Here is a 57,671-nt window from a genome sequence, read left to right as displayed (position 1 = left end):
GTCCAAAGCTACTCTTGCCTCTCCCACGCTGGCACAGCTTCCGAGTATCCACGGAATGAACTCGTATTGGGCAACATTGTCCTTGTCACCACTCTCATTCACTTCCTGATACACTGCATTCCCAACGAAATTCAAGCCTGCCATTCCAAGCCCCTTCTCATTTATAGCATCATAGTAGAGAGGATAGTCACCTGCCACATGGGCCATTCCTATCATGGCATAATGGCTGTCCTTCCTGCCCATATATCTGAATTCAAACGGGTAATTTCTCGGAGTCACGGTGATCTCATCGCCGTATGAGAATTCATAATCAAGTGTTCTTCCAAAATAGAAATCCTTTGTCTTATATGTCGCTGCTGTACACATATTTGTCTCCTTTCAAATCTCCACAGATAATTTATATCATCATCTCAAAGCCGTAGCAGCTCTTTTCAAAGCCATAGTGCTCGTAGAAGCCATGTGCCTCTGTCCTCGGAAGTCCGGAATCAAGGGTGATAGCCTTGCATCCACTCTGCTTTGCAAGCTCCTTTGCATGATCCAGGAGTGCCACACCATATCCCTTGCCACGGTCCTCCTCTCTTGTTATGAGACTTGACACATAGCATGTGAGCCCCGACATCCAGAATGTATTGAAATAGTCTCCATGGCACATACCTCTGCAAATGCCTTCATCCCATAATAAAAACGCAAAGCTGCGTTCGTCATCTATGACGTCCATATATACTTTGCGTATTTCTTCCCTGTCATATGTATTATATGTCCATAATTTTTCTATAAAATCAAATACAATATCAAAATCCTCTGCTGCCGCTTTTCTGATCTCCATAATTATATTCTCCTTTCCCACTGAGTTTCAGTCCACGTAAACTGACTTTGCACCATCAACTAAATTACAACCAATGCTTACATTATAAAATATCAAAGTGATTATTAACAGACCGCCACTCATAAATTTATTATAAAATATCCCGGTAAAAAGTGAGGAGGCAGATACGCACAACGCTGTATCTGCCTCCTCACTTTTATATCTTTGTCTCCACATCCGGGAATTCAAGTACTATCTCAAATCCATTCTGCCACTTTGAATTTGCCGTCACTGTGATGCCTAGGTCATGCGCCATCTCACTGACAAGATACAGTCCCATGCCCGTTGCATGCTTCCTGTTCTCACCCGAATCACCCGTGACACCCTTCTCGAATATGTATGGCATGTCACAGCTCTTTACACCTATGCCATTGTCACTCACGGACAGCAGCTTTTTGTCACCCGCCGTCCAGAAGTCAAATGATATCTCCGGCTGCTCATTTGTGTATTTCATGGAATTGCTCACAAGCTGACCGAGTATAAACTGCAATCCCCTGCGGTCACTGTACACCTCTCCATTCTCAAGACACTTTCTGACCCGTATGCCCTTCTCCTCAAGCAGGGATCTGTAGTCAGCTATCACCTCATCCACGCATTCTTCCACATCTATGCTCTCCATGAGATAATCCTTGGAATCGCCTTTCAGTCTGGCGTAGTAGAGCATCTGGTCCACATAGTTCTGCATCTGGCTGGTCACATTGTCCATCTTCATCACAACATTATGAGGCAGCTCATCTCTCCTGTTGTCCACCACAAATGTCAGCAGAGAGATGGGGGTCTTGATCTCATGTGCCCAGTTCTCCACATACTCCTGATAATCCCTGAGCTGTCTGCCACTCTGCATCACTGAATCTCTCAGATCGTGAAGCTCCTCCGACAGCACGCTCACATATTCCTGTTCAGAAGCCCCGCACAGGCTCCTCATTTCTATCTCGCTCTGTTCATCCGGGTCAGTGACAAATCTCCTGAACGCCTCAATCTTCTTCCTGTCCTTTATACACAGCACCGAGCACACCGCCGCGAACAGTATCACAGTGAACATGCCAACCAGCACCCTTATTCTGACAAATGCCTCTGGTGCCACAAGCCACATGAAGAAGCAGAACGCCACGTCCGTCAGAAGCAGCAGACCAAGCCAGACAATATTCTGTTTTATAACAAGTCCAAATCTTTTCATATTTTCTCCACTCTGACAAGTGGGTCAGGCACCTCCGTCCCCAGGGAATATTTTGTATCCAACGCCTCTTACAGCTATGATCTTTGCCTTCATATCCAGTCCCGCCATTTTCTTTTTGAGTCTTGTAAGATTCACCTGCAGGGCATTTTCATCTATATACTCCGATGTGCCCCACACTGCCTCACAAAGTTTCTCCTTAGACACGACATCTCCTCCGCTTGTCATAAGTGTCTCAAATATACGTCCCTGATTCTGTGGAAGCACCGCAGATCTCCCATCTATATACAGAGTGTATGTCTGAGTGTCCAGAAGAAACCCTTCTCCTTCGATCAGGTTCTGTCTGCCCTCGTACCTCTTGAGCACATTTGCCACCCGGGCCAGAAGCCGCTCACGGCGGCATGGCTTCGTGAGGAATTCATCAGCGCCCAGCTCCAGCGCATGGAGCTCGTCCTTTAGCTGGTCCCTCGATGTGAGAACCAGCACCGGGACAGAGCTCCGCCTCTTGATCTCCCGGCATATGTCAAAGCCGCTCCTGCCAGGAAGATTGATATCCAGCAGAAGAATATCCGGAGCCATGTCCAGTATCTGTTCTATTATGTTGTCAAATCCATCTGGCTTAACTGCCCTATATCCTGCCTTTGTCAGCATATCCAGAAGTTCATCGCACATGAGGACATCGTCCTCAACCACCATCACACACTTCACCGTTTACTCAACCCTTTCCGGTGTCATCATCGCCATGAGATATCTGTTGCTTGAGCGTTTCACCGCTGTCATATAGATATATTCTACCACACACAACAGGATTATCATAACCGCAGCTATGATAAGTATCTGTTTCACACTGCCTCGCATGGATTCTGACAGGATTCCCGTGAGCAGAGCACGCACACCGAATATACTGCTGACCGCCGCCACGGCAACCGGGATTCCGAAATACCAGCCCACCTGTCTGTTTGCTGAGCTGCAGAGCATTTCGTATGTCGCGCCAAGCTTCACAAGGGTTCTGTACCTTCTGCCGGACTTTCTCTGTCCCATCAGGAACTGAACACCGATTATGGTATTTGCGATTATGAGGAACACCACCGCCAAATAAAGCGTTATATATCCTGCAGCCACCGTGTAGAACATATTTCTTCCTATGTTCTGCAGATAACTCTCGCAATCAGCGTTTATACTCTCAAAATCTATGCCGTCAAGTTTCTCATTTTCGTCCATTATGGCTTTCATGAGGCCCTTATCGTCCACGATATCCTTTTTGAGAACGGCATTTACATATAACTCGTAATTGTCATTTGTCAGTCTGGCAAATGTATCATCGTCCACGATAAGTCCGAACGACAGGGTTATCGATGAATCTGTCACAATCTTCGTGGTCTGGACCTCTCCGGTCAGATGATACTCATCTCCTCTTACATCCACCTCCGGACGCTCTGCCAATACCTCATTCAGTAAACCTCCGCGGTAATCAGTAAAGAAATCCGTATAGAGTGCCAGTTCATTCTCTCCGAGCTCCAAAGGCTCCTTTCCCGCAGTCTCAAGCACCTTGTTGTACGCACTCTCCTGGATCAGGTAAGGGTATGTCATGTATGACATGTTATTTATAAGCACGTCCCTGTCCTCTGAAACCTTGAGTTTTTCAAGTGCGGATATGACATTCCCCACGTTCACAGCATCATCATGGGACTCATTTTCACCCATCTTTATATAACCAAGCTTCATATCGAATACGTCCGAGAAATCCTCCAACACGCCGGTTTCCTCCAGTTTCGCGCGGATATTCCTGCTGTCCGTCTCAGCGTCACCCCCATATGAGGCAAATGTATAATCGAGCACATGATCCATATTCTGTCTGGATATACATATGCCAACGCCCGCACCGCAGCAGCACAGAGCGCCGAGTATGAGTATCGAGCTTATTGCAAGCGTTCCAGATTTTGTTGCTACATTTTCGTGTATCTGCCTGAAACCGAACACAGCAAGTGGTTTTGAGCCATTTGCACGTCTGGCCAGTGCATCAACAAAGAGCCTGAGACCGAAAAACAGCAGGAACATGCCAACAAATCCCAGTGTTATGGTGACCGCCATATATTTTACGCTGATCCACGAATAGCCACCTATTCCCTGACAGTATGCAATGACCAGCGCAACAAGACCGAGGACTGCACTCACACCATACACAGGAGCCGGAAGCTGTTTCTTCTCTGTCTCCGGTGTATCTACAAGGAGATCGCCTATCTGCTTTCTTGCAAGCTTACCGCTCAGTATGAGAAATGCTGCAAGCTTTATCGCTACAAATCCAACAGTTGTCAGTATGACTGCCTGCAGTGAAAATGATACGTGATGACCTATAACGCCAAGACCTACCAGTCTGGCTGTGAGAAGGCTGACCACCTCAGACATCAGGATCGCTATAGGAAGTCCGATGAGCAGAGCCACTACGCTGCTGCCCAGATCCTCCGCAATCAGCAGGGCAAAAAGCTTTGATCTCCTCATCCCCATCATTATATACATTCCAAGTTCGTGCCTCCGTCGTTCGAGCTGGTATTTGCTTGCATAGTATATAAGAAAGAACAACATGACCAGTGAAAATACATAGAACACCGCCGCTATCTGAAGAAGACTGTTCACCGCATCGCTTTCAAGACTTCTCAGGAATATCATCACATCCTGATGGGACAGCGCCAATATGATATAAAATGCCACTATGGACACGACCAGCGAAGCGAAGAACAGACCATTCTCTTTCCTGCTTCTCCGGCTGTTCCTCATTGCGAGTTTAAAGAACATTTGCGCTGCCTCCTCCCATCTGCGCCATCAGCTTGAGTATCCTCTCATAAAACTCCTGCTGTGACTCTCTCTCCATATCTCTTCTGAGCTCATGGAATATCCTGCCATCCTGTATGAAGAGTATCCTCTTGCAGAAGCTGGCCGCATTTGAGTCGTGGGTCACCATAAGTATGGTAGTGTTGTCATCCCTGTTAAGTCCCAACAGTTTCTCCATGAGTGCCTTTGCATTTCTTGAGTCGAGTGCTCCGGTCGGCTCGTCCGCAAGAATGATCCCCGGATTAAGTATGAGTGCTCTGGCGGCCGCAACCCTCTGTCTCTGACCACCAGACATCTGCGATGGGAATTTGTCAAGCACGTTATCTATCTCCAGATATGATGAAAGCTTTTCCAGTCTGTTTCTGCTCTCATCCTCGGATACACCGTGTATTGACAACGGAACCATAATGTTCTCTCTGCCTGTTAGATTGTCCAGAAGTTCAAAATTCTGGAACAGATAACCTATCTCCCTGCCTCTGTACTGCGCAAGCTTCGCACCTTTAAGCGCCTGTATCTCTTTGCCCTGAAGCTCTATGGTTCCGCTGTCAGGCTTTATGACCGTTGCGATACAGTTCAGCAGTGTGGACTTTCCCGATCCACTGCTACCCATGATGCCAAGGAACTCCCCCGGCATGACCTGAAATGATATGCCGTCCAGAGCCTTAGTCTGGTTTGGCTTTTTGCCATAGTATTTCTTCAGTGATTCTATCTTTAATAAACTATCCATATTGTTCACCTTTCTTTATTTTTATTTGGGGGGATTTTTGCCGATTTTCTTATAATGGGGACGGAGGTACCTGACCCCTTTTGACCTATTTTTGAAAAAGCAAAAACAGCGCCGTTCTGAAATTATAATATCAGAACAACGCTGTTATTAACACTTACACCTTATGAAAGGTTTTTACTCTGCATCCTCAGTCTTTGGGGCCTCGTGGGCATCCATGTTCTTAGGAAGCACAAGATTCAGAATGATGGCAACTATGAATACAACAGCCACACAGTTCTCAGCAAATACCGTCTGCACGATCTTAGGGAAAAGTTACTGATATGATCGCGTTTCAGTTGAACTCCGGCTTAAATGGCATGATGTGAGGGAGCGCTATGACTGATGTTCCGCTGAGTGCGGAGAAATCCACCATACCCATGCACACTGCTACTATATATCCAACCACAAGTCCGAACAGAACTGAGAGCTGCTTCCAGTATGACTTTGCAAATATATGGACGAGCAGACAGCACGCCAGCGTCACTACTCCAATGGAGTCTTTTTCCTGCATCTGTGGCTCTGTCGTGCAATACATACATGACTTTTTGTCGCATTTTTCTAATTTTTTTAGTATAATATAAACGTTGTGGGCAGCTTCTGATAACACTTGCAGCTCACAGCGTATATCAAATAATATCGGGTGCTTTGTATTTGACAGCACCTAAAATATGGAGGGATAACTATGGCATGGTATGATGAGGCAGTTTTTTATCACATTTATCCACTGGGACTTACGGGAGCCCCTAAACAGAACGACTACGGTGAGCCTGTTCACCGCTTAAACACCCTGCTTCCATGGGTGGATCATATAAAGGAGATTGGCGGTTCAGCACTGTACATCGGACCACTCTTTGAGTCAGTCGGACACGGCTACGAGACTACAGATTACAAGAAGCTCGACTCCCGTCTCGGAACAAATGAGGACCTGACAGCATTTGTGGCTTACTGCCATGAACAGGGAATAAAGGTCATCTTCGACGGAGTGTTCAACCACACAGGCCGTGACTTCTTCGCATTCAAGGACATCCAGGCAAATAGAGAGAATTCACAGTACAAGGACTGGTACTGCAACGTGAATTTCTGGGGCAACAACGAGTACAACGACGGTTTCTCTTACGACAACTGGGGAGGCTACAACCTTCTCGTCAAGCTGAATCAGAAGAATCCTGCTGTCGTTGACTATATATGCGATGTGATCCGTTTCTGGGTGAGTGAGTTCGATGTGGACGGAATCAGACTTGACGCTGCGGACGTCCTTGATTTTGATTTCATGAAGGCACTGCGCCGCACAGCAAATGAAGTGAAGCCGGATTTCTGGCTCATGGGTGAGGTCATCCACGGCGACTACAGCCGCTGGGTAAACGGCGAGACTCTTCACAGTGTCACCAACTACACACTTCACAAGGCTCTGTACAGCGGCCACAATGACCACAACTATTTTGAAATCGCGCACACTGTAAGACGTCTCCAGAACATGGGAACATTAAAGCTCTACAACTTCGTAGACAACCATGATGTGGAGCGTATCTATACAAAACTTACCAATAAGGCTCATTTTGCACCTGTACATGTATTGCTCTACACTCTTCCGGGTGTGCCTAGCATATACTACGGTTCGGAATTTGGCATTGAGGGACGCAAGGAATATGGCTCGGACGACAGCTTAAGACCAGCTCTCAATATAGAAGATTACAAGGATTCAGTAAAAACTAATCCTTGTACAGCACTCATCGCCGCACTCGGCAAGGTACGTCAGGCCGTTCCTGCACTGTCATATGGCAGCTACGATGAGCTGATGCTCACCAACAGACAGTTCGCATACGCGAGGGATCTTGACGGAACACGTGTCATCGTGTCAGTGAACAACGACGATGCCCCAGCCGGAATGCACCTTGCAGCAGGGAACTGCACAGCATACATCGGCGCCCTGTCAGGCGAAAAGGTATCTGTACAGGATGGTCATATCAACATAACCCAGCCTGCAAACAGTGGTGAGATCTGGGTGCCTGATGGAACAGACCTGGATGTAAAGCCGGTTAAGGTTGTGACGAAGACTGAGAGCGAAGCTAAGACCAACACAGAAGATAAAGCAGCATCTGAAACATCTACCGATGCAAAAGGCAATCAGGAATCTGAACCAAAGATAGAATCCAAAGACACTGTGGCCGCTACAGAATCTGCAGATGCTAAGAAAAACACAACCGATACTGAGAAGAATACTGCTGCCGACACCCCGGTTGATCCAGAAACCATCACAGTTGACTGGAGCAAGTCTCCGGAATCCATGACAGTTCCTGAACTTCAGGCTGCTATCCTGGCAAAGCTTGCAGGCAACGGACCTGTTGATGCGCAGATGAAGAAGACTGTCACAGACAACATCTGGCATGACTCTCTTGTGAACTGGTTGAAGAGTTTTAGATAAAATTACGTAGAAACAGCCAGGTGCATATTCTCCAAATTGGAGAACATACACCTGGCTATTTTTTCACCTAAAAATCAACAAATTGCAGCCTGCGGCCATCAAACCTGATATAACCATCAAAAAAACTGCTGACCATATCGCCTGACTGCTGAATATACCACTGTTTTCCAGATAAAATTCGTACGGATTTTCTGGATTGATATAAAGATATACCACATCGCCTTTACTTATATTCAGTCCATATACATATGTCTGCTCATACACTTTATACTGCTTATCCCTGTATGTAAATTCAAATACTCCCGCCTCCGGATATCTTCTGCCGGCTCTCATATCCTGTCTCATATCTGCACGTACATCATGGCATACAGCTTTCACAGTAAATGAACATCTTCGCTCAAGCGCTTTTCTCTTACATATCACAGAGAGCAGTGTTATTGCACTGACCACAAAGAATGCACAGGCAAATATCTCTGCATAAAATGCTCCAACATTGCAATTTTCTCTCCCCAATATCCGTTCCGGGAGCAATACTATCTTATCCGCAAAAGAGCCATCTTTCACAGCACACGCCGCCCATATCAGCGCCGATGCAGCACCGGCAAACACAGATATGAACACTATACCGATGATGCTCCCCCGCTTTCGCTTCTTAATCATCGGAATAAGAGTCTTTAGAATTATGACAAGAACTATCCCGGCAAAAAACTGCCCCACAACAAGCATAACAGCATCCGTTCCGATCTCACTTGCAACAAATCCGGCTATAATACTGGCAACAAACCATATGCCAAATATTACGCCTCCAATTTTCTCAGGCATAGAAACATTTTTTTCTTCTAAATTGTTATTTCCCATATACCCCACCTCTCAGCAAATATCCCGCAGCGATCCTACTGCTCCCTGAACTTTATCTCGCCCGTAGCAGCGTCCATGCTGTCCACTATCGCAAGCGACTCAAGATGATATCCTAGATTCCTGATGACCTGACCACCTGTCTGGAAGCCTTTCTCAACTGCTATTCCGATTCCTTCAACGCTGGCACCTGCCGACTTCACTATGGAGATGAGCCCCTGAAGCGCACATCCATTTGCAAGGAAATCATCTATGATAAGAATCTTGTCCTCAGGATTGATGAACTTCTTGGACACGATGACCTGATTCTTGCACTTGTGTGTAAATGACTCTACCTCTGCCACATACACATCGCCCTCTATGTTGATGCTCTTTGACTTCTTCGCAAATACAACAGGCACATCAAAATGTCTGGCAACAACGCAGGCAATGCCTATTCCGGATGCCTCTATAGTAAGGATCTTGTTGATCTCTGTTCCCTCAAATCTCTTCTTGAACTCCTCACCGATCTGATCAAACAGACGTATATCCATCTGGTGGTTCAGGAAACTATCCACCTTGAGAACATTGCCCTCCTTTACTATTCCATCCTTAGTTATTCTCTCTTCCAAAAAATTCACGTCGTAATTCCTCCTTGAATACCTGTCAAATACGAATCCGTCCGTACTCGCTCATTCTCTAAGTTCCAAACGCCATCTTCACCAACACTTTTATGCCATACGGAAATTATCCTCATCTCAATCTGACGTTACTGATTCGTATGTAATCATAATTATAGACATAATACAACAACAGTCTAAGTTTTTCCACCCTAATTATGTACATTCATAGCATACATTCATATGCAACTTTTACATACGGTGTATTCAAGTAAACCACCACCGAACGCAAATCTCACAATCACTAGATAAGTCCCCTGTTAGATGCCTCCCTGACCGCCCCGGCCTTATCAGTCACCCCGAGTTTTCTGTACACCTGGTTCAGATGATACTTTACATTCGCCTCCGACATGTTGAGTCTGTCCGCTATCTTCTGCCTAGACAAGCCCTCTGCCTGCAATTTAAGTATGGCTGTAGCAGTCTCACTGAGCTGAACATCATCCACTCCCGCTTTCATATATCCGGGGTAGTATCTCGTCATACTCTCAGTCTCCTTCTGCAGTTGTCTGAAATATGCCCTTCTTGCGGCTATCTCCTTATCGTCAGCACCATCTTTCTCGACTTTCCATCCACAGGTATTTATAAGAGTATTCACCGCCGCACCTTCTCTGGATATAATCCTTGTGAAGCTATATTCCATCGCAGTATCAATAGCATTGCACATCGCCTTTTTCCAGTCATCATTTTTTAATCGCTGCAAAGCTACAGCCATCAGCACACCACATTCTATCCCTATATACGTACGGGACATCATCTCAGCATAATATCTCAGCTTTGTCAGCAGCGAATATGCCTGTTCATTCCGTCCGCTTTGAAGGTATACTCTCACTTTGGTTAGATAGATAAACCTGTCATATATCCTGAATTCAACATTTTCATCCGGAGCATTTTCCATCCAACCTGTAACACAGGCTCTATCTCCTCTGTACAGGCTGCATCTGGTCTCAAATGCATATATATTGGGAAGGAGATTTTGTCCTTCCTCTTTTTCAGCCTTTCCCTCTATTCCATTCAAAACCTCAAGAGCCTCCTGTGGCTTTCCGTTCTGCAAATGCAGCCACGCCAATATACCATCAGCAACAAAGCACTGCTCGATTTTTCCTCCTGCTTCCGCCTGCATTCTGCCCTTTGCCGCAAGCGTTGCCACCTCGTAATTATCTCCGCTCTTTTCAAGAAAACTCTCCGCCAAAGCAAGATTTACAAGACCTTTTCCGTATTTTCCAAGCACAAACTCAACTATCCTGCCAACCTTCGAGGCCAGCTCTCTGTCTCTCTTGCTCCACTCACAGAAATCTTTTCCACCGTTCATCATTGAAGGCAGATTGGATGTAACCGACCATTCCTGTATTCTTACCTCCTTATTAAAGACCATTGTGTATGCTGACTTCAAAAGCTTTAATACATCAACACTCCCCCTGTGCGGCAGACCAATATCCAGATACAGCAAAAGTCCCTTTGCATTTTTCCTGGCACTTCCCTGGTTTTCATCTGCATATAATTTTAGTCTGTCGTACCATCTTTCACTCTCATCAGGATTTAGAAGGAGTGACTGCAGCATGCTCATACCACACATAAGCTCAGGACTTTTCTCGATGACATGATCCGGAAGCTCCAGATAATATTTTTTCAGATCATAGTAATAACCACTGTTCGCCGCATGTCTGGCATTATCGACAAGTATTGAAACTATTCGCTCTGTAACTCCTGCATTTTCATACATCTCCAAAGCTTTCCTTATATCTCCGTTAAGTCTGTAAAACAGTCCGGCATTCTCATACAGGCCTCTTATACGCTCTTTCTCGTACTTCCGCTTAAGACGTCTGCGCATAGAGACCCTCATGTGAAACTGCAGTTGATATTGTGTATTGCCATCCTTATCCATCCGGCTGGTCATAAAGTTTCCAAGCCACTTTGCCCTCTCGATCAAAAGCTCACTGTCACTTCTTCCGGTTATCATCTCAGCCTGTTTTGTTGTAAACTCATCCACCACGGATATTTCCATGAGAAATTCCTGCATTTCCACATCCCAGTTATCATACACATGATACTCAAGGTAATTACACATCTCATCCTCAACGCGTCTCGAAAAATCATTATACATATCATCTGTTATCTCGCTTGTATATGCCATTTCCATGTATTTGATGTGGCACATCTCCACAGCCAGCGGAAGTCCTGTAGTCTCATAGTACATTCTCTGCACTTGTGCCTCATTGATACTAAATCCAGCGTATTCAGCATACTTCTTTATATCCTCCAGACTGAACATAAGCAGCTTGCTGTCCACCACATAAAATCCTTCTTGAAATCTTACAGCAGAAAGCCATGGGGGAACCGGACACCGGCCAACGAGTATAACCCATACGTCTTCTCTTCTAATGAGTTCTATGATCTGCTCCCTCACTGTGTCCACATCCCCCCATGAGAGCTCGTGCAGATTATCTATGACAATTATTTTTCTTGCGTTGCTGCTTTCTACCACAAGGTCATCCGGTCTGATACCGCCGGCATCCACCACCATGTACTTACGTGTTCCAAGATATCTGCTGACAAGAGTCGTCTTTCCCGAACCACTGACCCCGAATATATATGCAGTTACATTCCCTTCATCCGCTGTCTTCAGAAGCCTCCAGGCTTTTTTCGGTTTTATAAAACAGCCTTTATTACCCGAAGCCGTATTCCCCATATGTACAAATCTCCTTTTCTCACTTTTTAATCCCGGTATAGATAATCAACACCCTGTATATATCAGCAAAGGTGCCTGCATCCAGCCCCAACGGGCCGGATATCAAGCACCTCATGCAGCTACTATTTTTATTTTACTATAATCTGCACAGCCTGTGTAGTGCCATTTACAGCAATTACATAGACCGTACACTTTCCTGCGGCCTTTGCCTTTATTCTTCCTTTGGCATCAACTGTAGCAACATTTTTATTTGTACATGCATACAAATACCTTGCACCATGTGTGCCATCAAGCACCTTCTTGCTGGCATCTGCCTTGGTATATCCAGGTTTAAGCTTAATCGTCTGCTTAACTCCCAACACGTAGCTCTTCTGTGGAAGCAGAACCTTCTTGATGTTGGTATATTTGCTGCTATTGGTAACTATATGAAGCATGACACTATTGTCTATATACTTCTTCTTACCATTTACCAGCTTATATGCCTTTACTCTCAGCTTGATCGTATCAAACTTAGCAAGTGATTTGCCATTAATTCTGGATATTGTAACTCGGGTTGCCGATGCGCCCTTTACCGATTTAACAAGACTTTTCGAGCCAAAGTTTACATAGCACTTCTGTGCATATATATCATATCCGTCAGCCTTGTTAACCTTACCCCACACAACTGTCACTTTGTTTCCAGATACTACTGCATGGATATTCTTATTGATACCAGCTGTATTTTGTGCCGGTATTTTTGCTACAAACCTGGCATTGATTTTCATATTCTTATTTGCAGCAACCTTTACCGAAGTTTTTGTACTCTTGAAGCTTCCTGTCCAGCTTCCAAGTTTACAGTTATTTGCCGCCTTTGCTGTGCAGATAAGAACCGTTCCCTCGATCACTGATGCACCATTCTTAACTGTTTTGCCTTCCGCAGTCTTGATTGTGATCGATCCGTTTTCAGTCTTTCCAATAGCTACCTTCACATACCTGAACTTGAATGCCGCTCTTATATTCATGTTCTTTGTCACCGTAAGTTTCACTGTAGTACCAGTCTTGCCTTTGGCATCTCCGCCCCAGGCTGACAGATCACAATGCTTTGCAGGAATTGCCTTGCAGATGATATCTGTGCCTTCCTGAACCAGCTGTCCGTTAGATATCTTCTTACCGTCAGCTGTTGTGACAGTTACCGTACCATTCTTCACTGTGGCAATACTTACCTTTGCATATCTTGCCTTGAAGGCTGCTCCCACTGTGATACTTCCGTCAAGGGCTTTTTCAAATGTGCTCTCAGCCTGATCTGCCGCATCCTCTGTCCATGCGTCAAAGTCATAGTACATATCCGGTGTTGCTGTGTATGTAAGAACAGTTTTCTCGTCAATCATTTCACCGTTCTCCACCTCTGTGCCATCTGGCTTTGTCACCTTTATGTTTCCATGCTCTGTATCTGCTATTGTTACAGAGTAAAGCTTAACTGCATCAACTTTAAACTCCATATTCTTTGTGACGTTTACATCACTTACAAGATATGCTCCTGTCTCAGTTCCATCCTCTGCAAGCACTGGCTGGACTGACATGATATTCTCTGACTCCTCTGAATTTTCAGCGTTCTCTGGTTCATCAATGATTATATCTCTGATTCTCCAGCCCTCAGCAGGTGTAATAACAACACTCGCATCTCCGTTCTCTCTTACCATATTATCAAGAACTACGCCATTGTCATTCTTGAATACCACATTGTCTGGTATCTTTGTAAGTTCTGTTATAGTGTAAGCTGTCTCCGGTGTGCTTTCACCACCTGCAGTCTCTATCAGATTATTATCTCTGTCATAATTTCCCTCTACAGGAATGGCATATCCAACTCTGTCAACAAGCTCTGCACTTACCTCTATGCTGTTTGTAACATCATTTAAAAGTATCTCGTTGGTAAATCCAAAGTCAGTGCCAGACTCTTCCTTGACAACCTTTCCGCCTCTGATGTACTTAACTGTCCATGCCTGGATCATATAATCATCAGAAGGTGTTATGGCAAATCTTACATCCTTGCCAGAACCTATTCTCACTAAGTTATTCTCAGCATTTATTGGCTTAAGTCCGCTTATATCTCCATCCTCGCCGACATAACCTGTACTGATGTCTATATTGTCATATTTCTTAACTTCATCCTCATTCTTGAATATTACATTTACAAGAAGTGATGGTGCGATATATGCATATATCTCTGCATCCTTTGTTATGTCTGTCAGCTTGTATGTGAGTTCATCTGAATCAACATCTGCTCCGTCAACTGTCCAGTGCTCAACTGTGTTGTATTCATCCTTCGGTGCAACTGTAATTGTAAGATCCTTATGTCTCTTGAGCTTAACCTCTCCTGATACGATCTCAAGTTCCTCACCGTCAGAAGATGCAGTGATCTTCGCCGATCCGGTTCCTGTTGTACCTACCTTAACTGTATACTCTGGAATCTCCACAAACTTAACATATACTGCCACATCTGTGTAGATAGTCTTCACCTCATAGGTAGTCTGCTCCAGTTCAGTTCCTTCTATAGCCTGTGTACACTCAGGATCAAGATACCAGCCCTCGATCATCTGGCCATCTGCAGGAGCTGCCGTAAATACTGCATCTCCGCCGGATACCTGGCTATCGCCACTTGTGATCTCAGCCTTCTCGTCCAGTCCATATACCGCTGTCACAGCTCCAAGAGCAGCATCATTTGCCTCAAAGGTTATAACTGACTTGAGTTCCTGCTTAGCAAAGTGAGCAACAACATCTATGTCAGATGCCACCTTGTCAACCACAAATACGTTGCTGCCAAGCTCCTCTGCTGTGTAATCCTTTGTTCCCTCTGCTGTCTTTACTGTAAATCCTGTACATTCCATGTACTGGTCGGCATCAGCTGTGAACTTAAGCTCTCTGTCTCCTCTGATCTGTGCAGAATTACCTTCAAGCACTTCATCTGCTGTCATGTTCTCTGCCTTTATCTGTCCACCCTCATCTGATGACCATGTTATCTTATACACAGGTCTGTCAAACACAGCCCTCACATCAACTCTCGTATCCTTTGGCACTTTGTATGCAAATATCTTCTCTGCCACGCCCTGACTGATTCCATTTACAAGCCAGTCTGCAACTTCGTATCCTTCTGCAGCTGCCGCTGTGAATTCCACATATGAAGCAGCACCTATCATATCTCCTGATTCGAGCACCAGCTTTGTAGATGTGATCATGGCGCTCACCTCACCTGTTCCCTCTGTCTCAGGACCAAATGTGAGTACATCACCAACCAGCTCAAGACCAGCCATAACTGTCACATCAGATGAATCTCCGTCAACCGTGATCTTAAGGGTATCATTTACTTTCTTGTCTGAATATAACTTTATATTCTCCGTCTCGCTTGTCAGCTTATGTCCATTTATGATCCATTCTTTTACATTGTATCCATCATCAGGCACAACCTTGAATGTGATGACAGAATCTCTGTATATGTCTGTGATCTGCGCAGATTTGCTCTCCGTCGCATCACTTATGGTATCTCCTATCTGTATGTATGAAGGGAGATTTTTTCTTGACACATCTGCACTTATAGAGCCGTGTGTCTTTCCTGACGCCTCTCCAGCAGAAGCCTTCTCTATCACCTTCAGAGAATACTCAGCCTTCACGGATGGTGCGATCTTTCTGTATGTGGCATTTACTGTCACATCCCCTGTAAATCCATCTGCCGGAGCACTCCACGTAAACGTGTATCTCTCTGTTCCGGACTCAGAATCCGCAGTCTCAGCCAGCTTTCCTTCTCCGCTGTCCTCCGCAAGACTGAATACATCCTCTCCTGCATAATTTACCTTTATGTCAGCTATCTCATAACTTCTCTTCACCGCAAATGAGAATTTCAGATCATCCTTACTTGCATATGCGATATATCCGCCATTTGCCAGATCAGAATCTCCTGACTTTGCAGTCATCTCTGTGTCATTTCCTGATGTCCACGACACAACCGGCTGTTTGTAGAAGTATACGACAACCTTTGTATCCTTGCCGAGATATTCTAGTTCATACCTCTGGGCGCCAGTACCTTCTGCCTCAGCATCAACCTTCTCGCCATTTACCTCCCAGTATGCTACCTCGTAGCCTTCATTTGGAGTTGCTGTAAATACTATGTCACTTCCCTGAAGCTGCTTGTCACCGGATACAAGTGCGTCTGTACTTCCTGCAGCCACAGCATCTACCACACCAGCTGCATCATCATCCGCACCATATGTCACCTTGTATCTGTTCGGCGCAGTGTACTTAACTGTATAATCGAGGTCTGAAGCTATATCATACACTGTCATCGTCCTGAGATCCGCTGATATAGTTCCAAGTTCCTGTCCATCTGCTGCTGACCATCCGTCGAGAAGTAGTCCTGACGGAACGGTAACCTGGATGGTCACATTGTCGCCTCGGCTGACTTCATATATACCATCTTCACCGCTCTCTATAGTCACTGTGCCGTCAACTCGCTGAGCCTTGACTGTGACATCCACACCTGTTGTCACTGTAGTCTTTCCATCGCTTCCAACAGTTACAGGCGAGACTGATATTTTGAAATTCTGTGCCTCTGCAAAATATGCCGTGATAAGTGTATCCTCGCTGATCTCCTCTGCATCATATGTGAGAGATGTGTTATTTGTCACTCCATCTTCCGCGAGAACGGTCTCTGGAACTCCATCTTCTCCCGTAACAGTCCAATGATCCAGAACATATCCTGCTGCCGGAACCGCAGTGAGTCTTACCTTCTGTTCTATATGAATGTTTGCACCTGAACCAAACGATTTTCCAATTGTTCCATCCGTCACATAGTTTGCTTTGAGTGTTCCGTGAGCCTTATTGTCCGGCTTGTATGTCAGCTTGTGATATACAGGCTCAAAGTTTACTGCTACATTCATGTTTGCTTTCAGCTTAGCCATCTGGATCTGGTCATCGCTGCACGCCTTGCCACCGGATGTTCCACACTGTGGATCCGTAACTGTCTTTCCATTTAGTGACCAGCTCTTAACCTTATATCCCTTATGAGGAGTAGCAGCTAAAGTGATCGTTGAATTCTCAGGGAGTCTTGTTCCACTGTCAACTGTGAGTCCGTCACTGTTTTCATTTCCAGGCTGCTGGTACTTGATTGAAACTGTACCATGTGTATTTGCCGGCCTGGCAGTAACTGTGTACACGTTTCCTGTCAGTGTGTATGATGCTTTAACCAGGTTTATTATATAGTTCTTCTCAAGTTCATTCATAACCTGTGAATGCTGATCGTCCACCTTGACGTATGCAACATCTATATCATATATACCCGGCAGCAGCCCACTTACTCCATATGATCTGAGCTCGTAATCCCTGTCTCTCTGAGGCATTATGTCGGTATCCCATGCCTTGAGACCTGTTATCACCGCATCCTCGCACTCTCTTACAGAATCATTTACACTTTTCTCTGTATCCTGGGCAGCTATCTCAAGCTGTGCCCTTCCAACATTTATATTCTTCTGAGTCTTGTCTCCGCCATTTGATGCCGTTATCTGGAACATTCCAATAGACTTCGGTATAAACACGCCGTTTGCAAGTTCGTATTTGTCTGTGTCCTCAAATTCTCCTGTCTTATTATTCTTTATCTTAACTGTGTATTCTGAATCGTCCGTGATATCCTGAAGCTTTCCTGTATTGTCGTATGACACTCTCTCCAGAGACATCTTCACCGAATCTCCGTATCTTACATTATCCTGCATGGTCAGATTCATGTTCGTCTTTCCCTCAAATGAGGTATATATAGACATCGAGTCAGATATACTGTCGTTGTACTGTTTATTTCCTGCAAAGTATACATATACGATGTATATTCCCTGTCCGGATGGCTCCCACTGTGCAGTATAGCAGCCATTTGCTCTGTTGTACTTACCAGCTATGCGCTTGATCTCAGGCCCTGTAATGACAAATTCCACATCTCCCTGTACGTCCTCACCTGACAGTGATTTCGGCTGACAGCTGAGTGTGATCTTGTCTCCTGTATATGTGACCTCTGCCCCTGTGGTCTCAGATCTCACCGTCTTGGTCTGATATACCGATTTGAGATCAGTCTGGACCACCTTGACAGTATCTGACACATTAAGAGTCTTCTTTGAAGTCATCGTAAAACTTCCGCTTTCACTATCTGCCACATAATAGTACACCGTACTGTCTTCACTTCCCGATGTGTTTCCGAGAAGATAGAAGTTCTTGCTGCCATCCTCTGATACCCATTTTGCGAGTATCCTGTCATATGTAACATCATCAGATGCATATGACACCTTTTCACCTGCATAGTCAGCTGCATTTACGCTGATCAGCTTGTAAGTATTGCCATCAATATCTGCGATGAAATCTGATTCACTCACACCATATGCCGTGCCGCCCACATCAGATGCTTTAAATGTCTGTGATTCATCCACGTAACCATCGCTGTCCTTTTTGACGCTTACGCTGCATGGATAGTAATTCTCGTCACTATCTTTCCACATATAGTTTGTTCCGTCGCTGACAAGAATATATTCCCCGACTCCGGATGTGACTGTTATAAGATTTCTCTCCTTAGTCACGTTCTCCACCTTTGTAGTCTCTGAGCCCGATGCCCTGACTACGCTGCCATCCGACAAATCTTTATTCTCGGTATCGTTGTGCGCCAGAAGCATGACCTTGCTGTCCGCCTTATTTACAGTGAGTGTCGCAGTCTTGGTGTAGAGTGTGATGTCGTTGTAATAAACTCTGCATCGATATTCGTTTCCATCCATTTCATCACTTACATCAGTAAGTCTGAGCGTAGGATTGCTGCCTCCTGTCGATACGCTTCTCCATCCATTATCTGTATTAACCTGCCAGTTGTATCCAACGCTCTGGTTTACTCCATCCCCATCATAATAAACCGCATTTGCCGCAAATTCTGCATTTCCACCCGCAAACGTATTTGTATCATCAGGGTTCTTTGTTATATGGAAATTAGAACTGTCCTGAAGTGTCGTCGCGGTTGCCGGACGGCTGAACAGACTCTTTGAACCATTTGCCTGAAGAGCCCTCACTGCAAATGTGTAAGTCCTGTTGGAATATAGTCCCTTCACTTCATAGTCAGTAACTGTATATGGCACAACTGCCTTGCTGTTGTAATTACCTCCTGCATCAACGATACAGACCTCATAGTAATCTGCATCATTGGACGGTGACCACTCAAGACTGACACTGTTTCTCGTTGTGTCGACAACAGAAAGTCCCATCGGCATACGCGCCGGACGAACAACATTCTTAACATCATAGCCAATGACGAACACTGAATCACTGTCGCTGTTCAGCTTTGCAGTGTTCACCCGCAGCTGCCAGTCAAATGAGAACCCTGTGCAGTCTGCCGGAACATTGTCCACCGTTCCACTGTATGTAACACCATTCGAGCTTACACGGGTGTGACCAAGACCCGCATGCTGGCTTGATGTTACACCGACGATAACCTTATTACCGAGTCCTCCGCCTCCAGCACCAAGCTTTTCGTTCGCCTCAAGGAACACTTCAGTTGAATACTCATTCTCATCAGTCACAGATATCGTCTGAGTCTGATCTGCACCAGAGCTGGCATTTACAGAAGAATAATTGTTATTTCCACCTGACTGATAGGCGTACTTTAATTTACCTCCAAGAGTCTGGTATGTAGCAGGGTCTCCCGCTGTGTTATTCAGAATATTATTATATATCTCGTTGAGCCCCTTGCTCCTTCTTGCAACCTTGTCGTAATCTGCCACATCTATGATTGAAGTTGAAGGTCCGAGACATACCGGCATAACCACCGGCTCCCATTTTCTCGCAATCGGATCATATATGGAGTATTCGTAATACATATATTTCAAACAGTACAGAACGACCTGATCAGAACCTCCACCTGCGGCATTATATGTTATCTCATATTCCGTTGTCTTTGTATTTGCATATTCAAAGCTTGCTCCATACGAAAGTTCAACCTCTACCTCACCTGCTCCGATGAGCTGGATCTCCGACGACACATACGCGCCAACTGATATTGACAAGTTAGCTGATACCGTGTTCGATGAACCTTTGCTTGTTGAATATGATGTTCCACCGTTATTTACATATTCATATACTTCCTGAACATCATCAAAATACGGACTTGCCTGAAGGATTGCATAGACCTCTGGATTTGTGTATACCGGATACTCTCCCTCGTACTTTAACCGCACACTGTCATTATCAATATCCGGAAGACACAGTGAAACAAATGTTCCATACATATCCTGTCTGCTGTTCGACTGGCATACTACACCCTCCTGACTGCTGTATGGGCTGCCGCCATCCATAGAAAATGTCGCTATGTCCAGCCAGTAATAATCATCTTTATCATTGAGTTTCTTCTCTCTGTGCACTCCCACAACGCACACAAAACTCTGTCTGTAATTGTTCCCCTTGGCATCCTTATCGACACAGCCAACCCTGACATCGCCGATCCACACCTGATCTTTTTTCTTCTTGTCGTTGCCCTGATTGCGCTGGTCGGTACATATACTCATGCTTCCTATCTCCGAACCTGTTATTCCGCCATCTTCCAGTGAGAAAGCATATACCTCTGCGCCAAAAAGCACACTGTCATTTTCATTATTGCCGTTCATGCCCTTAAGGTCTGCACACGCAAGCGCCATAGGTGCATTCACAGGTCTGTAATATTCGTTACTTTTAACCTCGTGATATTTCACGATTTCTTTACTCTTAGTCCCCAGGCTTCTCGTATGATAATCTGACAACACATAATTATCCGTCAGACTATCGTAGTATACGTATCTGTATGCAGCCTGCGTGGCTTCATATTCCCTCTGCACATATTGAGAATTGCTCGAATAATATCCACCAACTATAAGTCCTGTGACCATGGCTCCTGATCCAGGATACTTAAACCGGCCAAATGCACAATTTGCAGCATACATTCCATAGTTCTGTTTTCTGCCATCTGTGTCTCCAAGTGACACTTCATTCAGACCTTCTATAGGGACAAGTCCGCCGTCTTTATATGTATAGACGGTCATATGACCTGCCTTTGCCATGTTGTAATTCAGAACTGATCCAGATACGGCAACCGCGGCCTCATCCCGGCCATCCTGCTCCAGATCACCGCCGGCCAGAGTTACCACAGGAGCTCTTCCTATTCCATAATCACACCACGATCCATCCGTTCCACTTTCATAATTAGATGCAAGCCCGCCCGGTATGCTTATATTATTTCCCTTTGTGAACCTGCCGTTTCCCTTGCCATAATATACATCGACTATGGCATAGCGTATGTTCTGATCGTTTATATTTCTATCCTCGTAAGTTCCACAGTATACGAGAAGATCTTCAAAGCCATCTCCATTCAGATCGGCCTTTTCGATCTCAAACATCGCATCCAGCTCCTGCTGGTATCTTCTGATAAAATACAAAAGTCCATCGCCATATGTAGAATTCTTGTTTAAAGTAGGGGTAAGCGTAGCAATTGAAGATCTTGTACCATCAGCTGCTATCTTGAAAATACTCACATCTATCTTTCCGCGGTACTCCTTGCCGTCTATGACAGTTTTAATACTTTTCCATCCAGCTGGACTGAATACTTTATCTCCATGTACTCTTAGCTCCGCAACGTAGTTGGTTTTTCCGTCGCCTCCATCAAATGCAACGCTTGTCGCATACAGGCCGTTAAAACCATTACTGTCCTTTTTTAGAACATTTCCCATGTTGCTACTTATGTTACTGTCTCCCGATCCGCCGTGTTCCACTTTCACATTATCTTTGCCAAGATCATAGAAACCATACGCTCCGTACAGATTGCCAAGGCTGCTGTTTACCTTTGTAGTCCTGTCCTTGAAATCTCCAATCCTGTCAAATCCGTCTCGCACAGTGTACTTGTTTCTGTAATTGCCGTTTGCCGCAACGTATACCTCATTCACCTCTGCAAATGTAGATATATTATCCTTGTCATACGGCACCGCAGCTTTGCTTTTGTCTATATCGGTGCTGAGGCCCAGAGCTTTGTATGTACTTTCGTCAATCTCCGTCTCGACCACCGTCTTGCCTGTTTTCTTCGAGCTGTCCGCCGCGTATGCTTTTTGTCCGGGAATAAATCCGGACAGCATAGATAGCACCATACTGGCCGTCAGCGCCCAGCTTATCGCCCTCTTTCTCATAATTTCTTCCTCCCTTTCACTAAAAAAACCAGCCATGAACACCAGCCGTTTTAAGCTGCCACATTCTGGTATCAATAATATATTTACAATTATAATTGCTGTGTTTTTCCATGTACACTAACCAAAAGGCTAGTAACAGGAGGTAAAAACAACTTTTTTGCAAAAAAATCCACAGAACGTACCGTCTATACTGTACGCCCTGTGGATCGTAATAAACATCTAAACTATTCTGTTACATGCCATATATGAAAGGATCATTCCACCGACTTAAGCGATTCCGCCATATTTATCTTATCAAGCTTGACTGACATGACTCTGTTGACAAGGAAATTGAACACAAATGTCAGAACGATACTGTACACATAGCTCATCGGCGCTATATATGTATCAAATGCGACCATATCCACCTTGATCTGTCCTATGACAAATGCATGCAAAAACACTCCAAGCACAAGTCCCACAGCGATCCCGAATGTCGTCAGGACTCTGTTCTCCCTGAACACATAATCTGAAGTCTCGTTTTTGAAAAATCCCAGAACCTTTATGGTTGCTATCTCCCTGATTCGCTCTGTGATATTGATATTTGTCAGGTTGTAGAGAACGATAAATGCAAGCGCACCAGCCGAGAGTATGACTACAATTACTATATAATTCAGACTCTCCATCATCTTAGATATCCTGTTCTTCATATCCTTGTTGATAGTCACTGACGCTGTTGCTGCATCACCCATAAGATCAGCAGATATCTCGTGCGAATCTGCGCCTTCCTCAAGATTGAAGTACACCGATTTGTACTGAGGTGCTTCCCCCATCTGATCCTCATATGTTTCAGGTGATATATACACATAGTTGTATACATGATTCCTGAATATGCCTGATACGGAAACTCTTATCTCTTTCATCTCGCTGTCTCTGACCGTTATTACATCGCCCGTTTTGATGTCGTACTGTTCTGCCAGCGCAGTATTGATCACAGCTTCCCCTTTGCCCGGATATTCTATCTTCGCACCATCTTTATCCGCCAACTTCATATACCTGTCAACGTGCTCAGGTTCTTCCATGATGACCATGTTCACGGACTTTACGCCACCATCATGAACCAGATCCCAGGTAGATTCACTGACGAGATCATAGCAGGAGGTATCCTCCTCCAGCCGGTCTTTCAGACTACTGAAGCGCTCATCTTCTCTATCACCCGCAATCGGTGTATTCAGCGTTATCACTCCATCTCCGACCTGTATCTCCCCATATTGATTGTCCGCAAATCCGCTTATGGAATCATTTATTCCAAAGCCTGTGAGCAGCAGCGCAGTACAGCCGCTTATTCCTATTATCATCATAAAAAAACGCTTTTTATATCTGAATACATTTCTGACACTTACCTTTCTCAGAAATTTCAGTCTCTTCCATATAAATGGGATATGCTCAAGGAACACCCTCTTGCCCGGCTTCGGAGCCTTAGGCCTCATAAGACTTGCCGCAGTCTCAGAAAACTCGTATCTACAGGAAAACCAAGTTGTACCTACAGTGCACAAAAGGGATGCTGCCAGCACGCCAATAACCAGCGTCCAGTCTGTGGTTCTCTCAAGCGGCACATGTATATACATCATATGATATGCATACCAGATAACCTCCGGAAATACATATGTACCTATAAGATATCCACCTGCACATCCTACTACAGCTGCAGTTCCCGAATAGATCATATATTTTCCCATGATAGCCGCCTTGCCATAGCCGAGAGCCTTCAACATGCCTATCATAGAGCGCTGTTCCTCAACCATTCTGTTCATGGTAGTCATACACACGAGCACGGCAACCAATATGAAGAATACCGGAAATACCTTTGCAACTCCATTCACTATGTCTGAATCGCTCTCAAAGCAGACATATCCGATATTCGTCTCCCTGCCGAGTATGTAATAATTCACACCATCTGCATCATCCAGCGTTATGTCCTTCACCATATCCTCCGTCATACCCTTTGCCATGAGGATATCCTTATATCTGTCCAGTACACTGGTCTTACATATTGACTCCCATTCGTCCTTCCTGTCGTCTATATAGTCTTCATACTCATCGGCATACATATCAAACTTTCTGTCAAATTTCACATATACATCGGTGTAGCATTCGCTGTCAAATGCTTCAGGGCTGACATATACAAAGCCCGCGATCTTACCATTTCCAAGGGTTGTGGTGCCTCTTTCAAAATTAATATAAAGAGGGGAGTTGACAGTTCCGACAACGGTGAATTTCTTCACCTTAAGGATATCCTGTGTACTGCTGTCCTCACCTTCTGCTGCATCGTCATCTGCCACCTCTATGACATCACCTATCTTTATACTGTCCATCTTGGCATCTACAACACATTCATCTTCCTTTTCCGGCATGCGTCCGTCCACAAGACTCAGTTTATTGATGTTTTCCGGAACTGACATAGTCTTCAACACCCTGTCATTTTCACCCTGGTTCTTGTATAGGACGTCCAGACTATAACCGCCCTCAGCGTACAGCACATCCTTCTCCCCGGCAAATGAATCCACGTCATCATCCGTATATCCAAGAGTTGACAGAAGATGCAGATCATAGAAATTTCCCTTGTCAAGGAAATTCGATATGGTATTCATCATGTCCGGCTTCGTCATCTTGAGACCCGAGAAGAATCCCACGCCCAGGGCTATGATCGCCATGATGGCTGCAAATCTTCCAAATGTATTTTTTATCTCACGAAATGTCGTGCGTCTCATCATTGATTTCATAGGCCACCTACCATTCCAGATCTTCAACGTTCCTGATGTTATCATTCATAACCACTTTCTCCACAGTTCCGCTCTTAACCGTGATGACTCTGTCCGCCATGGCTGTGAGTGCCTGGTTGTGCGTTATGACTATAACTGTCGTTCCCGTATTTCTGCATGTATCCTGAAGGAGCTTCAACACAGCCTTGCCTGTGTTGTAATCCAGAGCTCCGGTCGGCTCATCACAGAGCAGAAGCTTTGGATTCTTTGCAAGCGCCCTTGCTATGGCAACTCTCTGCTGCTCACCACCTGAGAGCTGTGCCGGGAAGTTCGCCATACGATCCTCAAGTCCCACCTGCTTCAGAACCGTTGCAGCATCCAGCGGTTCCTTACAGATCTGTGCCGCCAGCTCCACGTTCTCAAGTGCTGTAAGGTTCTGTACCAGATTGTAGAACTGGAACACGAATCCCACATCATACCTTCTGTATGCCGTGAGCTGTCTCTTATTCAGAGTTGATATCTCTCTGCCATCCAGCTTCACGCTGCCGCTTGTCAGAGTATCCATACCGCCAAGGATATTCAAGATAGTAGTCTTGCCCGCACCGGAGGCTCCGACTATGACACAGAACTCTCCCTTTTCTATCTCAAAATCCACATCACGGAGAGCATTGATCTCCACCTCTCCTGTCTTGTATACCTTCTTAACATCTTTAAATTCTACGTAGCTCATCTCACACCATCCTTCCACTGTTCTTTCTTACAATCTCATCCAGACTCCACAGCCTTGCCTCGGTCACCCTGTCAAATTTGATCTCTATCCACTCTTCCGTTCCAGGCTTATATATTCCCGCAAAATCATCATTTTGTATTATCTCACAGTCCATCTCCAAAATAAACTTCTCTTCATCATCAGAGAGAACGACAACTGTAAAATCCAGATTTTCTTCCCCCGGCAAAATGTACCGATTTATCAAATGCCCCTCCAGAAGTCCGGGATCGTCAACAAACAAAACTATATGCCTATATCCGCCTACATTCTCGCTGTTCACAAAATAATCCAGAGTACCATTTCTTTTCTGAAGCTCATTTGCCAGCATGTCTAACAAGCCCTTCACATCAGCTTCTCCTGCGGCAAAAGAGATTTCTCCATTCTTACGGTCCGCCAGATAAAGCTCATCATATCCTACCCATTCACCATCACCCGGATCACAGGCAAATGCTAGCTGAATCCTGTCATTTGTCTCATTTATCTCAAGCTGGCCTATGATATTTCTCGCTATATCAAATGCACTCTTTTTATTTCCATCACTTACTATTCCTATAACCCCGGTACGGCTGAGATCCAGCACCACCGGCAAGTCGTGGATAACTGCCGTTTTTATCTTCACCTCATTTGCAACGTCTGTGAGCTGTACCTCTCTCTCCCGCTTTCCGCCAGCCTCCTGAACCACCACATGATCAGATATATCCACACTGCCAAGCCCCAGTCTGACCATAAGATGATTGCAGGCCCTCGATCTATTCAGACATTCAGCCTGCGCCTCCGAAAAAAAGATTTGGACTACAGGATTGAATCTATCTCTCATATTATCCAAAATTTCCGTCTTATCGATCTCGATCAATCTGCACAAATGCTTTGCATAATTATTTCTCCTGATAGATTCAAGCTCCCCACGTTTCTCTTTCCCCGGTCTTGTCGAAAAATCCGCTATAGTACCCGGGATTACCCGCATCACTCCGAGGCCAATACACATAAGTATGAGCATAATGAAACCATACAGGTCTATGCCGGCGAATCCTATTGGATGCCAGCGCCCTCTATAGTAATACCCTTTCATGTCAGGATTCCTGCCCTTACCATTTACTGCCATAACTATCACAATCACAGCGATCACTGCCACAATGAGAATTTCCACCAGAAGTATCTTCATATTAAGCTTGTTCTGATTTTGGGGCGTAGAGGCCTTAGGCAGTACAAGCTTGTCCGGCGGCAAAAGCTTCTCATCCAGCTTACCCGTTTTTCTGACCTTATCTGTTGTTTCCGTTCCTTCCGCATTCTCCATATTTTTCATATTCCCCATGTGTCCCAAATCTATTATCCCATCAACACTCAATATATTTTAGTTCGAAAATATATCAGTCTGTCAAGTCCGAAAATATATCCCATAAATATTTGTTATATATATTATACATCAGTAACCCCATATTCAGAAATTAAATTTATATATTGCTGTTCCCACGACAAAAAAGTCCCCCATACCTGCCTGATGCAGATACAGGGGACCTTTGTCTCATATACTATTTATGCTTTTTTGACTTTGGTGTAGCCGGTTCTTCAGCTGCTGCAGCGTTATGATTTGCTGTCGCATATACCTTCTGAACTACTTTCTTTTTCTTCAATGGATGCTTTGGGTTCTTATCCATTTTGAACACTTCCTTTCTGTTTTCCTAAAATGTTATATAACAGAAATCTGCAGTGCATATGCCGAACGGTCATCTGCACCACCGGTTGTGCTATCCTTTTCTTATCTTTGACTATGTTATAGTCCTCTATGCTAGCAATGTCAAGAGGTGAGTGCTAATTATTTTGTGAAGATTTTGTGAAGATTAGGTACTCGCATATTAACCGGGAAAGCGTACTGCCCCTCGGCAAAGATATGGTTCAGATACCCCCAATTCCCCCGCGGTTCATTGACACCATTTTCTCAATTGGATATATTGTGGGTGTTATTAGCAAAAAGGAGCTGACAGCCATGCCAAGTCATCCCTTGAAAACAAGGCCATAAAGACCCCCGATGCAAATCGGATTATAGAGGCAAATATAGTCTACAATGTAAAAACCGGCGAACAGCTTACCAGGAGAAGACAAAATGCCAAAGGCTTCGAAGAGCTTCTTGACTGTGCCGGTGTCCTGTTCCTTGAAAATAACCAGACAGGAAATCTGATCATCAATCCCCCGCTTTCATCCACCGATGACCTGATGAAATATATGCAGATAGATTTTCTGCAGCAGATATACACACTCACATTCAGCAACGGGCCTTGATGCCGGTTCGTCAGCCGCAGTCTCCATCATCGGCGGTGCGGACGGACCTATGGTTTTATTTGCATCACTCAAGCTGCTCATACCAAAGAGCGTGAGGGGCAAAGCCATCGTCAGGGAACAGAGAAAAAGCAAGATCACATCCAAACAAAAGCTGGTTCCTGAATGAACAGGTGCTCAAGCTCCTGATCCTTGGAATGCTTGCTCTGCTCCTCTCAGGTATCGGCGGAATAGTCGGAGGCTACATCGTATACCTCTTCAAGCGGGGTAACTTCAACCCTACTGTCGGTATTGCCGGAGTGTCATGCGTACCTTCAACCGCAAAGGTCGCCCAGAAAGCGGCGTCAAAGGCTGACCCCTCAGCATTTATTCTCGATTACGCCCTGGGCGCAAATATCTGCGAAGTTATAACGACTGCGATACTTACGGGAATTTATATAACGCTTTTGAGTTAAAATTACATGGTTTTATATACACAAAATGCCACAGCAGTTTTATGCTGCTGTGGCATTTGCTTTACCCTATTGCTTTGTGTATAGATTTAACTGATTGTCTGTGTCACGTTCTGCATACATTACTCTAAGAATGGTTACAACCTTTTTATCGCTATCAGGAATATAAAATACCACATAATTATCTACTAGTAATACACGAAGTCCACGGCTTTTCCACGGTTCTTTCTCGTATCTTCGATAACGCTCCGGCATCGTATCCAGACTTAATATCTACTCTTCCAGACGGTCAAGCTGTCCGCTTGCGTTTTGAGAAGATTGTAATTCAAAGGCAATATATTCAAAAATTCCTCTCAGATCATTGTCAGCCTGCTCGGATATCTCTAATTCATATATCATATTCCATAATCCTTACGAATGTCAGTAAAGACCTTTTTAGCATTTTTCATCCGTCCAGCCTGCATATCCGCATACCCCTTCTCCAATTCTTCGTTGAACTCTGTCTCTGATAATGTGCTGATGTCAACAGGTCTGTCATATGGTATTTTTACTTCAAATGGAAGTCCTCTCTGTAAGATAATCTGTTTATAAAACATATTTATAGCACTAGAAGCAGGGATACCCAGTGTAGCCAAGATACTTTCTGCTTTTTCTTTGACATCTGGTTCAATCCTTGCATATAAATTTGCAGATTTTGTAGCCATATAAAGCATCTCCTTTCATAAGTAGTGTTTCCATCTATCCTTAATTATAAGCATATGTCCGCACAACAGCAATACTTTTATCTCAAATAGAAATACACTATCATACACTTACTCATATAAGAAAAATATGTGGGAAGCGTATTGTATTGCTTCCCACTCTTTAATGTTAATTGCGCTACGGATTGTTCTATATCATTTTCCCCTCAAAATCCTGTAATTCGTGAAATATATCATCTACTATAATACGTTCTCCTTCTATTCGATATAACATAAAATATCTATGTCTTTCAAAATTAATTCTTCTATATCCCAGCTTTCTCAAGCACAGATTATCACATAGTTTCAAACTTGAAGCAATTTTTTCCAAACTTCTTTTCGTATTCTCAAAGTCCTGAAGAACATTTGCTGCAGCCTGTTTACTATGTTTTTCAAATAAGAGATATTGAATAAAATTATCCAAATCATTCTCTGCATCTTTTGTCAAAACCACCTCATAAGTCATACTTCTTCCTCATATCATCTATCACAACATCAGCATCACGACATTCACCTTTTTCAGCATGTTGTCTTGACTTCGCCAGTTTGTCTATCATCTGTTCCTCTGTCATTGCCACATATGGATCTGTAACAACCCTTTTTATCTCAAATGGAAATCCATTATTTGCAACTGCCTGGGTAAGAAAAATTCTTATAGCTGTCGTAGTATCTGTTCCAAGATCATGAAATAATTTATCTGATTTTGACTTAAGATCATTGTCTACCCTTACCTGTATTGTGCTTGCCATTCTCATGCACCTCCTAGTATTAATAATATGCAACTTCACCGCTTCTTTATAAATTATAATATTTAATTTATGCCAATTCAATACAAATGTATTGTTTTAGTAGTGATGTTTCATATGCAAACACTATGACATCGGCATCCTTCACATCTTCATATATTTCTATCATGTCATCCTGAATGAGATCATAGTTTCATTTTCACTCTATATATGATAATATGATTACGGTTAGATGTATCTAACCGTATGGGTGGAATTAGAAATTACAACACAATTATTGAACGGAGAAAATGCTATGAAGATAACAAAATGGGATGAACAGGCAGCCGAGGATATCGGCCATGCGTTTGGATATTACGACTACGGGCAAGAAACAGGTATGGGCGTGTTCTACAGCAGCAAAGAGGCAGTGGCAAATTACATAGCCGGCTACGTTCGTATGGCATTTGAGGGACAAATGCTCTACGCGACTAGCGAACGCGGCGAGGGGTATATCGCCTATACCCTGCCGGGACAAAAAATGAATCTCAAAGCTGGCATGGCTATCCTCAAAGCTCTGTTTCGCAATATGAGCCTTAAAGAAATGATCCGCATGGGAAAAGCTCTGTCCAAGGGAGGAAAATCCCTTCAAGATCGAATGAAGAAAGAGAAGAAAGATTTTATATTCGTCGGCATGGTCTGCGTCCGCGAACAATACCAGGGACAGGGATACATGAGAAAAGTTCTGGACATGGCTTTCTCTGAGGGAAACAGGTTGCACGTTCCAGTCATCCTTGAGACGGATGCCAAGTCAAAGTGCGACAAATACATGCATCTCGGCATGGAGCTTGAGGGTGTGCGCGATATGGGCGCTTATGGTAAGATGTACGATCTGATCAAGTATCCTGATTAGGGAACAAGGAGCAGCACGCTTTAGCTCGTTGCTGACGCAAATTAAAAATGTCAGATAGATATAAGCTCCAAATCATTGCTCATATTTATCTGACATTTTTAAGTATTTAATGTTTACATTTGGATGGGCGGCGTATCCATCATATCAGGTTCCCGAGGGAGCGCAGGGTGCCTTTCCTGCTTGTCAAATGTATACAATGATGATACCATTGCTTACCGATAAAGTCAAGATATCTTATCTAACCAAATATATTACTACATATCGGCACCAATCTGCCTGACTTTACATATGAATCTATTTTTCCTTTTTTTACATCAAATACTGTAGCAATATAATATTTTGATTCCTTTTCATCTAATTTGATTGAAACAAAAATATTGTCATTATAACATTTAACCAACTCTATATTTCCATTATAACATCCTGCATAGTCTGGATGACTAATTATATCATCTAAACGATCAATGTATTTTGCAGCAACAAAATGCTTTCTTTTAATAAGATGTGTCAACAATCCCTTAGATCTATAAATTGTAAAAGCACTATAATCAAAACCTAATACTGAATTGAGTTTAGTGTTATAATGTGCTACTTTTATTAACTTGTCCTCATTTCGCATATTATATATCTCCCTCTATTCTATATTAAATGTTGAATAAGGCTATTATTTGTTGTATAGTAACCATTGGATATATCTATTTTATATTATCCAATGGTTACTGTCAATATTTAGTCTAGGAGGAATAATAATGTCTGCTAAATTAATTCCAGAACGATTAAAAATTGTGAGAGAAAATATGGGAATTACTATGGCTGAAGCATCCAGGAGACTCAATCTTTCCAAAATAGGATATTGCAGATATGAGTACGGAGAGAGAGTCCCATCTCAGCAAACGCTGGAAATTATTGCTCAATGTTTTAACACATCTGTTGAATATTTGACCGGTCTTTCGGATTCTCCGGCCGCGACACAAATCGTAATTGACAAAAACAAGAATCCTGAGCTCTTTGCCCTTGTTGATTTATGTCAGAACAAGGATACAGAACTCTTACAAAGAATGTTATCATATTGTAACCTGCTAATAAATTCATAGCAGATTTTGATTGATTTTTATATAAACGAAAGGATAGAACAAATGTACCAGATAATGACCGCCGACGAGGCAATGGATCTTATAAATGACGGAGATGTGATCGCACTCAACTCATTTCTCGGCATAGATATTCCAATCGAGCTTCACGAGGCATTATATAAAAGATACCAGAGGACAGGTTCACCGAAGCACCTCACAGCTATATCAAGCGCGGGCTTTGGTGCGTGGGATGAGAACAAGGCGGCAGAGGGATACATAAGAGACGGCGCCGTTGACAAGATCATCTGTGGACATTTCGGTGCCATGTACAGCACCAAGAAGCTTGTCCTTGAGGACAGATTTGAGGCATACAATCTCCCACTCGGCTGTATATCACACGCAATACGTGCGCAGGCCGGCGGACTTCCGGGAGCACTCTCCAAGGTCGGGCTGGATATATTTGTCGATCCGAGACTTGAGGGACCGGGAATCAACAACATATCAAAGGACGACTCACTTGTAAAATACGTTGAGCTGGACGGTGAGGAATTCCTCTACTACAAGCTGCCGCTTATCAACGTGGCTATCATCAAGGGAACTGCTGCCGACCGCAAGGGCAACATCTCATTTGAGGATCTGTTTACCGCAGGAGATGCGCTGTCTATCTGTCAGGCCGTAAAGGCAAATGGCGGAAAGGTCATCGTGCAGGTTGACAGACTTGTGGCAAGGCCATCAAGACCTCACAATACCATCATTCCGGGATGTCTGGTTGACGCTATCGTTGAGATACCGCCGGAGCCAAGACACGCATCATACGAATCCCTGACAGGAAGTTTTGAGATTCCATATTCACAGTGGCAGGACTGGGCTGAGATGCTTTCCGGTCGTACCAAGACAAAGAATGTCGTCAATACAAGCGCAGAGATCATTGGAAGAAGGGCTGCTCTGGAATTGAAACCGGACGATATAGTCAACATAGGTGTTGGAATTCCGGAGACTGTATCCAAGTATGCCAGAGAGAACGGTATTCTGGACAAGATAACCCTGACCGTAGAATCCGGAGGTGTAGGCGGATTTCCTGCATCGGGCAAGGTGTTCGGCGCTGTCATTGGCGCGGACTCCATCTATGACATGGCAAACCAGTTTGATCTCTACAACAATGGCGGTCTTGATATCTGTTTCATGGGCGGAATCGAGGTTGACAGGTTCGGGAATGTAAATGCCCACAAGGGCCCTGGCGCATTTGCCGGTGTAGGTGGATTTGCAAATATCACCGCCAAGACCGCAACCGTTGTATTCTGTCTCACATTTGACACGAAGGGGCTTGCCGTGGAGGACAATGACGGCATCGTGACCATCAAAAACGAGGGAAGCATTCCTAAGTTCGTAAACGATGTCAGAAGCATCAGTTTCTCAGGAAAACGTGCGCTGGCAAACAGGCAGAGGGTTATATACGTCACAGAACGATGCGTATTTGAGCTCACTGAAAAGGGACTTAAGCTCATTGAGGTGTACCCGGGAATTGATCTTGAACATGACATTCTGAACAAGCTTCCTTTCAAGGTTGAGGTGGATGAAAGGCTGCGATAGCTAGAAGGCTGAGAAAAATAAATCCTAATATATTAAAAGGTCGTGAGAAGATCCCTACTCAAAATCTTCCCACGATCTTTTATGTACATCATTTTCTTATCTGCATCAGCTTTCTCACAATAACTAATGTTTCCCCACCAGCTCCACGCACACAATCTCTGGATAGTTAAACAGCCTCACCGGAATCACACTGTTGCCAAGGCCTCGGCTGACTATCATCTCGGTGCCATCCATATAATATTCACCTGATGTATATTCTGGAAGAAATTCCTGATCCGGCGCCACTATCCCGCCGACAAATGGAAGTCTGAACTGTCCGCCGTGGGCATGTCCGGAAAGCACAAGATCAACACCGGTGCCGGCATACCTGGCGAAGTATTGTGGCTCATGTGCAAGAACGACCGTGAGCTCTTTTTCATCACTAAGCAACGCCTCCAGTGTCCCATCCGCAAGACTTTTATCGTCCAGCCCAACCAGCCTGAACTTTGCATCACCCCTGGATATCTCCACAACCTGATCATCCAGAATAACCACCCCGGCACCTATAAGCCCATCCATAAGCTCGTCATATTCAGATTTCTCAAGCCAATATTCATGATTGCCTGTGACATAGTATACCGGACATATTTTCACGATCTCATCCACAAATTGGACTGCGCGGTCTACATTTGTGTGATTTGAGTCCACAAGATCTCCGGTCAGGACGATCATATCAGGTTCACATTCTCTTATCCTGCCCACCAGTTTCTGGTTATTCTTGCCAAACTTTGCATTGTGCAGATCCGATATCTGGACTATGCGATATCCCTCAAGATCTGCGCCAAGCTGCTCTGCCGCATATGTATAATGTGTGGTTTCAAGGTGTTTGTTCTGAAAATTGCAGAACAATATTATGACAATAACTATGCTCAGAGTAATTGCCAATTTTATATATTTCTGCTTTTTCGTATTTCTACTTTTTTGTTTTTTAGATTTTCCTTTCATTCGCAGCCCCACTTTTATAATGCCATGATCTTCTCATCTCTTATTCGACCTCCGCCAGATCTTCCTCTCCTGGGCCTCCTTTATCAGCATGTCCCGGAAATCAGGATGGGCTATGGATATCAGAGCCTCCGCTCTCTCCCATGTGGATCGTCCTTCAAGGTTTATCACACCGTACTCTGTCGCCAGAAAGTACACCTGACTTCTCGGCGAGGTGATGATATCTCCATTGAACTGCGGTTTTACCCTGGAATGCTTCACCCCATTCCTGTCGGTGTGTGTGGAACTCATGCAGATAAACGCCTTGCCGCCACGGGAGCCCGATGCTCCGATCAGGAAATCGAGCTGTCCGCCGGTTCCGCTGATCTGGCGTGAACCACTGCTCTCCGCCGCAACCTGTCCGTACAGATCCACAGCCACGCAGCTGTTTATGGATACCATATTGTCTATCTGCGATATGACATATGGCCTGTTCACATACTCAAGTGGATATGCGGCGATTCCCGGATTGTCGTCCAGCCACTCATACAGCTCATTTGAACCGATGGCACAGCCAAATACGCCTTTTCCACGATCTATGTTCTTGTATTTATTTGTCAGCTTGCCCGCTTTGTACAGGGCTAGATATGCATCCGAGCAGAGCTCCGTGTGCATGGCAAGATCCTTGAGATCCGACTGAGCCAGCATCTCACCCACCGCATTTGGCATTCCTCCGATACCGAGCTGTAGTGTTGAACCATCCACAATATACGGAATAAGCAGCTCCGCTATCTTCCGGTCAACCTCCCGCGGTGCCTGTGTTTTCACATCTGCAAATGGCTCGTGCTCCCCCTCTACGATCATATCCACATCCGATATGTGAATACACTCGTCATATCCACCGCGTATCTTAGGCATGTGCTCATTCACCTCAACTATCACGATGTCCGCCTTCCTGGCAATAGGGGCAGCCACACCGGTATTCACCGAGAAGTTAAAATAACCATGCTTGTCCATAGGTCCCACCGACACCATGACCACATTTACATGGAGGAAATACTCATAGTAAGCCGCATTATTGTGGAACACCATCGGTATATAATAGCATTTGCCCTCATCGCACAGCTTTCTCTCATACTGCGAACAGTGCCAGCTGTGATACACAAAATGCTCCTGATTGTCATCGCACTCTGCAACCTCTATAGGCCCAGCCATCAGATTACCCCTGATCTTCACATCGTGCAGCTCATCTCTCCGCTTTGCCAATGCCCTGTCAAGTAGTACAGGTTTTCCAAGGGACGATGTGTAATCGACCCAGTCTCCATCCTTGACACACTCCACCGCAGCCTCCGGTGTACGCAGCTTTTCTCTATACATTTGCTGAAAATCGAACATATAAATCCCCCTTTATTAAATAACGTTTCACCGCTTGTCCTCCCTCAACAGCCTCAATCACTATTATCAAATAAATCAAATGCCATTTCAACATTTTTAGAGATATTCTGTGTAAATATCAATGAAAAAGTTTACCAACATTTACAATATTCCAGCCAAAATAGTCATAATATTTTTCCACTTTCACTGGAACAATGCTCATTTACATCTAATTGCAAAACGCAAAAAAGCCCCCCGCATACCTGCACCTTGCAGATACACGGAGGGCTCTACGAATATTAGTCATCTGTTATTAAGTAATCTCGCATTTCTTACATTATTCGATTGCGATGTAATTACTCTTCTCTACTTTCTTCTGCTCTTCCTTCTTAGGAATCGACAGTTTCAGTACGCCATGTTCATACTTTGCATGAATGTCTTCCTGGGTAACTCCCTCACCGACATAGAAGCTTCTGCTCATGCTGCCGGCATAACGCTCACGCCTGATATACTTGCCGCTCTTCTTGTCCTTTTCGTCCTTATCCAGACCCTTTGCAGCCTCAATTGTCAGGTAACCATCAGCAAGCTGAACCTTTACTTCATCTTTATTGAATCCTGGGAGATCCATATCTACTTCATATGAATCGTCTGTCTCACGGACATCGGTCTTCATCATGTTCTTTGCATGCTTACCATACAGCGCACGCTCGGTAGGTGCTAACGCTTTACTGAACTCCTTGTCAAAATCCTTTCCAAATGGGAAATAGTCATTCATCCAATCATCAAATAAATCTTCTCCAAAAATACTAGGTAACATAAGTCATTTCTCCTTTCAATCTCAAACAAGTGTCGGAAATTGTGGCTTCTTATGAAACCCCAAGGCACTTAGACTTTTTGTTTACTGTTGCTTTCAAAATAATTGTCAAGATAAGCTTTCGGGATTCTTTCTCTTCTTTCTAATCCCTTTCCTTATCTTTGACTATGTTATACACCTGATTGTTAGCACTGTCAAGAGGTGAGTGCTAATTCTTTTGTGAAGAATTTGTGTCCTATTCCTGTAATAGCCAATCCGCTATTCTGGCACAGTTTCCAGACCTGTTTTGTTATCATAATAAGATTCAACCAGAGCGCAGTCCATGATCAAAACGTAGAATACATTTCCATAATAACGGTTTTCCACAATTCTTCCGTGATCAAGAACAGGAAGATATGTTCCATCTTTTTTTGCAAAATGGAACCTTACATAGTCATTATTTCCACTGGTCTTTGCATCAATCTGTTTCCAGATGCTGGTCTCAACAGAATCCCGTTCGTCTGGATGGACCAGGTTTCTGAATCTATGATCTGTGTAATCAAGAAAATCATCAAAACCCCTGCAGCCAGCAAATTCTATCAGTTCACGATTTGCAAATAAAATATTATCATTTTCAGGATCAGCTATATATATAAGGAAAGCTCCCGGAAGATTCTTTGATACATCCTGAAGTGCAAACCCAAGCTGGCTTCTGTGCTGCATCTTATAAGCTCCTCGATAAGGACTGCAATTATGCTTTCCATGAAGTTTTACCGCATAAAGTGCCATATCCGCGCATCTGATAAGCTCCGAAACATCTTCACAATCTTTTGGATATTCTGCATACCCAAGAGAAATGTAAAATGGATGCTCCCCACCATTATATGTTATATGCCGTGACTGAAGAGTAAATTGTTCTATTTTCTTTCTTGCCTCTTCCTCTGTTGTGTCAACCAGAATGGCGGAGAACTCATCACCGCCATTTCTGCAAATAATAGAATTATCATTGAAATAGCTCTGTATGTCCTGTGCAAGACTTTTCAGTGCGGCATCTCCAACTACATGACCATACATATCATTTATAAATTTAAAATCATCAATATCCATCTGTATACCCACGCAATGAATATGAAGATCGCCCTGCATAACCTTTTTGAGCTGTTCGTCAAACCCCTTACGATTCAAGAGTCCGGTCAGCGGATCTGTTATCGCCATTTTTTTTAATGTATCTCGATGTCTCTTAATCACAAGGATGACCACCGTTAATCCAGTTAAGAGCAAAATAACACATATTCCCAAAAACAGCTGCGGAAATACATTCCACCCATGACTCCAGCCATCAGCAGGCATTATCTCAAAATCAAATAGACTGTCGCAAAATTCAAACTCAAATGTAATCGGATTCTTCATAATATTGCCGGATGATGATACTATCTCTGTATCATCAGACAAAGGGGAAACTGTCTTTGTCAGGGAGTAATCATAACCGAATTTTGTGAGTGCCTGAATTGATTCTGTAAATATCTCCGGAACACGTATAATTACTATGGTAAATCCCCAAAATACTGGAGAGCCATCTGCCCCCTCCAGATATACAGGATTTCTAATCGCAATGCCCTGCCCCCCCTGTTTTAAATCAAAAGGACCCTGCATCGTGACTATATTTTTATCTCTTCCATAGCGGCATATCTCTCCACGACTTTCATCATGCATCAAATCTATCTTTCCAGCTTCATTCCCTGCCTCCGGATATATATCTGTGACAACACCGTCAGGCGCAATCTGTATGCTCTGAATAAAATCTGCCATCAGATCCCGAGCAACTTTTTGAAAATTGTCAATTTTCCCATTTTCGCTGATTGCTATCTCTTCAAGTGTATCTGTAATTGCAACTCCACGGTTCATGTCATTCTGTAGTCGTTCTGCATATGTTGTGGCATTAAGCGCTGTGACATTCCGTACCTGTTTATAATTTGATCTATATGAATGATATAAAACTACTGTCAAAACCAGACAGCCAACCAGAAAAATGAGAACCGGCAACATAAGCTTTTTGTTATGGTTTTTACGCGAATTCATAGTATGTCATCTCTCCTTATTTTGGATGCTATTTACAAGTTCTCTACAAATTGCACATATTTTATCGCATTCATTCATTTTTGACAAGTCAGCATTCAGGGATGTTTTTTTAGAGGAATAGTATTATAATACAGAAACGAAAAGAGGTAATCGCTATGCAGATAAGTATAATTTTGCTCGGAAAGCTTATTAACTTTTTTATTATGATCCTGCTTGGTTTTATTCTTGTCAACAAAAATATATTAAAATCATCTGACAGCCGGATATTATCTATCATCGTGGTATACCTGGTGATGCCCTGTGCCATAATTGGTTCATTTGAGATTGATTTTACAAAAGAAAAACTGCAGGGACTGTTATTTTCCGCTGTCATTGCAGTTATTATACATGTTCTGCTGTTGATTTTTATAAATATCGGAAGGAAATTTTTGCACTGGACCCCGGTTGAATGTGCAACTGTCATGTATTCCAACTCGGGAAATATGATTATCCCACTTGTAAGTGCTATTCTGGGTTCCGACTATGTACTGTATTCATGCGCATTTATGTCTGTACAACTGATATTTCTCTGGACACACTGCAGCACAATGCTCTCCGAAAAGCCACACCTGGAATGGAAAAAGATAATATCCAATATAAATGTATTAGCCATAATAGCAGGTCTCCTGCTATTTTTCTGCAAGATAAAACTGCCAGCCGTCATCCTTGCACCGATAAATGACATCGGGAATATGCTTGCACCTCTAAGCATGATAGTAACTGGTATGCTGATGGCTGATTCGCCGATTCTGGCCAGCCTGAAGAATGCAAAACTATACCTTTTCTCTGCCATCAGACTCGTTATCTGGCCTACTATTTTGCTGCTTATAATGTGTGTAAGTCATGTATACGAATTTATTCCAGACGGAAGAACCTTACTACTCATAGTATACCTTGCCTCCATCACGCCATCAGCTTCAACAATCACCCAGATGGTTCAGGTATATAACAAAGATGCAACATACTCCAGTCTTTTAAATGTATTTACTACTTTGTTCTGTATCATAACCATGCCTTTGGCTGTCATATTATTTTCATGGCTGATACTTTAATGGGGACGTTTCTTTTGTCATGAGGATTGTCCCTGGAACAGACAAGCAAAAGAGCCCCCCGCATACCTGCACCTTGCAGATACACGGAGGGCTCTACGAATATTAGTCATCTGTTATTAAGTAATCTCGCATTTCTTACATTATTCGATTGCGATGTAATTACTCTTCTCTACTTTCTTCTGCTCTTCCTTCTTAGGAATCGACAGTTTCAGTACGCCATGTTCATACTTTGCATGAATGTCTTCCTGAGTAACTCCTTCACCGACATAGAAACTTCTGCTCATGCTGCCGGCATAACGCTCACGCCTGATGTACTTGCCGCTCTTCTTGTCCTTCTCATCCTTATCCAGACCCTTTGCAGCCTCAATTGTCAGGTAACCATCAGCAAGCTGAACCTTTACTTCATCTTTCTTGAATCCTGGGAGATCCATATCTACTTCATATGAATCGTCTGTCTCACGGACATCGGTCTTCATCATGTTCTTTGCATGCTTACCATACAGCGCACGCTCGGTAGGTGCTAACGCTTTACTAAACTCCTTGTCAAAATCCCTTCCAAATGGGAAATAGTCATTCATCCAATCATCAAATAAATCTTCTCCAAAAATACTAGGTAACATAAGTCATTTCTCCTTTCAATCTCAAACAAGTGTCGGAAATTGTGGTTTCTTATGAAACCCCAAGGCACTTAGACTTTTTGTTTACTGTTACTTTCAAAATAATTATCAAGATAAACTTTCGGGATTCTTTCTCTTCTTTCTAATCCCTTTCCTTATTTTTGACTATGTTATACACCTGATCGCTAGCACTGTCAAGAGGCGAGTGCTAATTATTTTGTGAAGATTTTGTGTCCACTCCCAGCCTCAAAGTGGTATTTGGCAATTCCAAGATCTATCTTCGTGCAGATTCCTCTCGGAGCTTTCGCTGTCACCATCTCATCTTTCAGCTCAAACATGAACTTCTGCTGGTTCACCGCTGTCGGTGCCAGACACACCGCCTCCATCCCCTTCGTGAACCAGTCTGTCTCCACATCTGCACTGCTGATTTCTGATATATCTTTGCTCTTGTGTGCAACACCCTGATTCTCACCATACCCAAGGGCAATCACTATCAGCAGTTTCTGTCCTTTGCCTATGACTGCCCTGGTCTTACCATGTGACATTGCAACCCAGCATGTGTTAAGTCCAAGTTCCTGACATCCAAGCACCAGCTTTTCACCGTAGTAGCCGGCCTTTTCCTGGTCGTTCTTCGCGCCAACTATCGCTATATAATTAGAAACATTTGTGAATTTGCCGTAATGCGCCATAAACGAATCAAAACAGTTCGGCTCATCGTAGACCGCCTGCATACTCAGTCCGCTCTCAAAATTTATCTCAGAGATAAGCCTGTCGATCTCCGCACGTTTCTCCTGCTCGATTGGCTTATCTTTATATTGCCGCACACTGTGCCTCTCCTTCATCAACTGTAACATATCCATGCATTTTCCCTCGCTCTCATTCTGATATCTACGCCGAGTATAGTCCATCAAACTTAAATTGAGATTTCATGTATTCCAAGGGATTTAATAATTGTTATATTTTATTATCAAATATCTCTGAATCCCTTGAAAACACTAAGTTTGTCGCAGGTGATCTTTCCCTTAGACTTTCCCTTATGTTATATCTTCCCATATGGATTTATGAACCCTGATAAGGGAAAATACAAGGAAAAGAAAATCCTCTAAAACAGTATAACACAAAATAAAAACGACATGGTGAACTGATTGAAATGCTTCTGATTTTTGTAACAAATGATTGATTGAATGATAAGGAGATTTGATACGATGAGAACAATATTTGCAGAATACAATCCACAACGCAACAGCATTGATGTTTATACTTCTGCTGGCTATATGCTCCGCATTGACTGCTGGGAAGCAGAAAAGAATTTAAAAACAACACCCAGATTAGATTGTGCATTAAATGCACTTGCTATTGATGAACCACTTGCATATGCAAGACTATACCTTGATGGAACTATGCAGATGTGGGTTGATGCCGAAGATTCATTTTATTTATGATGATTATACTGTCACTCCTAGTGTCTCCAGAGAGTGACAGTTTCATTGTCATTTTGAGCTCGTCTTTTTTAAGACAAGCCTCGTATATTTATTTGTAAGCTGCGTTCGCTTCTTCTTGAGTGATTTTCCCAGTTTTAACAGCATCAGAAATTGCTTCGTCTAATTTAGTATAAACAGTAGTTGTCACAACTCCGAAGCCGCTGACGAACAGCAGAGCGATCCACAGCCACTCATACTGTTGTCGCCGGTCTGCGGATTCTGAACATCATCCGAAGGCTTGGTGGTATCGTCAGACTTGGTAGGAGCGGCAGGTTTGGTTGCCTTCTGACCTTCTTCGATAGTCTGAGTCGTTACTGCAGAGCCACCGGCAGAATCAAAGGTTACGGTATAGTTTTTATTTCTTTGTTGTAACAGTCTTAGCTTTTGACCAGCCTGAATAAATCCTTATGGATTTGCCGTTAATCTTAACTGTCTTATAGGTGCGAACTCTTACATAATACTTTTTCTTGCCCGAAAGCTTTGAAATTTTCTTTGATACTGTTGTATTCTTGCCTACTGTTACGGTCTTAGCCTTGCTGAATTTACTTGAGGCACTGTACTGTACCTGATAGCCTGTTGTCTGTGTAGCCTGCTTCTTCCACTTTACTGTAAACTTCTTTGAACCTGCTTTAAGTGAGGAAATACTTGTTGCCTTTGGCTTGATTGTGAAATAAAGCGTCTTTGTTCCGCTGTATTTACCCTTAAAGGTAATCTTTACTGCGTACTTGCCAACATACTTTCTGCCTTTTGCATAAGACACAGTATAGTCAGTATTCTTAACAAGTGTCTTTCCTGTTCTGTCCTTAACAATAACCTTAGGTGTTCTAACCTTTCCGTTATATGTTAATGATGTTGCTTTAAGCTTTATGCTTGATGCCTTTGGAATTACTGTCGTTGAAAGAGTTTTCTTACATACCGAACAGTAATTTACTATCTTGCCGTTTGCTGTTGGGGTTGCCTTTGTTACGGTTTGCTTTGTGGTGTGGGCAATCTTAGCAATATTGCCCCAAGATGCAAGGTCGGTTATTTCCTTTGTACCGAGTACATCTTCATAGAACTTGCCACAACCTTCGCACTTGTAGTATGCTTCCTTACCGCCATCTGTGCAGGTGGCAGCTTTCGCAGCAACCAAAGTCAGATTGTGAGTGTGTTCTTCGTTTTTATTTTTGTAATAATATGTAACAACCGTTCCGTCCGAAACAATAGGCTTATTCAAGCCGTCAACCTTTATAAATTCATAATCATAAAGTGTTTTTGCCGGTGTTAAATCAAGCTTTGTGCCGTATGGCACGGTAAATGTTCCGCCGGCAGTGTTTGGAATTTCAGAGCCGTCCTCAAATTTATACTGAATTGAAACGGTTGTGTAGCGCTGTGTTTCCGTATTGTCGTCTGCAAGCACATTTCCGTTTTCATCGAGCACCTGAAATGCCACGGTATCGCCGCTCTTAAGCTGTGCATCAGACGGAATTTGATAAATAAGCGAGCAACTCTTTAAGCCTGAATTAAAGTCGCTTTTGATGTGATCCAAAGCACCGAGCGGCCAGAAATTTGCCTTATCATTCCAAACAGGAATGTCAAAGGTTTGTACTGTTTGAAGCGGATTCCCCGATGAATCGGTCGCAACGCTTCCGTCGGAGTGCTTAATCCACATTTTGAATTTTAATTGTCGTGCATTTTTATCTGAAATGTTTTGAATAACAGTTCTAAGCTCGATTTTTTTACCGTTCATATTAGTATTAAATCTGCTTTTGCTGTTGCCGCTCAAAAGTCGGTCATTGCGATTATATGTGTAATTATAATATGAACTTGTTTCAAGGTCGGTAAAATCAGACGGCTTTGAATAAGCGCCCGTATATTCCTTAACCTCGGGAGTTGCAACATAAAGGTCTACATCCTTAACAAGCTGAGACATTCGCTTGAAGCCCTGCAAACGGCAAACCTCACAGAATTGATAGTTTGTGTCTCTCATTATGCACTCATAACTTGAAACAAGCATTTTTGAGCCGTAAGCATTGCGGCAGGTATATGTGTTTCTAAAACCTAAAAGCTGTCGCCATTTTATCTTTTCCGGGTCTTCAACCGAGGAAAGATTGAGTGATTTAAGTTCCTTATCGTCAAGCAAATATCCGTTACTGTATTCATCACCGAGACCGAGCAAACCGTGTCCAAACTCGTGTGCAAAAGTTTTTGACGCACGATAACTGTCTGATGGCGAAATGAAATAATGGAAGCCGTATTCACGGTTATTATAAGCACCGCCGAAATCTGATTTTGTGTTTACAACCATAGCGAACTGAGCAATATAATCGTGAACATAATAATAAGGCTCATATTCCGAACCGGACGGAATTGTGTTTGGATCACACTTTTTTTTGATATGAGCATCGTGAATTTTCTCGATAAATTCAGGACCGATACATCTCTCAAAAATATGATTTTTCCACTGACTTCCGTGGAGATTATTAGAAATAACAGGCGAATTATATTTGTCGACTATAACATCAAAGAAGGTGCTTCCACCATTGTCAAAAGTCGATTCGGAAGCTGTGCAAAGAGCGTAAACATTGAATCTGTCGGCATAACTGCGATACGGTTCATATTTCATAGCGTCCTGCCAAAGTCGTTTGACATCATTGATGAATTTGCCCTGCTGACTTTTTGTGTATCCCTCGCCGCAAACGACAACAACCATATTTTCCGTGTCGCTGCGTGTTTTTTGGATGGTATAAACAGGGATGGTAGGATTAGAATATTTTCCGTCATTTGAATACCACGGGCCGAGGGTGAGCTGAATGCTTTGCTCGGTACTGACATTCCAATCGGGATTTGCGTCCTCGGCAGGTTCCGAAATTGTATAATCATCCTCTTGCTTATTTGGAGCAGAGCCGATATAAGGACTGCTTTGTGAGCCGCTGCCGGAAGTTGTAACAAAATATTCGGAATCGAGATAAAATGCAGGTCTTACGCCCAAATCGGAATACCACGGAGCATAACGACCGACCTGACCCGATGAACTGATATAACGCATATCGTGATTGCAATCGGTAACAGGAGTGCGAAGCCAATAAGGCCAAGCCATACCGTCATTATTATACGCAACATAATAACCTTTGAGATTTTTCCACACGGCATTAGCCTGCTTTACATCAAGAAGAAAAACCTTTTCGGTTGTAGTTTCAAAATATGAACTGTCGTAGTTTGCCACCGCTTCCGAAATATCGGTGTAGTATAACAAATCCGAATTTGCGTCTCCATCAACTATGCCCTTGTTGTATTCGGGATGAGAAACGAGTGAACGCTGGGTAACGGTTTTCATTGCCGCAATTTCAGATTTTGAAAAAGCGTTGAGAAAACCCGCTTTTTCGTTGTACGCTCCCACACCGCTTACATATCCGTCTTTCGGAGGGTTGCCGCAAAGCCAATCGACTTTGCCTTCAGCTGCGGTCGAATTTAACCAAGAACGCATATTGCTGTCTTTCCAATAGTTAGAACCGTAATCATCACGCTTATAGCTTCTGCTGTGTGATTTTGAATTGCTGTTGTCATTTGTTTTGGCATCATATGCAAGGGTGTCAACAATTTTGTCTGCAAGCATAAGCGGTCCGTTATTGTCAATGCTTACACATCGCCAAAGAATTGAGGCATTGTTATACGCGCCCATTTTAACATAGTCGCCAACTTTAATATCGGGCTTTGATGCCGCCTGAATGGTCATCGGCCAAACGGAGATTGCCATGCACAATGCCAAGAATATTGCGGTTATTTTTTTCGTCATTAAGGAACCTCCTTTATAAGCTATATATTTGCTTTTATTGTATTGTAAGGTGTTATATGTGTCAATGAAAATCCACCTTATTCCGTGAAACTTACCATAGTGTTACATCCCTTTTTTTCAGCAATAATACCTGCTGGAAACTGATTTTCGCAATACATTTTATTTCACCCACTAGGTTAAACAAAATTTTGTTTTTTTACTGTATCATCATGCATTATCCTGTATAATGAAAGTATCAAAAGATAGGCGGAGGCAGTGCAATGAAGAAAATACACATTGAATTCAGCGATGAGCGGCTCATTACTCCCAGTGGTCTGGTATTCGTAGGGCAAATACTTGGAAAAAGCAGTTTTGTTAAAAAAATCAACCGTGCTCCAATTTCAAAAGATTATCTGCAGAAACAGATAAAAAATGGAGACGTGCTCCTCACCTATATTGGTATGCTCTGTCAGGGAAAACCCCAGTATGAGGCTGTCCGTGAAATGATAGATGACCCTGACTACTACAAATACGCATTAGGCATCTCCTATGCGATTCCTTCCGCCGAAACACTCCGTCAGCGTTTTGACATGATCGGGGATTCCCTGCGCAAAGACATCCAGCAGGCAAATGTCGACATGCTGCGTGAAATGCACATAGAGCCGACAGCCCTGGATAACGGCTTTGTTCCTGTCGATATTGATGTAACCCCCTTTGACAATTCGAAATCCAATAAGGAAGGCGTATCCCGTACCTACAAGGGTTTTGACGGATATGCACCAATTATGGCATATATCGGCACAGAAGGATACCTCGTCAATCTTGAACTGCGGATTGGGAAACAGCACTGCCAGAAAGAAACTCCTGATTTCCTGAGAGAGACCATTGAACTGTGCAGACAGCTGACGGAAAAACCACTGCTCATCCGGCTGGATTCCGGCAACGATGCATCTGAAAACATAGGCATCTTTATGGAAGAAAGCTATAAATACAACAATGTGTCTTTCATCATAAAACGGAATCCCAGACAGGAAAGTAAAGAAGAATGGCTGGAATCCGTCAGGGAATGCTGCCAGAATATCCAGCATCCACGTGATGGGAAAACTGTTTATATCGGACAGACCTTCCGGAATGTGACATATTCCCTTTCTGATAACGAGGAGAAAGCTGTCGGAATACGCACAATTTATGAGATCACGGAAAGAACCATTGACCGATATGGGCAGTATTTTATCGTACCCGATATAGAACTGGGCACATACTGGACAAACACTTCCCTGCCAGACGAAACAGTCATTGATCTTTACCATGCCCACGGAGAAAGTGAGCAGTATCACAGTGAAATCAAGACTGACATGGATGTTGGAAGACTCCCGTCGGGAAAGTTTGAGAGCAACAAACTGGTGCTGGAGCTGATAAGAAATGTGGTGATGCGACCTGTATCATAATCATAGGAAACTTGCGCTTTCGCATCCGACAAGACCAGTGCAAACTTTTCATCAGAATTAACTTCTTTGTTTTCCTAATCGTGTTTAATGTATTTAGTGATAGTATCGATTAATTCCTCCATGTTAATCGGCTTGGAAATATGGTCATTCATGCCTGAATCCAGGGATTCCTGAATATCATCTACAAAAGCATTTGCAGACAAAGCTATAATTGGAATCGTAACTGCATCGGACCGCTCTATACCCAAGGCTCGAATGGCTTTTGTTGCTTGGTATCCATCCATGTTTGGCATCATAATATCCATCAAAATAAGATCGTATGTGTCTCGTGGATGATTTTTAAACAATTCCACAACTTCTTTTCCGTCTGATGCGCGTGTTACGGTCATATCAGCATCTTCCAGTATTATCGTAGCAAGTTCAGCATTTAGATCATTATCCTCAGCCATAAGAACATGAATACCCGTCAAATCTCTATGTGGAGGTTGTTTTTGTTTTGATTGAATAACTTGTTCTGTCAACTCCAGTGGAATCTCCACAGTGAATGTAGTACCTACACCTTTTTTGCTCTCAACAGCAATTGAACCGCCCATCATATCTATATGTTTTTTTGTGATGGCCATGCCAAGACCGGTTCCCTTATATTGGGTTCTGGCATTAGCATCATCTTCTTGTGAAAACGGCTTGAATAATTCTTTCTGGAACTCTTCACTCATGCCAATACCATTATCTTGAACAACATAACGAATTATGATATGTTTCTCATCCGTTCCGGGGTAACTGCTGATATCCAAAGTAATCTTTCCACCGTCCTTTGTGAATTTCACAGCATTGCCAAGAAGATTCACCAAAACTTCTCGAATACGCGTAACATCCGCAAGGACATATGGGTTCTTTGGTCTTTCTCGATGTACTTCAAACTTAAGATCTCGATTATAAAGAAGTCCATTCATAATCGCCTGGACGTTATCTGTCAATTGAGTAATGTCCACTGGCTCAGGTGAAATGATATCTTTTCCGCTTTCAATGCGACTGAAATCCAAAACGTCATTCAACAAAGAGAGAAGATGATTCGAACTTTTTTGAACTTTCTCCAAGCTATCATGAATATCTGAAACCGTGTTCTGGTGAAGCGCAATGTTTGTAAATCCAATAATGGCATTCATCGGCGTTCTGATGTCATGGCTAATATTAAGCAAAAACGCAGATTTTGCTTTGTTGGCAGCATCTGCTTTCTCAGCGGCGTTCATTAATAATTGTTTTTGTTTTTGCTCTTCTGCCTTGCTTTTCTGGTAAACATAATAGGTATATAGACAAATTAAAAGCAATACAGCTCCTGCGACTAAACCGCAGATGATGGAAATATGATTCGTCTCTTCAACCATTCCATAAGCTGATTGCATATCCATTTCAATGCAAAATGCGCCAATGATTTCTCCTGTCCCATCATGATTTGCTCTTACAGGATAGCAAGCCGTAAAAATCGGCCCCCATGTTGTATCAATGATATCCTGAGAGTACACATTCTCCCCAGAAATAGCCCTATCAATATACGGAACCATTTCTTCCTCAATATAATCTCCAGGGTGTCTTACATCATCCGCATCCGAATCCAAACCATCTACCACATAAACGAGTTTTCCTTCTTCATTTTTTGTAGCGGTGTAAATATATCGAGTAGAATTCAGTGTTCTGATTTCATTGAAATATGAAGAAATATCCTTATATATTTGCTTCTTTTCATCAGATTTATCTTTGATTTCATCAAAATCTTCTTTGCCGATTCTTCCATCCACAAGTTTGTGTACTGCATCTGCACTCGCTGTATCGCGCGCAATTTCTGTTTCAAGGGCAGTCTTAGTGTAAGAACTTTGCAGGATAAATGTGTACAGTGCTATTACAAAAATTATCAAAAGCCCCATAAGCACAAGGATACTACCTGTATTCTTCAGTCTAAGGAATTTCTTTTTCTTCAAATTAACTCCTTCTTTTGTTTTCTTCATGCTGCTCATTCACATCCTCTAAATTCTAATTTTCCAATTTAACAAATTCCGATTTTCTTGATTCTACAAACTGGAATTTATAACTCTGTTCTATACTGGTTCAATCTTGATATCGATATAGTCACCTTCATCAACATTATAAACATGTTTCCCTAATATCGAGAGAACAGCTCGTATGTCTTCAATATCTTCGCTGGCAAACTCTACATATGAATTTATTGTATCAGATGTGTTTTCGTCTACATAATCATCGTGCAGATATACATAAAACTTATCTAAAATATCTTCAAGCGGGTACTGGGATATCACTGGCTCCGAAGGAGAATTTTCGCCCAAATCCGGCTCTGCTTCAAAAACTATTGAGGTTACAAAGATTTCCTTTGGAGAATTTGAGGGATCATCCATATTAACCATGACGATATCGTTATCCGTGCCTACATCCTCAATATCTCTATAATACTTTCTTCCCTCATAGTTCAGTATTAAATAATCTTCGAGCATTTCTCCTGCTCCACATTCCCAGCCCTCGACCTGTTTTAGCTTTTCAGCTAAAGCATTATCATCCAACTGCTCTAATCCGAGATAATCATCACTCTCTGACCCAGTTTCATATGTTTTATATATTTTCCCATCTACTATTTCGTAATCTGCCGTTTTATATTTCTCCGCCTCATAAAACCTTATATTTTTCATCTTAATCCCTCACACAACTTCCGATTGAACTTTCCATCAATTTAATTGCTTCATCAACGGATACACATGTAGCAAATCTCTTTGGCCACATCATATCATTGTAATATTTATATGTTTCTTCTCCAGTCATATAGTCGTTATCAAATGTTGAATTTGCCCCTTGTGGAACAATTACTTTATATCCTCTCTCAAAAGCAGATTTCACAGTTGCATCTATACAGAAGTTTGTCTGTAGTCCCACTATCATTAATGTATTATCATCTTTAACATAATCCGTAAAATCTTTATTTCCAAAACAACTATTGATATTTTTTATAAATATCTTTTCCCCTTCCCTGGGAATCACTTGTTCTGCAATTTCAAAGTCTTCATCACCGATTGAAAACCCCGTTCCTGGTCCATCATCATGTTGAAAATAGATAACCTCTATTTGATTATCTCTAGCTGCTTTTATAATTCTTATAGTATCATCAATAAACGCTTCAAAATTAAAAAGTCTACTATCTGTTATTCCTTTTTGTATATCTATCACAAGTAATTTCATTCGTTTCTCCTTTACACATAAAAATTCCGATTTCTCAGTTTCAAAAACTGAAAGTTATCGAGTTCTTTTACAACTTTCCACCTAAAACAGGAAATAATCCAAACTTATTCAAGCATCTCTATAAGAGACTTCAATGCTTCTTGTCCATCATCGCTTCCAAGTATTGAGTAGGAATCTTCATATTCATCATCTGTAGCGACAACTTGGAAAAACGGTTTTATTGTGACTCCTTTTATAATATATTCATATATTTTCTTTAAATCTTTAGTAAAACCATGCTTCTTTATAAATCTATTAAATTCCCTATTATAATCTGAATCACGAGGTTCTTCATATTCCTCTATAAATGCATCCACAGATTTTAATATATCAGCATTACAGAAATCATCTATATATCCTCTCTGTACCGCAACAATATTCATGAACTCATTTATATTGCGGGCTATGATTCCACATTCGCCCTCTGTACCGATATATCCGATCATTTCATCATCTAACACTACCCATAATCCACCTAAGCCGTCACGTGCAAACGGTTTAATATTCTTATAACTGGATTCTCCCGATCCCATAAGATCTTCAAACCACGAATCATCCTCCTCAAGATCCTTAACCCATGCCTCATCATAGATTTCAATATCACAATCGAAAAATGCATCTTTCAAGTCTTCATCATTATATATTTCTTCCAGAAAGTCTTGGACATCCTTCGGTAAATCAGTATTATTGAATTTTTCATGCCCATCTAATATATATGCAAACTCCTTATTATTTACAGATATCTCAATATCACTATACAGTTTCTTAAGATCCGTTCTCGTAGCTTCGACAACTCTTGCATCCGCAATATCATTGATTCGCATTTCTTCCATGTGTTTTCTCAGCAAAACATCTCTGACTATCGCATAATTAATCATGTCATAGCTATAATGTTTAAATATCTTTGTATAAATGTTTTTCCCCTTTTCTACTATTCTTACGACATATCCATTTTCATCCACTTCGACAAAAACCTTACCATCCTCAGGATTTTCAACATTAATGTATTCTGCTTCTATTTTATCTGCATTTGTATAATCGTGATAAAGCTTATTGACCTGTATAGGCACCCTTTCTTTTATACTATCTATTGCATCAAATCTATAGATAGTCTTTGCTTTTTCAAATAAATCTGACAGATCGGGATATTCCTTTGACAAAACATCCATATTTCTCGCAAGTGGCAATGCGCTGTTAGATTTAATACTGATTGCATAATCAACAAGCTCATTGAACAGCTTAATCGTTTCTTCCCTTCTATGCATGCTTTGCGAAATCAATGCAATCGAGTAATAATAGCCCATGATATCCGGTATAAAATCTGTGTTTTTAAAAGGATATTTCATATCCTGTAATGTATCCAGAACTACATCGACAATTGCATCATCCTCAGCGAACACCGCCATTTTCTTAAAATCTGACATAGCGCCCGGTACACGAGCATAAGACGCTAACTTTTTAACAAGCTTCCATACAGGTTCCTTCATTTCTTCAGAAGCATGTTCCATCAATGGCAATGTCATCTTCTTATGGCTATAATTCTTTATTTCATCATCGCTTGGAGTATTTTTCTTCATTTCTTTCCCTCACAAATTCCGATTTCTCAGTTTCAAAAACAGGAATTTGACTTAATATCCATGGTCAACATGCTGCCACTTTCCGCCATCTGTTCTAACTAAAATCCACTTCCAATCACTGTATGTACTATTTGGATTCAAAGACCCGTTTCCACCAGATGAATCAACATCGAATGAAGATAATAAAACAATGACTTCATCTGCATTGTTTCTGTCTGCCCAATCTTTATGATCTTTCGTGCAGTCATCTCCGGCATAGTAAATTTCTGTGAGAGTGCATCCTTTCCAATCACTCTTAAACTCCTTTTTTATTGTGTCAATCGCAGCTTTAATATCCTCTTCTGAATAGCTCTCAGATTCAACATTATGAGTTTTTACTTCACTGACATCTCCACCACAAGCACTCAAACCAAATAAAAGCATAATACATAGCATTGTACATACGATTTTCTTCATACAAGACCTCCTTAAATCCCGATTTCTCAGTTTCAAAAACTGAAATTTATTTACTTTTCTTCACAACCGGATTCTTAGAAAACATATCTTTTATTCATAATCCAATTATAAACACTCCGAAAAGTGACCATATAATAAACCCTGTCATATTGTTTCTCCTTACAAATCGAATTAAAAGCCACCATAATGAGACAATGTCTCTGTTGCAAATTCTGTACCAACTCTCATAGCCTCGTAAATATCACCAATTAACATATGAGAACACACAAAGCCTGCATGGTAGCTATCTCCGCAACCAGTAGTATCAACTATTTCTAAAGCTTCATCAGCCGGGACAAAATACTTTTCACCATTATAATATGTAACACTTCCTTTATCAGCTAAAGATGCATTAAATAGTCCTTTATACTTCTTGGAAAATGCTTCAAATATCGGAAGAATTGATTCCTCTCCACTAATCAGGAAATAATCTATATATGGTGCATATTTTTCCATCTCCTTAAAATTACGATATTCTACAAAATCCACAGCCAATCTGAAGTTATTATTCTTTTTTAAATCTATAATTTGTTCAAAACAGCCTGCCCAGAAATGTATAAATACAACCTCTGATTTTTTTATAAAGTCCAATTCGTCTTGATTCAATATCATTTTATCAACAATATCACCCGTCCATGAATCATCTTTGTAATATCTGTCACCGTCAGCCGTAAGATATGTACGATTATTTGCAGTTACTTTATCCTCTTCAACTCTTACATGGCTTACATCTATTCTCTTATCAGAAACAGAATCCATAATAAATTTTGCGTAGGAATCCTGTCCAACCGCACCCAATATTGAAACATTAAACTCCTCAAATTTTGATGCATGAACTGCAAAATTAAGGGCTTCACCACCTGCACGCAATTCATCTGTTCCATCAAAAACATCTACACAGAGGCACGGAAGTGCCACTAAATTTATCATTCTTGTACCTCCCTAAATTCCGATTTCTCAGTTTCAAAAACTGGAATTGTTCGAGTTTTTCAAATACTAACGTCCTTAATTTTGTTCAATAATTGATTTATAGTAGTTACCAAAGTCAGCAAGTGAATTAACAATTGGAAGCATTTTTGTTCCGAGTTCCGTTAAGCCGTATTCAACTCTCGGTGGCTGCTCATGGTAATCGTGGCGATATGCCAGCCCATCACTCATCATTTGTCTTAAACTATCTGTCAAAACCTTTTGTGAAATACCATCTATACTTCGTAGTAGCTCATTGAATCTCCATGGACGCTCTTTCAAGTTACGCAAAATCAGCAATTTCCATTTTCCTCCGATGAGAGATACTGCTGTTGCAACTGGGCATTCCGGTAATTCTTCTTTTGCTCGCATAATTCTCACCTCCGAGTCTATTGTAACACATTCATTTTTGAGTGCACAGTTACAAAAAGGTGCGTACCATGACATTTTCTCCCAAAAGATATTTCGGTTAATATATACCAAAATATCTTCTAGAATCTTTCCACATTCATATATAATATAAACACAAAAAACGGCAGACCGTCGGTTATATGACCATCTGCCTGTTACCTGCTATAATACTATTTTCCGTGTATCACCAGTCCAGCAAACTGGAATTTAGCGATTTCTTTTTCCGGTATTCTCTGTCCCACGGATTTCCTCATGATAGAAATAATCTACGATCACCGGATGTCCCTGCGGGACTCTGCCATAAGGCATTTCATTATCCACAAAGGCACAATCATACTTCTTAGCCATTTTCTCAGCTTTTACTTCAAGTGCTTCAAAGTAGCTGCGGTTATGCTTGTTATAGATCTCGTCGTAAAGTGGTACAAGATCAGGATATTTTCCGGCGATATAATCCATAATTGTCTTTTTGAAACCGCCTCGAAGATTGAGATTTTCGAGCCAGAACAGATCGCACTGATTCTTTACCCGCTCAAAGATTGCTTCAAAATCCGTGATACCGGGGAATACCGGGGATACGAAACAGACTGTACGGATACCTGCCTCATATACCTGCTTCATAGCAGCGATACGGTGCTCAATGCTCGAAGCAGAATCCATATCGTTCTTGAAATTTTCATCTAGTGTGTTGATCGACCATGAAACGGTTACACGTCCAAGATTCTTCAACAGATCAATATCCCGTACCACAAGATCCGACTTTGTGCAGATCAGAATATCTGCGTCACTGCCGATCAGCTGCTCCAGAAGTTTTCTGGTATTCCCGAATTGCTCCTCCTGTGGATTGTAGCCATCTGTCACAGAACCGATGACCACCCGCTGTCCGGCATATTTCTTCGGATTTTTAATTTCCGGCCAATGCTTCACATCAAGGAAAGTGCCCCATTCCTCCTTGTGCCCGGTAAAGCGCTTCATAAAAGAAGCATAGCAATACTTGCAGGCATGTGTACAGCCTACATAGGGATTGACCGAGTAACCGCCTACCGGCAGACTAGACTTAGTCATGATGTTCTTTGTTTCCACCTCACGAATGAGGATTCCATTTATTACTTCTTCCATGATTTCTGTTCCTCTAACACTTTATTAAATTCTTCCGGCATTTCCTGAATCATATTTTCATCCCCTATGATAGGGACAAGGTCTTCCTTCATAAACACCTGAATGCCGAGCTTATGTGCCTGATCCGCCAGAGACCATGCCCATTCCGGCTCCGTATGAATCTTCCTGCTCTGAGCTCCGGTCATGGTGCCGACAACGATCCAATTGATTCCGGAAAGGTCAACTATGCCGGGATCGCCGAATAACGGCTCAAAGGTAACATGGTAATGTTTTGCTCTAACGTTTTTCCGAAGGGTGTCGATACGCCACAGTTCTGCTTTCCTCGTCACCGTAACGCCAAACCATGCGTTTTCCAGATCGGTATCAAAATCCAGCAAATCAGGTCGCTTGGTAAGGAACAGGAACTGATGCTGTGGATTTTCACGGATCTTTGCAAATACCTCGTCTCTCCATTCCGGCTTCCATCCGGAGAGATCGCTCATCCCTGTAAGAAGAAAGTTCTTCGGACGTTTCTTTTCCATCATCTTGAGCTTACCCGGAAAGAATTCAGGGTCAGAGAAGTCATCAATCATATGCCAGCGTTTCACGTTGTTGCGGGCATAGCAATATGTACACCCCACTGTGCAGCCAATGACGATATTCATGTTCTGAATCTGATCTTTGATACAAATACTCATGACTTCTGCCACTCCTCAAGATTCTTTCTGATGCGGTCGAGGCATTCCTCAAACCGGGTAATTTCTTCCTCTGAAAAACCTTTGTAGTAAATACTGCCCATCTCATCAGATACAGAATCGTACTCGCCCTTCAAGGCATGTGCTTTCTCAGTCAGAAACAGGAGTGTTTTCCTTTTGTCCGTTTCAGACTGAACACGGCTTATCAGCCCTTGATTTTCCATTCTTTCCAGCATCGTAGTAAGAGATGTTATCGCTAATCCGCATTTAGTCGAGAGTGACCTGATTGAGATACCATCCTCCTGCCACAGCACATAAAGAATACGCCCCTGAGCTCCATTAAATGCATCAATATTCTTTTCACTGAGAATCTTCTCGAAAATCCGGTCTCCAAGCTGTTTTATTTTGGTGACAAGAAATCCTCCATTCATTTCCATACAAAAGCTCCTATATAGTAGTTTATTAAAAACATACTATATAGGAGCTTTATTGTCAACAGTTTATATGTCTTAATAGGTAAATCCCATTTTTTTCAATTCTCCAAACTGGAATTTGTGGGTGAGATTGAATATCTCTTTAATACTCAATTCCTTTTCGTCTTTACGCAAATGATGACTGCTACAATAATCATTGGAATCATACTGATAATACCAATATATGCTGGACCTAGAATTGCCATATTGGAATAATCAGGTTTTACCAGATATGCAAAAATAGTAAATGCATTGGTAGCACCATGCATAAGAGATGGCAACCAGATGGTCTCTGTCTTTTCATATACATAATCAAATAATATCCCCATCATAATAGTAGCGACACAGAACACAATCGGACCAAGTACCGGTGCGCCAATATATTCTTTACCATACTCATATCCAGCCAAAATCATAATCGGCCAATGCCAAGCCCCCCAAATAGTACCACCTACAATTCGACCCTTAGTAACACCCAGCTTCTTCTTCAAATATGGATACAGCGCACCTCTCCAACCAACCTCTTCGCCTAATGCGACAAACATATTCAGAAATGGTGCAATTGTCACAGCTTGAACAGACGTAATCAGCAGATACATTGGTATCGTGATACCCTGTGCCTCGAACTGTTCCAACGCTCCCGCTTCCTCTAAAAGACCTCTTAACGTCATAAATTCAGAGTCAAATGTATCCGGGAAAATCACAAAAAACAAGCCCCCTCCAAGGATACTTAATAACGCCGGCATCCAAAGGGCAAAGAATACATAACGAAGTTTCCCTTTTAAATGTGGTACCCATCCCATACCTTTTAGTGGGATTCTGGCTATCAGTACTCCAAGAAATGGCATAAACATGGTAATCATCAAGATAACAGCAAACACCATCTGATTTCCATTATTGCTAAAAATACTTGCTATCATTTCTAAAATCCAGGCCAACCCAAATGCGACTGCCATGTATATCACAAATTGTTTCTTACTCAAATTAATTGTTTCCATTATGCATCCACCTCTTTTCTATATACTTCCAACCTCCAGATTCTCCTCCTGCAGGTAGGGCAAGTTAGCTTTCGTGTCTTTGGCGTATGATTTCCAAAGAATGCTTCTAATTTCTTTGGCTGAAATCTGGTATGGCATTCCGGACAGAGATACTCTACCCGCTTGTACCAATAGCCAAACATAATTGCTACACAAATAGGAATCACTGCCATGGCCACAAAAAATGGCAACCAGATTCCTTTTAATATACCAATCACAAAAGTAACAATTTCGACAATTTCTAACTGTTGAGTGTTATTTTTAAAGCAACTTTCTCACTATTTTATATTTGATTTTGTTGCGTTAACACTGTCACTGGTCGT

Annotated in this window: 47 protein-coding genes and 1 pseudogene (1 of these 48 running past the window's edge); 8 read left to right on the top strand and 40 right to left on the bottom strand. The window is 42.5% G+C overall.

The genetic code is table 11. The features are described 5' to 3' along the window. The 7 genes from bsh to GT575_RS15240 form a co-directional block, all read right to left on the bottom strand. Window positions 1–366, bottom strand: partial view of a choloylglycine hydrolase gene (gene bsh / locus GT575_RS13265; protein WP_161172204.1) — the 5' portion only. Its footprint begins 615 nt before the window's first position; 366 of the gene's 981 nt are visible here — the first part of the coding sequence; the start codon lies at window positions 364–366; the stop codon falls past the left edge of the window. A 31-nt stretch (window positions 367–397) separates the two neighbouring features. Continuing rightward, entirely contained in the window at window positions 398–826 is a 429-nt protein-coding gene (locus tag GT575_RS13260) for a GNAT family N-acetyltransferase (RefSeq protein WP_055272475.1), read from the bottom strand. Window positions 827–1,022: 196 nt separating this feature from the next. Next, a complete protein-coding gene (locus GT575_RS13255) occupies window positions 1,023–2,042 on the bottom strand; it encodes a sensor histidine kinase (RefSeq protein WP_161172203.1) in 1,020 nt (339 codons plus the stop codon). Between the two features lie 24 nt (window positions 2,043–2,066). Then, a complete protein-coding gene (locus tag GT575_RS13250; RefSeq protein WP_004849887.1) occupies window positions 2,067–2,735 on the bottom strand; it encodes a response regulator transcription factor in 669 nt (222 codons plus the stop codon). Between the two features lie 15 nt (window positions 2,736–2,750). Further along, entirely contained in the window at window positions 2,751–4,832 is a 2,082-nt protein-coding gene (locus tag GT575_RS13245; protein WP_004849884.1) for an FtsX-like permease family protein, read from the bottom strand. Next, window positions 4,822–5,595: an ABC transporter ATP-binding protein gene (locus tag GT575_RS13240; RefSeq protein WP_004849881.1), complete on the bottom strand. Its 774-nt coding sequence runs from the start codon at window positions 5,593–5,595 to the stop codon at window positions 4,822–4,824. Before GT575_RS13240 ends, GT575_RS13245 begins: the two co-directional genes overlap by 11 nt. A 331-nt stretch (window positions 5,596–5,926) precedes the next feature. After that, window positions 5,927–6,169: a solute carrier family 23 protein gene (locus tag GT575_RS15240; RefSeq protein ID WP_015534066.1), complete on the bottom strand. Its 243-nt coding sequence runs from the start codon at window positions 6,167–6,169 to the stop codon at window positions 5,927–5,929. Between the two features lie 147 nt (window positions 6,170–6,316). Between GT575_RS15240 and GT575_RS13230 the strand changes: the two genes are divergently transcribed. Further along, window positions 6,317–8,056, top strand: coding sequence for an alpha-amylase family glycosyl hydrolase (locus GT575_RS13230; protein WP_161172202.1), 1,740 nt, complete (start codon window positions 6,317–6,319; stop codon window positions 8,054–8,056). Window positions 8,057–8,119: 63 nt separating this feature from the next. Here the strand turns inward: GT575_RS13230 and GT575_RS13225 are convergent, their stop codons facing one another. The 8 genes from GT575_RS13225 to GT575_RS15340 all read right to left on the bottom strand — a co-directional run bounded on the left by GT575_RS13225 (window position 8,120) and on the right by GT575_RS15340 (window position 27,611). Further along, the gene (locus tag GT575_RS13225; protein WP_004849874.1) at window positions 8,120–8,914 is read right to left on the bottom strand and encodes a hypothetical protein; all 795 of its coding nucleotides are present in this window, start codon (window positions 8,912–8,914) and stop codon (window positions 8,120–8,122) included. 35 nt (window positions 8,915–8,949) lie between these two features. After that, the gene (locus GT575_RS13220; RefSeq protein ID WP_004849872.1) at window positions 8,950–9,531 is read right to left on the bottom strand and encodes a xanthine phosphoribosyltransferase; all 582 of its coding nucleotides are present in this window, start codon (window positions 9,529–9,531) and stop codon (window positions 8,950–8,952) included. A gap of 283 nt (window positions 9,532–9,814) precedes the next feature. Next, window positions 9,815–12,256, bottom strand: coding sequence for a LuxR C-terminal-related transcriptional regulator (locus tag GT575_RS13215; protein ID WP_161172201.1), 2,442 nt, complete (start codon window positions 12,254–12,256; stop codon window positions 9,815–9,817). 128 nt (window positions 12,257–12,384) lie between these two features. Further along, a complete protein-coding gene (locus tag GT575_RS13210; protein ID WP_161172200.1) occupies window positions 12,385–22,446 on the bottom strand; it encodes an InlB B-repeat-containing protein in 10,062 nt (3,353 codons plus the stop codon). 254 nt (window positions 22,447–22,700) lie between these two features. Further along, window positions 22,701–25,208 carry an ABC transporter permease gene (locus GT575_RS13205; RefSeq protein WP_243147905.1) on the bottom strand — a complete coding sequence of 836 codons (2,508 nt, stop codon included), beginning with the start codon at window positions 25,206–25,208 and terminating at the stop codon, window positions 22,701–22,703. 7 nt (window positions 25,209–25,215) lie between these two features. Further along, on the bottom strand, window positions 25,216–25,917 hold the full coding sequence (locus tag GT575_RS13200) for an ABC transporter ATP-binding protein (RefSeq protein WP_015534070.1): 702 nt from the start codon (window positions 25,915–25,917) through the stop codon (window positions 25,216–25,218). Window position 25,918: 1 nt separating this feature from the next. Further along, complete coding sequence (locus GT575_RS13195; RefSeq protein WP_055145693.1) at window positions 25,919–27,250, bottom strand: hypothetical protein; 1,332 nt, start codon at window positions 27,248–27,250, stop codon at window positions 25,919–25,921. Window positions 27,251–27,485: 235 nt separating this feature from the next. Further along, on the bottom strand, window positions 27,486–27,611 hold the full coding sequence (locus tag GT575_RS15340) for a hypothetical protein (RefSeq protein ID WP_015534073.1): 126 nt from the start codon (window positions 27,609–27,611) through the stop codon (window positions 27,486–27,488). A 792-nt stretch (window positions 27,612–28,403) separates the two neighbouring features. Here GT575_RS15340 and GT575_RS15010 point away from each other — a divergent pair. Beyond that, entirely contained in the window at window positions 28,404–28,685 is a 282-nt protein-coding gene (locus tag GT575_RS15010; protein ID WP_330577004.1) for a sodium ion-translocating decarboxylase subunit beta, read from the top strand. A gap of 66 nt (window positions 28,686–28,751) precedes the next feature. Here GT575_RS15010 and GT575_RS15640 read toward each other — a convergent pair whose 3' ends face one another. The 5 genes from GT575_RS15640 to GT575_RS13170 all read right to left on the bottom strand — a co-directional run bounded on the left by GT575_RS15640 (window position 28,752) and on the right by GT575_RS13170 (window position 30,171). Then, window positions 28,752–28,937, bottom strand: coding sequence for a type II toxin-antitoxin system RelE/ParE family toxin (locus tag GT575_RS15640; protein ID WP_442871973.1), 186 nt, complete (start codon window positions 28,935–28,937; stop codon window positions 28,752–28,754). A gap of 18 nt (window positions 28,938–28,955) precedes the next feature. Then, window positions 28,956–29,081 carry a hypothetical protein gene (locus tag GT575_RS15635; RefSeq protein WP_015534075.1) on the bottom strand — a complete coding sequence of 42 codons (126 nt, stop codon included), beginning with the start codon at window positions 29,079–29,081 and terminating at the stop codon, window positions 28,956–28,958. Next, window positions 29,078–29,386: a type II toxin-antitoxin system RelB/DinJ family antitoxin gene (locus tag GT575_RS13180; protein WP_161172198.1), complete on the bottom strand. Its 309-nt coding sequence runs from the start codon at window positions 29,384–29,386 to the stop codon at window positions 29,078–29,080. The genes GT575_RS15635 and GT575_RS13180 overlap by 4 nt, the downstream gene beginning before the upstream one ends. A 187-nt stretch (window positions 29,387–29,573) precedes the next feature. After that, window positions 29,574–29,888, bottom strand: coding sequence for a type II toxin-antitoxin system RelE/ParE family toxin (locus tag GT575_RS13175; RefSeq protein ID WP_161172197.1), 315 nt, complete (start codon window positions 29,886–29,888; stop codon window positions 29,574–29,576). Then, a complete protein-coding gene (locus tag GT575_RS13170) occupies window positions 29,878–30,171 on the bottom strand; it encodes a type II toxin-antitoxin system RelB/DinJ family antitoxin (protein ID WP_015534078.1) in 294 nt (97 codons plus the stop codon). The genes GT575_RS13175 and GT575_RS13170 overlap by 11 nt, the downstream gene beginning before the upstream one ends. A gap of 292 nt (window positions 30,172–30,463) precedes the next feature. On the opposite strand from GT575_RS13170, the gene GT575_RS13165 reads away from it, so the two are divergent. After that, entirely contained in the window at window positions 30,464–31,060 is a 597-nt protein-coding gene (locus tag GT575_RS13165) for an N-acetyltransferase (RefSeq protein ID WP_161172196.1), read from the top strand. Between the two features lie 238 nt (window positions 31,061–31,298). Here GT575_RS13165 and GT575_RS13160 read toward each other — a convergent pair whose 3' ends face one another. Further along, window positions 31,299–31,679, bottom strand: coding sequence for a PBECR3 domain-containing polyvalent protein (locus GT575_RS13160; protein ID WP_022216065.1), 381 nt, complete (start codon window positions 31,677–31,679; stop codon window positions 31,299–31,301). Window positions 31,680–31,809: 130 nt separating this feature from the next. Between GT575_RS13160 and GT575_RS13155 the strand changes: the two genes are divergently transcribed. Both GT575_RS13155 and GT575_RS13150 read left to right on the top strand, forming a co-directional pair. Next, window positions 31,810–32,154: a helix-turn-helix domain-containing protein gene (locus tag GT575_RS13155; protein WP_055223584.1), complete on the top strand. Its 345-nt coding sequence runs from the start codon at window positions 31,810–31,812 to the stop codon at window positions 32,152–32,154. 42 nt (window positions 32,155–32,196) lie between these two features. Further along, entirely contained in the window at window positions 32,197–33,723 is a 1,527-nt protein-coding gene (locus tag GT575_RS13150; protein ID WP_015534080.1) for a CoA-transferase, read from the top strand. A 123-nt stretch (window positions 33,724–33,846) separates the two neighbouring features. Here GT575_RS13150 and GT575_RS13145 read toward each other — a convergent pair whose 3' ends face one another. From GT575_RS13145 to GT575_RS13130, 4 genes are all read right to left on the bottom strand, one after another. Further along, window positions 33,847–34,647, bottom strand: a complete 801-nt coding sequence (locus tag GT575_RS13145) for a metallophosphoesterase (protein WP_243147904.1) — start codon at window positions 34,645–34,647, stop codon at window positions 33,847–33,849. A 93-nt stretch (window positions 34,648–34,740) separates the two neighbouring features. After that, entirely contained in the window at window positions 34,741–36,078 is a 1,338-nt protein-coding gene (locus GT575_RS13140) for an acetyl-CoA hydrolase/transferase family protein (protein WP_015534081.1), read from the bottom strand. Window positions 36,079–36,394: 316 nt separating this feature from the next. Continuing rightward, window positions 36,395–36,874, bottom strand: coding sequence for an Hsp20/alpha crystallin family protein (locus GT575_RS13135; RefSeq protein ID WP_118017860.1), 480 nt, complete (start codon window positions 36,872–36,874; stop codon window positions 36,395–36,397). A gap of 255 nt (window positions 36,875–37,129) precedes the next feature. Then, window positions 37,130–38,929: a diguanylate cyclase domain-containing protein gene (locus tag GT575_RS13130; RefSeq protein ID WP_161172194.1), complete on the bottom strand. Its 1,800-nt coding sequence runs from the start codon at window positions 38,927–38,929 to the stop codon at window positions 37,130–37,132. A gap of 155 nt (window positions 38,930–39,084) precedes the next feature. Here GT575_RS13130 and GT575_RS13125 point away from each other — a divergent pair, with 155 nt between their 5' ends. Beyond that, entirely contained in the window at window positions 39,085–40,020 is a 936-nt protein-coding gene (locus tag GT575_RS13125) for an AEC family transporter (RefSeq protein ID WP_161172193.1), read from the top strand. A 140-nt stretch (window positions 40,021–40,160) separates the two neighbouring features. Here GT575_RS13125 and GT575_RS13120 read toward each other — a convergent pair whose 3' ends face one another. Then, window positions 40,161–40,640 (bottom strand): Hsp20/alpha crystallin family protein, encoded by a 480-nt coding sequence (locus tag GT575_RS13120; RefSeq protein ID WP_022216070.1) that lies wholly within the window; start codon window positions 40,638–40,640, stop codon window positions 40,161–40,163. A 209-nt stretch (window positions 40,641–40,849) separates the two neighbouring features. Then, complete coding sequence (locus tag GT575_RS13115) at window positions 40,850–41,479, bottom strand: nitroreductase family protein (RefSeq protein WP_330577015.1); 630 nt, start codon at window positions 41,477–41,479, stop codon at window positions 40,850–40,852. Window positions 41,480–41,842: 363 nt separating this feature from the next. Here GT575_RS13115 and GT575_RS13110 point away from each other — a divergent pair, with 363 nt between their 5' ends. Continuing rightward, a complete protein-coding gene (locus GT575_RS13110; RefSeq protein ID WP_161172192.1) occupies window positions 41,843–42,079 on the top strand; it encodes a DUF6061 family protein in 237 nt (78 codons plus the stop codon). A gap of 183 nt (window positions 42,080–42,262) precedes the next feature. Here GT575_RS13110 and GT575_RS15630 read toward each other — a convergent pair whose 3' ends face one another. Continuing rightward, complete coding sequence (locus GT575_RS15630) at window positions 42,263–42,493, bottom strand: InlB B-repeat-containing protein (RefSeq protein ID WP_155219561.1); 231 nt, start codon at window positions 42,491–42,493, stop codon at window positions 42,263–42,265. Continuing rightward, a complete protein-coding gene (locus GT575_RS13100; protein ID WP_161172191.1) occupies window positions 42,474–45,893 on the bottom strand; it encodes a M64 family metallopeptidase in 3,420 nt (1,139 codons plus the stop codon). The genes GT575_RS15630 and GT575_RS13100 overlap by 20 nt, the downstream gene beginning before the upstream one ends. A gap of 260 nt (window positions 45,894–46,153) precedes the next feature. Here GT575_RS13100 and GT575_RS13095 point away from each other — a divergent pair. Further along, a pseudogene (locus tag GT575_RS13095) lies at window positions 46,154–47,287 on the top strand (IS1380-like element ISClsp2 family transposase); the annotation flags it as partial. Between the two features lie 107 nt (window positions 47,288–47,394). Here GT575_RS13095 and GT575_RS13090 read toward each other — a convergent pair. From GT575_RS13090 to GT575_RS13040, 11 genes are all read right to left on the bottom strand, one after another. Further along, window positions 47,395–49,332 carry an ATP-binding response regulator gene (locus GT575_RS13090; protein ID WP_243147903.1) on the bottom strand — a complete coding sequence of 646 codons (1,938 nt, stop codon included), beginning with the start codon at window positions 49,330–49,332 and terminating at the stop codon, window positions 47,395–47,397. Window positions 49,333–49,413: 81 nt separating this feature from the next. Then, window positions 49,414–50,016: a hypothetical protein gene (locus GT575_RS13085; protein WP_156329477.1), complete on the bottom strand. Its 603-nt coding sequence runs from the start codon at window positions 50,014–50,016 to the stop codon at window positions 49,414–49,416. 1 nt (window position 50,017) lies between these two features. Next, window positions 50,018–50,560: a cysteine hydrolase family protein gene (locus GT575_RS13080; protein ID WP_117874912.1), complete on the bottom strand. Its 543-nt coding sequence runs from the start codon at window positions 50,558–50,560 to the stop codon at window positions 50,018–50,020. A 104-nt stretch (window positions 50,561–50,664) separates the two neighbouring features. Next, window positions 50,665–52,176: an SMI1/KNR4 family protein gene (locus GT575_RS13075; RefSeq protein ID WP_161172190.1), complete on the bottom strand. Its 1,512-nt coding sequence runs from the start codon at window positions 52,174–52,176 to the stop codon at window positions 50,665–50,667. Window positions 52,177–52,227: 51 nt separating this feature from the next. Continuing rightward, window positions 52,228–52,632: an LptM family lipoprotein gene (locus tag GT575_RS13070; RefSeq protein ID WP_118282279.1), complete on the bottom strand. Its 405-nt coding sequence runs from the start codon at window positions 52,630–52,632 to the stop codon at window positions 52,228–52,230. A 171-nt stretch (window positions 52,633–52,803) separates the two neighbouring features. Then, a complete protein-coding gene (locus tag GT575_RS13065; protein ID WP_022215831.1) occupies window positions 52,804–53,601 on the bottom strand; it encodes a PfkB family carbohydrate kinase in 798 nt (265 codons plus the stop codon). Between the two features lie 75 nt (window positions 53,602–53,676). Next, window positions 53,677–54,009 carry a winged helix-turn-helix transcriptional regulator gene (locus GT575_RS13060; protein WP_015534088.1) on the bottom strand — a complete coding sequence of 111 codons (333 nt, stop codon included), beginning with the start codon at window positions 54,007–54,009 and terminating at the stop codon, window positions 53,677–53,679. A 246-nt stretch (window positions 54,010–54,255) separates the two neighbouring features. Continuing rightward, on the bottom strand, window positions 54,256–55,164 hold the full coding sequence (locus GT575_RS13055) for a radical SAM mobile pair protein B (RefSeq protein WP_117874918.1): 909 nt from the start codon (window positions 55,162–55,164) through the stop codon (window positions 54,256–54,258). Next, entirely contained in the window at window positions 55,152–55,841 is a 690-nt protein-coding gene (locus tag GT575_RS13050; protein WP_118650058.1) for a radical SAM mobile pair protein A, read from the bottom strand. The genes GT575_RS13055 and GT575_RS13050 overlap by 13 nt, the downstream gene beginning before the upstream one ends. Beyond that, window positions 55,838–56,275 carry a radical SAM mobile pair system MarR family transcriptional regulator gene (locus tag GT575_RS13045; RefSeq protein WP_004853467.1) on the bottom strand — a complete coding sequence of 146 codons (438 nt, stop codon included), beginning with the start codon at window positions 56,273–56,275 and terminating at the stop codon, window positions 55,838–55,840. The genes GT575_RS13050 and GT575_RS13045 overlap by 4 nt, the downstream gene beginning before the upstream one ends. 146 nt (window positions 56,276–56,421) lie before the next feature. Then, window positions 56,422–57,309, bottom strand: coding sequence for a CPBP family intramembrane glutamic endopeptidase (locus GT575_RS13040; protein ID WP_161172189.1), 888 nt, complete (start codon window positions 57,307–57,309; stop codon window positions 56,422–56,424). Between the last annotated feature and the right edge of the window lie 362 nt (window positions 57,310–57,671).

Source organism: Coprococcus sp. BIOML-A2, assembly GCF_009875795.1.
Taxonomy (GTDB): Bacteria; Bacillota; Clostridia; order Lachnospirales; family Lachnospiraceae; genus Coprococcus; species Coprococcus aceti.
Note: the sequence above shows the minus strand (reverse complement) of the source record. Positions and strands in the feature narration are given on the sequence as shown.

What these genes read in the sequence shown, in the direction of transcription:
- GT575_RS13260 (WP_055272475.1), bottom strand. Translation starts at nt 826, where the DNA reads ATGGAGATCAGAAAAGCGGCAGCAGAGGATTTTGATATTGTATTTGAT.
- GT575_RS13255 (WP_161172203.1), bottom strand. Translation starts at nt 2,042, where the DNA reads ATGAAAAGATTTGGACTTGTTATAAAACAGAATATTGTCTGGCTTGGT.
- GT575_RS13250 (WP_004849887.1), bottom strand. Translation starts at nt 2,735, where the DNA reads ATGGTGGTTGAGGACGATGTCCTCATGTGCGATGAACTTCTGGATATG.
- GT575_RS13245 (WP_004849884.1), bottom strand. Translation starts at nt 4,832, where the DNA reads ATGTTCTTTAAACTCGCAATGAGGAACAGCCGGAGAAGCAGGAAAGAG.
- GT575_RS13240 (WP_004849881.1), bottom strand. Translation starts at nt 5,595, where the DNA reads ATGGATAGTTTATTAAAGATAGAATCACTGAAGAAATACTATGGCAAA.
- GT575_RS15240 (WP_015534066.1), bottom strand. Translation starts at nt 6,169, where the DNA reads ATGTATTGCACGACAGAGCCACAGATGCAGGAAAAAGACTCCATTGGA.
- GT575_RS13230 (WP_161172202.1), top strand. Translation starts at nt 6,317, where the DNA reads ATGGCATGGTATGATGAGGCAGTTTTTTATCACATTTATCCACTGGGA.
- GT575_RS13225 (WP_004849874.1), bottom strand. Translation starts at nt 8,914, where the DNA reads ATGGGAAATAACAATTTAGAAGAAAAAAATGTTTCTATGCCTGAGAAA.
- GT575_RS13215 (WP_161172201.1), bottom strand. Translation starts at nt 12,256, where the DNA reads ATGGGGAATACGGCTTCGGGTAATAAAGGCTGTTTTATAAAACCGAAA.
- GT575_RS13210 (WP_161172200.1), bottom strand. Translation starts at nt 22,446, where the DNA reads ATGAGAAAGAGGGCGATAAGCTGGGCGCTGACGGCCAGTATGGTGCTA.
- GT575_RS13205 (WP_243147905.1), bottom strand. Translation starts at nt 25,208, where the DNA reads ATGAAATCAATGATGAGACGCACGACATTTCGTGAGATAAAAAATACA.
- GT575_RS13200 (WP_015534070.1), bottom strand. Translation starts at nt 25,917, where the DNA reads ATGAGCTACGTAGAATTTAAAGATGTTAAGAAGGTATACAAGACAGGA.
- GT575_RS13195 (WP_055145693.1), bottom strand. Translation starts at nt 27,250, where the DNA reads ATGGAGAATGCGGAAGGAACGGAAACAACAGATAAGGTCAGAAAAACG.
- GT575_RS15340 (WP_015534073.1), bottom strand. Translation starts at nt 27,611, where the DNA reads ATGGATAAGAACCCAAAGCATCCATTGAAGAAAAAGAAAGTAGTTCAG.
- GT575_RS15640 (WP_442871973.1), bottom strand. Translation starts at nt 28,937, where the DNA reads ATGCCGGAGCGTTATCGAAGATACGAGAAAGAACCGTGGAAAAGCCGT.
- GT575_RS15635 (WP_015534075.1), bottom strand. Translation starts at nt 29,081, where the DNA reads ATGATATATGAATTAGAGATATCCGAGCAGGCTGACAATGATCTGAGA.
- GT575_RS13180 (WP_161172198.1), bottom strand. Translation starts at nt 29,386, where the DNA reads ATGGCTACAAAATCTGCAAATTTATATGCAAGGATTGAACCAGATGTC.
- GT575_RS13175 (WP_161172197.1), bottom strand. Translation starts at nt 29,888, where the DNA reads ATGACTTATGAGGTGGTTTTGACAAAAGATGCAGAGAATGATTTGGAT.
- GT575_RS13170 (WP_015534078.1), bottom strand. Translation starts at nt 30,171, where the DNA reads ATGGCAAGCACAATACAGGTAAGGGTAGACAATGATCTTAAGTCAAAA.
- GT575_RS13165 (WP_161172196.1), top strand. Translation starts at nt 30,464, where the DNA reads ATGAAGATAACAAAATGGGATGAACAGGCAGCCGAGGATATCGGCCAT.
- GT575_RS13160 (WP_022216065.1), bottom strand. Translation starts at nt 31,679, where the DNA reads ATGCGAAATGAGGACAAGTTAATAAAAGTAGCACATTATAACACTAAA.
- GT575_RS13155 (WP_055223584.1), top strand. Translation starts at nt 31,810, where the DNA reads ATGTCTGCTAAATTAATTCCAGAACGATTAAAAATTGTGAGAGAAAAT.
- GT575_RS13150 (WP_015534080.1), top strand. Translation starts at nt 32,197, where the DNA reads ATGTACCAGATAATGACCGCCGACGAGGCAATGGATCTTATAAATGAC.
- GT575_RS13140 (WP_015534081.1), bottom strand. Translation starts at nt 36,078, where the DNA reads ATGTTCGATTTTCAGCAAATGTATAGAGAAAAGCTGCGTACACCGGAG.
- GT575_RS13135 (WP_118017860.1), bottom strand. Translation starts at nt 36,874, where the DNA reads ATGTTACCTAGTATTTTTGGAGAAGATTTATTTGATGATTGGATGAAT.
- GT575_RS13130 (WP_161172194.1), bottom strand. Translation starts at nt 38,929, where the DNA reads ATGAATTCGCGTAAAAACCATAACAAAAAGCTTATGTTGCCGGTTCTC.
- GT575_RS13125 (WP_161172193.1), top strand. Translation starts at nt 39,085, where the DNA reads ATGCAGATAAGTATAATTTTGCTCGGAAAGCTTATTAACTTTTTTATT.
- GT575_RS13120 (WP_022216070.1), bottom strand. Translation starts at nt 40,640, where the DNA reads ATGTTACCTAGTATTTTTGGAGAAGATTTATTTGATGATTGGATGAAT.
- GT575_RS13115 (WP_330577015.1), bottom strand. Translation starts at nt 41,479, where the DNA reads ATGAAGGAGAGGCACAGTGTGCGGCAATATAAAGATAAGCCAATCGAG.
- GT575_RS13110 (WP_161172192.1), top strand. Translation starts at nt 41,843, where the DNA reads ATGAGAACAATATTTGCAGAATACAATCCACAACGCAACAGCATTGAT.
- GT575_RS13100 (WP_161172191.1), bottom strand. Translation starts at nt 45,893, where the DNA reads ATGACGAAAAAAATAACCGCAATATTCTTGGCATTGTGCATGGCAATC.
- GT575_RS13090 (WP_243147903.1), bottom strand. Translation starts at nt 49,332, where the DNA reads ATGAGCAGCATGAAGAAAACAAAAGAAGGAGTTAATTTGAAGAAAAAG.
- GT575_RS13085 (WP_156329477.1), bottom strand. Translation starts at nt 50,016, where the DNA reads ATGAAAAATATAAGGTTTTATGAGGCGGAGAAATATAAAACGGCAGAT.
- GT575_RS13080 (WP_117874912.1), bottom strand. Translation starts at nt 50,560, where the DNA reads ATGAAATTACTTGTGATAGATATACAAAAAGGAATAACAGATAGTAGA.
- GT575_RS13075 (WP_161172190.1), bottom strand. Translation starts at nt 52,176, where the DNA reads ATGAAGAAAAATACTCCAAGCGATGATGAAATAAAGAATTATAGCCAT.
- GT575_RS13070 (WP_118282279.1), bottom strand. Translation starts at nt 52,632, where the DNA reads ATGAAGAAAATCGTATGTACAATGCTATGTATTATGCTTTTATTTGGT.
- GT575_RS13065 (WP_022215831.1), bottom strand. Translation starts at nt 53,601, where the DNA reads ATGATAAATTTAGTGGCACTTCCGTGCCTCTGTGTAGATGTTTTTGAT.
- GT575_RS13060 (WP_015534088.1), bottom strand. Translation starts at nt 54,009, where the DNA reads ATGCGAGCAAAAGAAGAATTACCGGAATGCCCAGTTGCAACAGCAGTA.
- GT575_RS13055 (WP_117874918.1), bottom strand. Translation starts at nt 55,164, where the DNA reads ATGGAAGAAGTAATAAATGGAATCCTCATTCGTGAGGTGGAAACAAAG.
- GT575_RS13050 (WP_118650058.1), bottom strand. Translation starts at nt 55,841, where the DNA reads ATGAGTATTTGTATCAAAGATCAGATTCAGAACATGAATATCGTCATT.
- GT575_RS13045 (WP_004853467.1), bottom strand. Translation starts at nt 56,275, where the DNA reads ATGGAAATGAATGGAGGATTTCTTGTCACCAAAATAAAACAGCTTGGA.
- GT575_RS13040 (WP_161172189.1), bottom strand. Translation starts at nt 57,309, where the DNA reads ATGGAAACAATTAATTTGAGTAAGAAACAATTTGTGATATACATGGCA.